We start from the raw sequence: 49,428 nt of genomic DNA on the forward strand, positions 1-49,428 counted from the left end.
CGTGCTCCTTCTTATGGCAAGATTGTGAATCTGGCAGATGGTTCACTTGAGCCGGATTCGCATGAAGCAGTAAATGGCGGACAATTAAGAATAGTGAAAGACGATCTGCTCAGTTTGTCTTCATCTGCTTCAACAGGCTTATCTTCGATAAGCAGTATGGTACAAGATACACCAATAGCTCAAATTAATAATGATATTGGTAATCTGCAAGAAAATACATTGCAATGGAATGGTACAGCCTATGATGCCACCCATAATGGCACTGCTCAGCGCATTACCAATGTAGCAGCCGGTCGTGTTAGAGAGAATTCCACCGATGCCGTCAACAACCACCAATTGTGGGAAGTGAGAAATGATCTGAATAGTCTGTCTACAACGGTAAATAATCTGCCTACAGGAGGCAATATTTCCCAGGACGCTTTGAATAATCTGTCAGCATCAATTAGTACAAGCGTAGCCAACCAGCTTCGTCCCGTAGCAGAAGCGATAGGTACAAATTTACCTTCTTCTGGTATTATTCCTGCGCCTGACTACGAAATTTATGCTCCTAACGGAGAAAGGACAGTAGTACATAATGTACGTGCTGCGCTGGAAAACATACAAAATAATGGTGCATCGATGTATGCGAAGATCAACAGCAGCAAGCAAGCATCACAAGCTAAAGGTGAGGATTCGATAGCAATAGGCGGAAATGCGGTGGCTCAAGGTACCTCGGCAATTGCGATAGGTGATTCAGCGAGTGCGCCGGAAAGTAATAGTGTAGCGCTGGGTAAAGAGGCGAAAGTAACGCAGGACGGAGGTGTGGCTCTGGGTGCCGGATCAGTAGCAAACAGGGCTGGCGGCCGTGGAGTTGGAGAAGTGTATATACCACCGGAAGCGAAAGGCAACGACAGGCTGGTTAGCGCAATTGAAGCAACGAGAAGTAAAGAGTATGGAGCGGTATCGGTAGGAAATACAGAAGATGGACAATATCGTCAGATAACCGGCGTCGCTGCGGGTACGGAGGATACGGATGCGGTGAATGTGGCTCAGCTTAAAGGTGTTAGTAATCAGATTAGCAAAGTAAATGAATATGTTAATCAGTTAAATGACAATCTTCACCATGTTGAGCGCCGTGCCTATTCTGGTACTGCAATGGCAATGGCATTGTCTGGTGCCTATCTGCCGTCCCTGAGCTCTGGCGGACAGGCTGTTGGTATCGGTGTAGGTACATACCGTAGTTATGGTGCCATAGGTGTAAACTATAAGGCAGCAAGTAAAAACGGTAAAATTACGTGGGGTGCAGGTGTTTCCACTACTGGTAAAGAAGCAGCTGTTAACTCTGCAATCGGCTTTAAGTGGTAAAAAATCTTAGCTGAGTAAACTTCTGGTCTTCCTTTATGAAGCCCAGAAGTTTTATTTGTTTATCAGTAGTAGTATTTTTACTAAGAATACGGATTAATATGCGCATCGGTATTTCTGTTATCACCCATGCTAACCAGAATATCTGGGAAAATGGTATGGGGCAGAATATTATATTTTTAGCTCTAAGTCTGAAGGCTATCCCATTTGTTAAATCAGTTGATCTGATTAATGTGGGTGGGCAGCCGAGTATGGCTGAGCAGATTGATTTAAATCTGTTTGATTTGCGTTTAATGTCAGAGCAGGAAGCTAGTGATGCTTTCGATGTTATTATTGAGCTGGCGGGGGCATTGAATCCGCAATGGCTGGCCTTACAGCGGGCTCGTGGCAAAAAGGTGGTGTTTTATTGTGTTGGCCAGCCTTATGTGGGACTGGTGGAATATAATATATTTGAAAAACCTACCAATTTTTCGCCGGTAGACCGTTCTGATGAGGTATGGCTGTTACCCAAAGATAAGGCTTATATTCCGATGCTGCGTACGATGTATCGCCGCCCGGTGCATGTTACGCCCTATCTGTGGGATCCGATGTTTGTATCCAAGCGCACACAGGAAATCAGTGCACTTGGCTTCCGTTTTGGCTGGCGTGGCAATTTGCATGATGGTATTAAAACACCTTTGAATGTAGCTATTTTTGAGCCTAATATTTCAGTTGTCAAAACTTCATCTATTCCGATGCTGGCCTGTGATGAAGCTTATCGCCAGCAGCCGCAGTCAGTAGGGATGATGCATGTGCTCAATACGCTGCATATGAAAGATCATTTGACGATGCTGTATCTGGCCAATTCGCTGAATCTGGTTAAGGAGCATAAAGCCTGCTTTTATGGCCGCCATGATATAGCTGGTTTTATGGCGCAGCATGCGAATGCTGTGGTTTCACATCAATGGTGTAATGACCAGAATTATCTGTATATGGATACGCTATATGGTGATTATCCGCTGATTCACAATTCTCCGTGGCTAAAAGAGTTTGGCGCTGGTTATTATTATCCGGACTTTGATGCACCAGAGGCAGGCAGGCAATTGATTCTTGCCTGGCAGCATCATGAGGAAAATCTGGATAGCCAGCGTCAGGCTGCGCAGGCTTTGTTTAAGGCCATTTCTCCTTTGGCTGAAGCCAATATTGCTGCCCATACGCAACTGTTATCTAATCTGTGTGCTGATCGTCCGGAATTATTAAGAGGTTAATTCATGCCGTCTGTGTCTTCGCTTCGTGTAGGTGTTTCGATTTATGTGCGTAAAGGAGCACAGTCGCTGTGGGAAAATGGCATTTTTCAGAATTGCCTGTTTCTGGCGATGTTATTACAGAAATCACCGATTGTTGGTAATGTGGTGCTGGTGGCTGGTTCCGGTGATGGCGATATGCAGGATGCAATGAATTTCCTGCGGGATTCGCCTGTGCCGGTGATTGATATGGCCAGTGCCATGAATGAGCTCGATGTGATGATTGAGATGAGCGCCCAGTTGGCTAAGGAATGGATGATAAATTTCAAGGCCAGAGGTGGTAAAGTAGTCAGTATGCGGGTGGGCAATGATTATGTGATTGATATTGAACGTATGCTGTTCAATAAGCCATCTGCTTTGCTGATTACGGGGGCGCCATATGATGAAGTATGGACATTACCTGAATACGAAAAAACCTGTATGCCATACTTCTCAAGTGCATTTCGTGCTCCGGTGCGGATTATGCCGCATTTATGGAGTCCGGTTATTCTGGAGCGCGCATGTGAAAAATTGTCTGAAGGTGAGCGGTTTGAGTACCGGCCGGGGCGCAGACGCTGGCGTGTTGGTATGTTTGAGCCCAATATGTGTATGGTGAAAACCAGTTATATGCCTATGCTGGTATGTGAAAGCGCACATCGGCTGAATCCGGATTTTATTGAACATATTTACGCGTGTAATACTATGAATCTGAGAGAGCAGAAAACTTTCAGTCTGTTTGCTCAGAGTCTGGATATTGCTCGGCATGGTTTGATTTCGTTTGAAGGTCGTTATCCTATATGGCAGGTAGTTTCGCGTTATTGTGAGGCGATTGTTTGTCATCATTGGGAAAACGCGCAGAATTATATTTATTATGAAGCTTTGTATGGTGGCTATCCGCTGATTCATAATTCACACCTGATTGGTGATTGTGGCTATCGCTATCATGATTTTGACTGTGAAGAAGGTGGGCAGAAACTGGTGGATGCATATAAGATGCATGATGAGAATCTTGCCAGTTATCGTGAGCAGGCAAATGCCTTTCTGGCAACTCTGTATCCTGAAGCGGAAAGCAACGTCCGCTGTTATACTGAGGCACTTGCATCGCTGTTTAAAGCTTAGATTGCACTGATTTTGCTATCTCTTTGATATTTATGTACATAAACCTGCCAGAAATAAAATATTCTCTATTGAAATTATGAGCTTATCTAGTACTTCGAATTTAATTTCCAGCCATGATCAGGACGCTACGCCAGCACGTTTGTGTATTGGGATTACTATCGGTCTGAGCCATCCTGAAGAAACGCTGTGGAATAATGGCATTAAACAGAATGCTGTTTTTCTTGCTGATGCGCTGAAAAATTGCCCGAATGTAGATTCTGTGGTGTTGGTAAATACAACGGGTGTACCGATTACATCAAGCTTACCTTGGGATTTGCAGGTATGGCCAACTAAAAGTTTTTCTGAGGCAAAAGATCAGGTTGATGTACTGATTGAGCTAGGTGGACAGATTAGTGCTGAGCAGACGGCCTATATCAAGAATAGAGGCGTGCGTCTGATTTCTTATTGCTGTGGTTTTGAATATATCCATATGATGGAAGCGGTTTTGTTTTCGCGTAATATGGGTGGGGCTAATCTGTTCATTAATCAACGTTATGATGATATCTGGATGATTCCGCAGGTTGCTAATTGCAGCCGGGCGTATTTTGAAGTATTTCGCCGTCATGAAGCACGTGTGGTGCCGTTTGTATGGAGTCCGATATTCTTGAATCAGAAAACGGCTGCTATACCATTTCAGGGCTCATGGCAGGCGCCGGATTCTGGTAATAAGGGTTGGCGTTTGTCGGTTATGGAACCGAATATTGATGTAGTAAAATTCTGCCTGTACCCGATTCTGATTGCAGAACTAGTGTATCGGAATAATCCTGAAGCCATTAATATCCTACAGGTTTGCAATACCTTACCGATGGCGCAGAAATCAATGGAATTCATTGCTTTAATGAATAAGCTGGATATTGTGAGAAATCGCAAGTCTGTATTTCTGGGTCGTTATGATACACCAACATTTTTGGCAGCCAATACCGATGCGGTGATTTCACATCAATGGGAAAATCCGCTTAATTATTTCTATCTGGAAGTATGCTGGCAGGGCTATCCTTTAATTCATAATGCAGAGATGGTTTCAGATCTAGGCTATTATTATGCTGGCAATGATGTGCAAGCGGGTGCCAAGCAGTTATCTGCTGTGATGAACGATCATGCATGTCATTCAGCTCAGTATCTGTATAACCAACGTAAACTGATCGCCCGCTTCCTGCCAGATAATACTGATCTGGTGGCCAGTTATTCTGCATTGCTGACAGAAGTAATGGCCAGACCATTGCGCTAATTACTTTTATTTTTTACACATATAAGTGTTAATATTGTCCTCTAGGATGGTACAGATACGCTGTATGGCTTCTTCGCTGCCCCATGCCATATGCGGGGTAATAATCAGGTTAGGCAGGTGAGCACGCAGTAATGGATTACCATGTACGGGCGGTTCTTCGCTTAGTACATCTACACCTGCTCCGCCTAACTGTCCGTATTTCAATGCGGCTACTAATGCCTCTTCCGCTACCAGACCACCGCGTCCTACATTAATCAGTACAGTCTGTGGTTTCATCATTTTTAATTCTGCTTCATCAATCAGATTACGTGTTTGCTCATTCAGGGGACAATGCAGGGATATGACGTCGGCTTGCTGTATGAGCTGGGTAAATGGTGTGTAGCCATTACGGCAGCTAGTGGCATTTTTGTGTTCACCCCAGAGAATATGCATTCCGAAAGCCTGAGCTCGTGCTGCCAGTGCCTGTCCGATGCCGCCTTTCCCGAAAATACCCAGTGTTTTGCCGTTCAGATCACGGATGGGAGCACCGAAGTGGCAGAAAAAAGGGCTGTTTTGCCATAATCCGGCCGCTATATCGCGCTGATAAGCCGGTAAATGACGCATTAATGCCAGAATAAGCATCATTGCATGTTCGGCAACAGTATCGTTGCCATAGCCACGGACATTGCGTATACCTACGTTGTGTTCTTGTGCCGCTTGCTGATCAATATGATCCAGACCGGTAGCCGGTACGGCAATTAGTTGCAGTTGCGGACTGTTGCTGATGGCATCGGCATCAATGCGTACTTTGTTGGATACGACAATATTGGCATGAGCGATTCGAGCGGCAACTTCATCTGGACTGCTATGGCTGTAGCTGGTGATATGATGGGGAAACTGGAAGTTGAACGGGAACTCGGGCAGGGTGGCACGATCCAGAAAAACAATTTCGCTGATATTCATGTTTTCTCCTGATAAATAAAAAGATTGCTGCGACCTAGAACATGCATGGGTTGAGTGTCTGTGTTACAGTGTACGCTATTTTATTAGCCAAGGATGAATAAGTATGGATCTGGTGATTGAAGATTTGCAGCAGGGTACTGGTAAGGACGCTGTAAAGGGAAAGGAAATCACGGTGCATTATACTGGTATGCTGGAAGACGGTACGGTGTTTGATTCCAGTGTTACCCGTCAGCAGCCGCTCACATTTACTCTGGGCGCTGGTATAGTGATTGCTGGCTGGGATAAAGGTTTTGATGGCATGAAAGAGGGCGGTAAACGTAAACTGACTATTCCGCCACATATGGCTTATGGTCGCCGTGGTGTTGAAGGGGTGATTCCGCCTGATGCTACGCTGATTTTTGATGTGGAATTATTGCAGGTTGATGATTGAGTTGCAGTTGTATACAGATTTTGTTCAGGCAGCTGTTTCAGGCTGCCTGAACTGTTTTGATAAGCTGGGGTTTTGATGATGGAGAATAATCCGACTATTGCTGCGATTGCAACTGCGCCCGGGCGTGGTGGAGTGGGGGTAGTGCGTTTGTCCGGTAAAAATCTACTGTCTCTGGCGCAAAAATTAAGTGGTGGCAAAACGCCTGTACCACGCAGGGTGATGTATACCGATTTTGTTGATGAACAGGGTGCTGTTATTGATAATGGTTTGCTGCTGTATTTTGCGGCACCGGCCAGCTTTACTGGTGAGGATGTGGTTGAGTTACAGGGGCATGGCGGGCCGGTAGTGTTGCAGATGTTATTGCAACGCTGCCTGCAACTGGGCGCCCGGCTGGCTGAACCGGGAGAGTTTACCAAACGTGCTTTTCTAAATAACAAACTGGATCTGGCACAGGCTGAAAGTGTGGCTGATTTGATTGATGCTTCCAGCCAGTCTGCAGCACGCATGGCGGTGCGCAGCCTGAAAGGGGCATTTTCGCAGGAAATTCACCGACTGGTAGATGAGCTGATTACTTTGCGCATGCTGGTGGAAGCAACGCTGGATTTTCCAGAGGAGGACATTGATTTTCTTCAGGCAGCGGATGCCAGCGGTAAGCTGGCGCAGTTGCGCAGCCAGTTGGACAAGGTGCTGCTGCATGCACAACAGGGCGCATTGTTACGTGAAGGCATGAATGTGGTGCTGGTAGGGGCGCCCAATGTGGGTAAATCGAGCCTGCTCAATGCGCTGGCAGGTGATGATGTGGCGATTGTCACTGATATTGCTGGTACAACGCGGGATACGGTCAGGGAGCAGATTACGCTGGATGGTGTACCGGTACATATTATTGATACGGCTGGTTTGCGTGAAACTGAGGATGTGGTTGAGCGTATCGGTATTGAACGCAGTCAGCAGGCGGTACAACAGGCGGATGTAGCACTGGTGCTGGTTGACCAGCGTGAAGGTATAAATGCCACCACAGCGGCGATTCTGGCGCAGTTACCGGCAGGTTTACACAAGATTGAAGTGCATAATAAGATTGATTTAACAGGTGAAGATGCTGCGAGTGTTTCACGTGAAACCGGCCAGCTACAGGCATTTACGGATGCGGAACAGGTGATTGCTCTGTCTGCCAGAACGGGTGTCGGTCTGGATTTACTGCGTCGGGCGCTGTTGCAGCAAGTGGGCTGGCAGGGAGAAAGTGAAGGCCTGTTTCTGGCACGAACACGCCATATTCAGGCTCTTGAGCACGCTCAGCAGGAGTTGCTGAATGCCAGTTTATGTCAGGATAATCAGATTGAGCTGTTGGCGGAACATTTGCGTCTGGCTCAAAATGCATTAAATGAAATTACCGGTGAATTCAGTGCCGATGATTTGCTGGGGGTGATTTTTAGCCGGTTTTGTATTGGTAAATAAGTTTTTAGCAGAAGATATTAGTCTGTTGGCAGCACTAACTACTGTTGTGAAGGGTAGTTAGTGCTTTTTTGTTCTGGATGTGGCTGAATTGCTGTTGTGATGATAAATAGGATAGGTATGACAGCTACGGTTAAAGCGCTTGTAAGAGAGCAAATCTTGGCAGGGTCTGACCATTGATGGTTATGGTCTCGATAAACATGCTTTTTGGGCGTACCCAGGTTGAATAATCACCATACAGACACTGGTAGATAACCAGTTCTTCTTCGGTTTCGCTATGGCGTGCTGTTCCGGTAACCTGATACAGTTTGCCTTTGTAATGTTGGTAGATGCCACGTTGCATGTATGTTCCTGTGCTGGTTTAGATGCAGCCGGTGTGTTCTGGCTGCTGGGTGATATAACTAAAATCTCTTTGATTACAACTCGGTATTCTTTTGGCTGCTTGCTGTTTAATTATACAATGTTTTGAATGAATTATAACAAGATGCCATATTAAGGAATACTGAATATGAATAATGACCCACGTGCCAGAATGCCTGATGCGCCATTGTCAGATAATGAGCGGCTGAAAGGTGAAAGTAATTATCTGTATGGTGAGATTGCTGCGGATCTACATGATGGAATTACTGGTGGGTTTAATGGTGATGATTTCCAGTTGATTCGTTTTCATGGTATGTATGAGCAGGATGACCGTGATGTTCGTGCACAGCGGCAGGCAGCCAGACTGGAACCACTGAAAAATGTGATGATGCGCTGTCGTCTGCCCGGCGGGATTATTACGCCGCAACAATGGCTGGGAATTGATGAATTTGCTACGACACATACGCTGTATGGCAGTATTCGTCTGACTACGCGCCAGACATTCCAGTTTCACGGGGTGCTGAAACACGATATTAAGCCAATGCATCAGTGGTTGCATCAGTTAGGACTAGATTCAATTGCTACGGCCGGTGATATTAATCGTAATGTTTTGTGTACCAATAATCCAGTTGAAAGCAGCCTGCATCGGGAAGCCTACGAATGGGCATGCAGGATTTCTGAACATTTATTGCCGCGGACACATGCTTATGCTGATATCTGGCTGGATGGGGAGAAGGTACTCAGTTCGGAACTGGCTGCGCCTTTGTCTGAAGGTGTCAGTGGTGATGCGGTGGAACCGATTAATGGCAAAACTTATTTACCACGCAAATTCAAAACGGCGCTGGTTATTCCGCCACTGAATGATGTGGATTTGCACGCCAATGATTTGAATTTTGTAGCCATTGGTGAAGCAGGTAAGCTGGTTGGCTTTAATGTGCTGGTAGGTGGTGGTTTGTCTATCGATCACGGTAATCAGCATACTTTTCCTAATACAGCCAAGGATTTTGGTTTTATTCCGGTGGAGCAGGTAGTGCGTTGTGCTGAAGCGGTGGTAACAACACAGCGGGACTGGGGCAACCGCAGTGATCGCAAGAATGCGCGCACACGTTATACGTTGCAGCGTGTGGGGGTGGAGGTGTTTAAGGAGGAAGTTGAGCGGCGACAGGGTTTTAAATTCGCGGCCAGCCGCCCCTATGAATTAACTGAGCGCGGCGACCGTATCGGCTGGGTATACGGTGAAGACGGGTGCTGGCATCTGACTTTATTTATTGAAAATGGCCGTTTGCTCGACTATCCGGATCGGCCGCTGAAAACCGGTATGCGTGAGCTGGCCAAAGTTCATAAGGGTGATTTCCGGCTGACTGCTAATCAGAATGTAATTGTTGCCGGTGTGTTGCCTGAAAATAAAGATGAAATTGAACGGATTGCGCGTGAATTCAGGCTGATTGATGATGATATTTCAGAGCAGCGCAAAAACAGTATGGCTTGTGTTGCTTTTCCGACCTGCCCGCTGGCGATGGCTGAATCTGAACGCTTTTTGTCTGGCTTTATCGACCAGGTTGATGCGCTGATGGCGCAATATGGTCTGGCACAGGAGCATATTATCCTGCGCGTTACAGGTTGCCCAAATAATTGTGGCCGTGCCTTACTGGCCGAGATTGGGCTGATTGGTAAGGCAATTGGTCGCTACAATCTGTATGTTGGTGGTAATCGTGCTGGTACGCGTATTCCGCGCTTGTTCCGTGAGAATATTACGGTTGATGAGGTGCTGGTTATCTTGCAGGAGTGGATTGCCCGCTGGGCACAGGAACGTAATGCGGGTGAAGGTTTTGGCGATTTTGCTATCCGCGTTGGTATTGTCAGGCCGGTAGTGGATGCAGCGGTGGATTTCTGGGATGTGGGCAAGGTAGTTATGTGAGAAATCAGTCTGGTAAATACGTTGCTGTATTCGGGGTAAATGGTCTGAATACCTGATGGCAGGATCAGGCTATTTTTAATATTTATGCTTTTGGTTTATGGTTTCGGGCTGGCATAAATCTGGTCAAATATGCCGCCATCGCTAAAGAAACGTTGTTGTGCTGCTGTCCAGCCGCCAAATTCTTTATCAATGGTAACCAGTTGCAGGCTAGGAAACTGGTGGCGGTATTCTGCCATGATTTTGGGATTAACCGGTCGGAAAAAGCTTTGCGCAATTAGTCGCTGTGCGCTGTCGCTATATAGATGTTGCAGATAGGCGATAGCTAGCCTGCGCTTGTCCGGGATGGTTACATTGCTGTCAACTACTGCTACTGGTGGCTCGCACAGAATGGACAGGGACGGGGTGATAATTTCAAATTCGTCCGGTGCCTGTTTGTGCGCTAGTCTGGCTTCATTTTCCCATGCCAGTAATACATCGCCTAGCTGACGGTGGGTGAATGTAATGGTGGCGGCGCGCGCTCCGGTATCCATCATGGGTACGTGCTGAAGCAGGGCGCGTAAAAATGCTTCAGCACTGGCATCGTTGCCGTTTGGCTGGTGTTTGGCCCATGCCCACGCAGCTAAAAAATTCCAGCGTGCCCCGCCGGATGTTTTTGGGTTGGGTGTGATAATCTGGACATTGTTCTGTATCAGGTCGCCCCAGTCGTGAATATGTTTAGGATTACCCTTACGCACCAGAAAGACGATAGTAGATGTATAGGGAGTGCTGTTATGAGGTAAACGTTGTTGCCAGTTTGGTGGCAGTAGTGCTTTTTTGCCACGGTTTAGGGCATTGATGTCTCCAGCCAGTGCCAGTGTCACGACATCTGCTTTCAGGCCATTCTGTACGGCAATGGCCTGCTTGCCGGAACCACCATTAGACTGGCGGATGTGAATTTTCTGACCAGTTTGCTGATACCAGTAGTGCTGAAAATCAGTATTGTAGTGCTGGTATAGCTCGCGAGTGGCATCGTAGGATGCGTTGAGCAGGGTTGTTTCGCTGTTGTTATTGCTATTACATGCTGTTAAGCCTATTAATATTGCCCCTAACAGGCCATAGTGCTGATATATGTTCATGCCAGAATTTTTGTTTGTAGACAGATGTTTTAATGTAGCAATGCTGGTATGGGGACGGAAATACTGTTTTTTTGTTTCTTTATAACTAAAAACAAGGTGGTGGTTTGGCTGGGTGCCTGAATGCTGGTCTGATTGATTACTGTGGATTTGAATTTGAAAAAGTCAGCTGAGGCTGTTATAAACCGCTTTTGATTTTAATCTGTTTGATTGAGAAAGTTACATGAAGAGCCAGAATGCAGAGGTTGCAGCCGATAGAAAGCTGTTAACACGGGAAGATGTGCGTACCTTGATGCTGTCATCCTTTGGTGGTGCGCTGGAGTTTTATGATTTTGTAATTTATGTTTTTTATGCCAAAGTATTGTCTGAACTGTTTTTTCCTGCTGGGTTAAACCCGTTCTGGGCAATGCTCAATACCTATGGTATTTTTGCTGCTGGCTATCTGTTCCGCCCGCTGGGCGGTATTGTGATGGCTCATTTTGGTGACTTGCTCGGGCGGAAACGTTTATTTGCATTGTCTATTATGATGATGGCATTACCAACTCTGTTTCTGGGGCTGATGCCTACTTTTGCTACTATTGGCTATGCTGCGCCAGTGTTGCTGTTGATATTGCGCATGATTCAGGGGGTGGCAATTGGTGGTGAAATTCCAGCAGCTTGGACTTTTGTATCTGAGCATGTGCCTGAAAAGCATGTGGGTATGGCTAATGGCTTTCTCACGGCTGGTTTGTCGCTGGGAATTTTACTAGGCTCGCTGATTGCGCTGGTGATGGCGAAAAATTTCAGTAGTGAAGAGATTCTGGAGGGCGCTTGGCGTATTCCTTTTATTCTGGGCGGTTTGTTTGGCTTGCTGACTTTGTATTTACGCAGTTATCTGCATGAAACACCAGTTTTTAAAGCAATGCAGCAACGCAAGGAGCTGGTAACGGAAATGCCAGTTAAAGTTCTGATTAAAAAACATAAAACTGCTGTTGTCGTCGGTATGCTGCTCACTTGGTTTCTGACTGGCTGTGTTGTGGTAATTCTGCTGGCTATGCCGCAGTTATTGACGGGCAGCTTTGGTTTTTCCAGTACTCAGGCATTTGAAATGCAGAGTACAGCTATTGTGATGCAGATGTTGGGTTGTGTTTTGTATGGTCTGCTTGCTGACCGTCTGGGTACGGGGCGCATGCTGATTGGTGGAATTGCGTTTACTGGTTTGATGGCGGTGTTATTTTATCCGGCACTGGGGCATTATAGTGAGGGTATGATTTTTGCCCTGTATATGCTACTGGGGCTGGCTACGGGTGTGGCCGGTATTATTTCTGCGGCCATGATTCGGATGTTTCCGCCAGCTATCCGCTTTACAGGTATTTCTTTTTCCTACAATGTAGCTTACGCGGTTGTTGGTGCTTTAACGCTGCCGCTGGTGCAATGGTTAAGCAGTTTTAGTCCGATTGGTGCCATGTATTATATTCTGCCTTTATGTATACTAGGCTTGCTGACTGCCTGTGTATTTCAGTACCGTTACCAGCGCTGATGCGCTAGTCATCAATGGTAGCCGTAAAAAAGCTGCTTTATCCTAGTGCGGCAGGCACCTGTGGATAAAGCAGCTTTTTTTATCAGCAATCAGGCATTGCCTGCATTTGCCTGTTGAGCCTGATACATGGCCTCGAAGTTGATCGGAGCCAGCATTACTGGCGGGAAGCCAGAGCGGGTAATGGTACTGGATACAGTCTCACGGGCATATGGGAACAGAATGTTCGGTGCGGCCACAGCCAGTAGCAGTTCCACATCATTTTCAGGAATATTTGCAATGCGGAAAATACCGCTTTGTGCCACTTCGTTCAGGAACAGAACACGGTCGTCGGTCATTTTGGCGGTCACGGTCACGGTAACAGTTACGTTATAAAATTCTTCCTCCAGCTTTTCAGCAGCAGAAGTTACGCGCATTTCGATTTGTGGTTCGCCATTTTCCAAAAAGATTTGTGGTGCATGCGGTACTTCCAGTGACAAATCTTTCAGGTAAATTTTTTCAATGCTGAATACCGGTTGTTGTGTAGTTTGTTCTTGTGCTTCTTCTTTTGTGCTCATGCTTTTCTTTCAACAAAGGGATAAAAGTTAATGTTGCAGATTCATCCAGCTGCGCCAGATGAGGGAGAAAAGAGATATTACGTGCTTAGCCTGCCAGCAGTGCGTCTAGTTTACCTGCTTGGTTCAAAGCATTCAAATCATCAAAGCCGCCAACGTGAACTTCACCAATATAAATCTGCGGTACAGTACGACGACCAGTGCGCTGCATCATCTGTTCACGGACTTGTGGGTCGGTATCAATGCGGATTTCATTAATATCGGCTACGCCTTTTTGTTTGAGTAATGCTTTGGCCATCTGGCAATAAGGGCATACACCAGTGGTATACATGGTAATCGGTTGCATTGCAGTTTCCTTGTTTGCGTACAGATACTGATTAGAATAGGATAGCATACCGCGAACTGGCGATACTGAACAGGTGCAGGCTTTCTTTGGCAGTATGCTGCGGTATAATTGACCAATATCCATATAACAAACGGACATATACAGATGATTCGTTTTGAGCAGGTATCAAAAATATATCCGGGCGGTTTTACTGCACTGAAAAATCTCAGTTTCTCTATCAACAAAGGTGAGATGATTTTTATTGCCGGCCATTCTGGTGCTGGCAAGTCAACCATTCTTAAACTGATTAGCGGTATTGTTAAACCAACTAAGGGCAAGGTGTGGCTGAATAATCAGGATTTAGGGCGCTTAAATGACAATCAGTTGGGCTATTTGCGTCAGCATATCGGTATCGTATTTCAGGATCATAAATTACTGTTTGACCGCAATGTGTTGCAAAATGTGATGCTACCGTTGCGTATTATCGGTTATGAGCGCAGGCAGGCAGAGCGCAGGGCACGGGTGGCTATTGAGAAAGTTGGACTGGGTGGGCGTGAGCTGGCTGACCCGATTACTCTGTCCGGTGGTGAGCAACAGCGATTGTGTATTGCTCGTGCAATTGTACACCAGCCCGGTTTGCTGATTGCTGATGAACCATCTGCTAATCTGGACAGAGCTTATGCACTGGATATCATGGAGTTGTTTAAAACGTTTCATGAGGCCGGCACCACGGTCATGGTAGCCGCACATGATGAAACATTAATGGCTGACTATGGACACCGTATCATCCGCTTGCAGGAAGGTAGGTTATACGCATGAAGCAACTGATTTCACTGCATAAAGAAGCTGGTTGTAAAGCGCTGCGCCAGTTGCTGCGTCAGCCAGTTGCAACTTTGTTGATTTTACTGATGCTGGCGATTGCCATGACGTTACCTTTGGCTTTGTATCTCGGGGTGCAGAGTGGGCAGCAGTTATTGGGACAGATGAATGAGGTGCCAACCATGACTCTGTATATGCAGATTGATGCCAAAGCCAGCGATAATCAGACTGTTGAACAAGCATTGCGCAGTAATAAGCAACTGGAAAAAGTGGTGTTTGTGAGCAAACAGCAGGGACTGGAGGAGTTACAGCGCAGTATGGGCAATCAGGATCTGGTTTCAATGCTTGACAGCAATCCTTTACCGGATGCATTTACTGTTACCCCCCAAGTGGATACGCCTGAGGAACTGGCTGGCTTACAGACAAATCTGGCACAACTACCAATGGTGGAAAGTGTGAAAATGGATGCTGAATGGATGCAAACTCTGTATCAGATTAATCAGTTTATCCATCAGTTGCTGTGGTTTCTGGCTATTACACTGGGGCTGGCGTTTGCTCTGGTGGCCTATAACACTATTCGTTTGCAGATTCTCAGTCACCGTGAAGAAATCGAAATTACTAAGCTGTTAGGTGCACCGGCATCTTTTATCCGGCGGCCATTCCTTTATCTGGCTATCTGGCAAAGCCTGCTGGCTGCGGCCATCAGTATTGGGTTGTGTTACTGGCTCAATTACCAGACCCAGCCATTACTTAGCACCATTTTGCAGCCATACGGAGTGCATATTGTCTGGCGTTTTTTCAATCTCGGGGAAATACTCGCTATTTTGCTGGTAGTCTGTGGACTAGGTATGCTGGGTGCATGGCTGGCCACCCGCCAGCACTTGCTTAGTTTTAAAGCCGAACGGTAAAAAATACCCCCGCTGTATACGGGGGATATTTTTGAGCAGGGTGGTACCAGCAAAAAATCGCTTTTACAAACTATCCGGTACTGATACTGGATTATTTTTGCTGACGTGCTTGTGCTGCCTGTGCCAGTAATTCCAGCATGGCTTCTGTTTCGTCCCAACCAATGCAGGCATCTGTAATACTCTGTCCATAATTGTCCGGGTTGTCCTGCCGTCCTGCTATAAGGTTGCTTTCTACCATTACCCCCATAATGTGCTGTTCACCGGCCTGAATTTGGGCGGCAATATCTTGTGCCACTTCCATTTGTCGGCGGTAATCCTTGCAACTGTTGGCATGGCTGCAATCAATCATCAGATTGGGTGTTACCTGATGTTTATTCAGTTCATTTACTGCTGCCTGCACATGCTCATGACTGTAATTGGGTTCTTTACCGCCGCGCAGGATGATATGGCAGTCTGGGTTACCACTGGTGCGCACAATTGCCGAGTGTCCTGCCTTGGTAACTGAAAGAAAGTGATGCGGATGGCTGGAAGCGCCAATGGCGTCTATGGCAATTTTCAGATTGCCATCGGTACCGTTTTTAAAACCTACCGGACAGCTCAGACCGGAAGCCAGCTCGCGGTGTACCTGACTTTCGGTAGTACGGGCACCAATTGCTCCCCAGGAAATCAGGTCAGCAAAATATTGCGGAGTAATCATATCCAGAAATTCTGTGGCTGCTGGCATGCCCATATTATTCAGCTCCAGCAACAGCTTGCGAGCCAGACGCAAACCGTAGTTAATATCGTAGGAACCATCAATATGAGGATCATTGATAAATCCTTTCCAGCCGACAGTAGTGCGTGGTTTTTCAAAATAAACCCGCATTACAACCAGTAACTCTCTGGCGTATTTCTCACGTAATACCTTAAGTCGTTGTGCATATTCCAATGCGGCTGCTGGATCATGGATGGAACAAGGGCCAATAATCACCAGTAAACGCTTATCGAGACCATGAACCAGAGCAGCAATGGCGTTGCGTGTATTGTGTACTAATTCAGAAGCTTGTTCAGTGATAGGTAATTCATATAAATGGGCAATGGGTGGCAATAGTTCTTTAATTTCTTTAATTCTAACGTCATCTATCGGGCGGGATACTACCTGATTCATAATAATTCCTGTTTAATTCTATTGTTCTAAATTTTAATGATTTACTTATCAGGCTATAATGAATGTGCTTAAAAAGCAAGGATTAAACTTTCGCATAACTATATTATTGCTTTAATATTAATTAAAATAGCAGATAATTAAAATTTATGCCTGATCAGTTCATATTCTCGGAATAATATATTAAAAATAACCATTTTATTGCCTTTGTACTTTGATTAAAGTATTGCAAGTGTGATTTTAATTCCAAGTAAATTCTCGGTATAATTGCCTACTCTGTGGTTCGTAAACCTCCCACATTAAAAAACTAGGAAATCAATTATATGCGTGCACAAAATGATCTGGGCACAGTAAGCTTGCTGGGTAATCAGCATACAGAATACCGTAGTGATTATGCCCCTGAGCTGCTCGAAGCCTTTGACAACCAACATCCTGATAACGATTATTTCGTTAAATTTATCTGTCCTGAATTTACCAGTCTGTGTCCGAAAACCGGCCAGCCAGACTTTGCCACCATTTATATCAATTATTTGCCGCGTTTGCGTATGGTGGAAAGTAAATCTCTAAAACTGTATTTGTTCAGCTTTCGCAATCATGGTGATTTTCATGAAGATTGTGTCAATATTATCATGAAAGACCTGATTGCTTTGATGCAGCCAAAGTATATTGAAGTATATGGTGAATTTACCCCTCGTGGTGGTATTGCAATCCATCCGTATGCCAATTATGGTGAGGCGGATACGCGCTACAGCGATATGGCAGCACAACGTCTACTCCAGTTTCAGGTGAAATAACATTTGCACATTGCACGGTTATACATTTTGCCATCTTCAGTACATTGGCATGGTTTGTGCATGCCTGATGCGATGATGGCTGGTTGATTGATAGGAACAAATATGTATGAATTTTCCGCAGCGCAGCGCTATAAAGCATTGCGCTGGCTGACTTTCTGGCACATGCTGGTGATTGTGGCCAGTAATTATCTGGTACAGTTTCCCTTTACCTTGTTCGGCTTACACAATACCTGGGGAGCTTTTACCTTTCCGTTTATTTTTCTCACGACCGATTTAACCGTACGGATCTTTGGTTCCGGCTTGGCCAGACGGATTATTTTCTGGGTAATGCTGCCTTCATTACTGTTTTCCTATGCCATTTCCGTATTGTTTCAGGATGGGCACTGGATGGGCTGGGCAGCATTAAGCCATTTTGATTTATTCGTAGCACGGATTGCACTGGCCAGTTTTACAGCTTATGTTGTCGGCCAGTTGATGGATATTTTGGTATTCAACCGGCTGCGCCAATGTCAGCGCTGGTGGCTGGCGCCCAGTGCTTCTGCTATTCTGGGCGGTGCTGTCGATACATTACTGTTTTTTGCTGTGGCGTTTTATCATTCGCCGGATGCATTTATGGCTGCCAACTGGTTACAGATATCCCTGACTGACTATGCTTTCAAAATCAGCGTAGCTGCGCTTTTCTTTCTGCCTACTTATGGGATTGTGTTACGTTATTTATTATATCGGCTGACAGCGTTAAGCCGGCGTACCATAAACGGATAAAATTTCTGTGAATTAGCTCAAATTACGATTTGCTGTCAATCAGGCCGTGTAAAAGCGGCCTGATTGCCATGACAGCTTCTGTTATAATACGCGCCTATTTTCAAATACCTGACTAAGAGAACATCATGGAAGCGGAGCAGATTAATCAGTTAAACAATATTCTGGATGATATGGCATCCCGTAGTCATGATTTACGGAGGTATCTTTGACTACGCTGGCAAAAAAGACCGTCTGGAAGAAGTAATTGGCTTGTCAGAAGATCCAGAATTGTGGAACGATCCGAAAAAAGCGCAGGAAGTGGGCAAAGAGCGCAAGGTGCTCGAAGGGATTGTATTAACATTGGATCACTTGCATAGCGGTATCGAAGATAATCGCCTGCTGCTGCAAATGGCCGTAGAGGAAAATGATACCGACGCCTTTGCTGCGGTACGGGCAGATATTACTGCCTTGCAGGAAGAAGTGGCACAGCTGGAATTTAAACGCATGTTTAATCAGCCGGCCGATGTCAACAACTGCTTTATTGATATTGTTGCCGGTGCCGGTGGTACAGAAGCAGAAGACTGGGCTGGCATGTTATTGCGCATGTATGTGCGCTATGGCGAACGCAAAGGCTTTAAGGTAGAAATCCTCGAAGAAGACGAGGGTGAAATTGCCGGGGTTAACCGGGCTACCATCAAGCTGGATGGTGAATACGCCTATGGATTGCTGCGTACCGAAACAGGTATCCATCGTCTGGTACGCTATTCACCTTTTGATTCCAATAACAAACGGCATACTTCGTTTGCTTCAGTATTTGTGTATCCCGAGGTGGACGACAGTTTTGAAATTGAAATCAATCCGGCGGATTTACGCGTAGATACATACCGTGCATCTGGTGCCGGCGGACAGCATATTAACAAAACTGATTCAGCTGTACGCATTACTCATGAACCTACCGGTATTGTGGTGCAGTGCCAGAATGACCGTTCGCAGCATCGCAATCGTGAAGAGGCGATGAATATGTTGAAAGCAAAACTGTTTGAGCTGGAAATGCGTCGCCGCAATGAAGAAAAACAGAATCTCGAAGCCAGCAAGGATGATGTGGGCTGGGGACACCAGATTCGTTCTTATGTATTTGATTCATCTAGAATCAAGGATTTACGTACTGGCTACGAAGTTGGCAATATCAAGGCGGTTATGGATGGTGACCTTGATGGCTTCATAGAAGCTAGCCTGAAACAAGGTGTTTAAGTAAAAGGTCATAAGGCTGCCTGCTGTATCTGGGCAGCCTTAATTTTTTAAGGTACCTTGCATGGATTGCATTGATGTCATCATTCCCTGCTATAACGCAGAAAATACACTGGCACGGGCAATTGAAAGTGTACTGGTGCAGCCTGAGCTGGGTTGCCTGTGGCTAGTTGATGATGCCTCTACCGATAGTACTGCCAGCCAGATTCGGCAATGGCAGCAGCGTTATCCACAGCAGATTAGGGCAGAATTTCTGGCAACTAACCGCGGGCAAGCACTGGCACGTAACTGGGCAGCATTGCTTTCTGCCAGCAGCCATATTGCTTTTCTGGATGCTGATGATGCCTATCAGCCTCATGCGCTTCAGGCAGCCAGTGCGGTATTTCGCTTTCGCCCGCAAGTTGGTTTGCTGCGTTTACCGGTAAGCGGGCACAATATTCCGGAACATTATCGCCAGCATGCGCAATTTGCATTGGTCTGGCGTACTTTTGAAATGATTACAGCCACCAATACCGTTTTTAACCGCGCCTATTTTCTGGCCTGTGGTGGTTTTCCTGCTGATTCACTGTTTCGACGTCTGGGCGGTGAAGATGGAGCCCTGGGTCTGGCCACTGTAGAAAGCTGTATGGTGGCTACACTCTTTGATAAAGCCGGTATGGCTGATATCGGTGTCGATTTTTATGGCCATGACAACATGCATGTACGTAAACTGCTTGATGATATGCTGTTTGGGCATGCTCGCCCCGATTGTAGTGAAGCAGCATTGCAACAGGCAAATGCTGTTACTCAAACCATTGTACAACGCTTGCAGGATTTGCAGCAGATATTGGATTACCCCAATCCGGGTAAGCAAGCGTTACAGCTTTTCACGGATTAACCACTTCACCCTATGTGCAATGGTTAACTGAATTTTGTCTTTTTATAACTCTGGAAGTAGAAGAAACATGATAAATCCGTTATCTGCCCTGTCACCTCTGGATGGGCGCTATGCGCCGGCTGTGGCTGACCTGCGGCCGATTTTCTCCGAATATGGTTTAATGCATGCGCGTGTGCAGGTAGAACTAGGCTGGCTTAAGGCACTGGCAGCCGAAGCCGGAATCAGTGAAGTACCACCATTCAGTGCTGCTACCATTGCCGAGATTGACCGCGTTATTGCCGATTTTTCTCTTGAAGATGCTCAGGCTGTTAAAGCTATTGAGGCCACTACCAATCATGATGTTAAAGCCATTGAATACTGGCTGAAACAGCGCTTTGCCAATGTGCCGGAAGTACTGGCTGTCAGTGAATTCATTCATTTCTCCTGTACCAGTGAAGATATCAACAATCTGTCACATGCCCTGATGTTGAAACAGGCACGGGACGAAGTATTACTGCCCAAGCTTAATGAACTGGTAAGCGTCTTGCGTAATCTGGCGCATACCCATGCAGCTTTACCAATGATGTGCCGTACTCATGGGCAGCCGGCCACCCCCAGTACTCTTGGCAAGGAGATTGCCAATGTAGTGGCACGAATACAGCGCCAGATTCAGGCCATACAGCAACAGCAGTTTCTGGGTAAAATTAATGGTGCTGTAGGTAATTATAACGCTCATTTGGTGGCTTATCCTGAGATAGACTGGGAAGGCCATTGCCGCCGCTTTGTCGAATATAATCTGGGACTGACTTTCAATCCTTATACCATTCAGATTGAACCACATGATTATATGGCTGAGTTTTTCCAGACTATCAGCCGCATAAACACTATTCTGATTGATTTTAATCGTGATATCTGGGGCTATATCTCTATTGGTTACTTTAAGCAGAAAGTGAAGGCCGGTGAAGTAGGTTCGTCTACCATGCCGCACAAAGTCAATCCAATTGATTTTGAAAATTCAGAAGGTAATCTGGGGATGGCTAATGCCATTCTGGGTTTTCTGGCCGAAAAACTGCCCGTTTCACGTTGGCAGCGTGATTTAACCGACAGTACTGTATTACGAAACATGGGCGTGGGCTTTGGCTATACCATACTGGGGCTAAGTGCCCATTTGCGTGGTCTGAACAAGCTGGAAATCAATCCAGCCGCATTTGCCGCAGACTTAAATGCTACATGGGAATTACTGGCTGAACCGATTCAGACAGTTATGCGCCGCTATGGGGTAGCCAATCCATATGAACAGCTCAAAGAGCTTACTCGTGGTAAACATGGCATTACACCAGAAAGTTTACAGGCCTTTATTAATCAGCTGGCTATTCCAGATGCAGCTAAAGCACAGTTACTGGCACTGACACCAGCATTATATGTAGGTAAGGCTCAGGAGCTGGCTGAACGGATTTAAATCTTTTTCAAACAATAATGGTGGGCAGTGGCGCACCATTATTGTTTATGTCAATCAGAATGAGCATACCATTCACCGCTAAAATAATCGCATAGTTTAAAAATACTGCCTCATTTTTAATAGCAGAAATTTTATCTGACTGTGGATAACTTGGCAGAAATTCTTTGGTTCTTATTATTTATGTGGATAATTTGCCATCTTAATCGGGTTATTATCTGGATCCCGAATGGGAGTGGAAGTAATTTGTCACAAGTACCAGTTTTAGTGGCTGGTGTTAGCTCAAGTGGAATCTTGTGTTAATACAATATTGCCATTACCTGATCCAGTATTTATTCCCCTCTATAATGAACTATAAATCGGCAGAATCTGGAGTAGAGGGGCAAATCTTAGTTTAAATTCATGTTTCTGCTAGTGAAAATTAATTTCCATCTGACCAAAATGCAGCACAGTGTGGTTATCAGCGAAGGTATTTATCTGCATGCCAAGTATATTGGCATAAAAGGCACACGATGTCTGAATATCTTTAATGGTTAATAGCAGATGATCCCGTGCATTAATCAGCATAAATTGTTCCTTTACCGTGAAATATGGCGGATTTTAGCTTCTGTATAAATCTGATCTGTCTGATATAATTTTTATGCTACAGATTCTGTGGAAATAAAATCTCAGCCCTATTGGTTGTAGTCAGATAAACAAACCTGCATCAGATAAAATTGGTATAGCTGGCACATAACCATCAATTTATCTATGAGTGAGGTAACATAATTATTCTGCTTAACGATTAATAAGAGACATTAAATATTCATAGAACCATTATTAATTAACGTTTGTGCGCAAAAAGCAGCCAATAAAAAGCGCTATACAATTTTATCTGAAATAAAATCTGTGCAGCTTGGGCAAATGTAATACTTGATCAGGGTCGGTATCGATACGCCGAAATAGAAAGCTGTATGTCAGAGGTACTGGAAATGATACAGTCAATTGGGTAGCAGGGATTATTAAAGTGGTTATCTTTTTATATGGCATAAATACGTTATCGCTAAGATAATATATCAGATAAAATAAAATTATATAGTCATATAGAACGGTAATTCTATCCAATTGCTTTATTTGATATTTATCTGCTGATAATTGAGTATTCAAAATACTTACAACCAAGTAATTTTATTTTTATGGCATAAATATCTTGGCAGCGTACTTATTGTAAGCAGTATCTGCTGCGGTCAGTATCAGGAAAATTTATATTCCAATGATCAATGTATATAGCAACTTATTTGATAACTGCTCAATAGCGCTACTTAGCTTATTCAGAATAAAACAATTACGCAAACGGTAGATATAAAAACGCCAATGCTTTTTAAGAGCATTGGCATTGGAATTAAACTAATTATTCCATACGTAATTCCGCTGCGCGGGCATGCGCTGTCAGTCCTTCACCATGTGCCAGAATACTGGCAATCTGACCTAACTCTCTGGCTCCCTGAGCAGAAACCTGAATCAGGCTACTGCGCTTTTGAAAATCATATACGCCCAGCGGAGAAGCAAAACGGGCGGTGCGGCTGGTTGGCAAGACGTGATTAGGGCCGGCACAGTAATCACCCAGACTTTCACTGGTATACTGTCCCATAAAAATGGCACCTGCATGGCGAATTTTCGATGCCCAGTTTTGTGGGTTAGCTACCGACAATTCCAGATGTTCTGGTGCCAGATAATTGGCAATCTCACAGGCTTCATCTAGGTTCTGTGCCTGAATAATAGCACCACGATTGGCCAGTGACGCTTCAATGATTTTTTTGCGCGGCATTTGTGCCAATAGTGCCTGCATCTGTGCTTCTACTTCGTGCGCATAGTCGGCATCGGTAGTAATTAGAATCGCCTGAGCAATTTCATCGTGTTCTGCCTGACTGAACAAATCCATCGCTACCCATTTAGCTGGGGTAGTGCCGTCGGCAATAACCAGAATTTCACTTGGTCCGGCAACCATATCGATACCCACTACACCAAATACGCGTCGTTTAGCTGCGGCAACATAGGCATTGCCCGGACCAGTAATCTTATCAACCTGAGCAATACTCTGCGTACCGTAAGCCAGTGCTGCTACAGCTTGTGCACCACCAATAGTAAATACCTGTGTCACGCCAGCGACATAGGCTGCGGCCAGAACGATATCATTACGCTCACCGTAAGGCATGGGTACAACCATCACAATTTCAGTCACACCGGCCACATGTGCTGGTATAGCATTCATCATTACCGAGCTCGGATAAGCAGCCTTGCCACCGGGAACATAAATACCTACCCGATCTAAAGCAGTAATCTGCTGTCCCAGCAGCGTACCGTTTTCATCCTCATATTGCCATGACTGCTGTTTCTGGTGCTGGTGATAGCTTTCAATCCGTTTTGCCGCAGTTTGTAGTGCCGTCTGTACGTCTGGCGGCAAGCGGGCAAATGCAGTGGCCAGATCAGCCTGATTTAAAGTCAGCTCAGCCATGGATTGTGCCTGCGTATGATCGAAGCGATTAGTGTATTCGATTACAGCAGCATCACCACGTTGCTGTACATCTGCACAAATAGTGGCTACAGCTGCATCTACCTGTGGATCCTGTGCAGTTTCAAATGCCTGTAATGCTGTTAACTGAGTTTTAAAATCAGCGTCCTGCGTAGAGATATATTTCATGCCTTTGTATTTCGGGCAGCCTGAGCTGCCCGACCTAATATTATTAATTAAAAATTGTTGCCAAAATTATCATCATCTTCATCAATAACCGGTTTTATGGATTTGGCTGCCAGCTCATGTGCCGGTATGGTATTGCCGTCTACTTCAACATCATAAGGTTTAACTACCCGTACCCGCAAGCCACGGCCGGCCTTGCGACTATCTACCCACTCACTGCTGATGGCAGCAATAGCATTATTGGCACTATCAAAGCCATAATCCCTAGCATTGAACCCACCATCGCTGGTTACCAGCTCACGGGCTACTGAGCTAACTGTTGCCCAGCCTTCGATATCACAGGTTCGTTCAATGGCTTTTTGCACCATTGGCACCAGACGGTTCCAGTGATGCCGGTTAGATGTTTCGTTACCACCGGAACGGCCTGACTTGGCTGAACGATTATTGAAAGTAGATTTAGACGGGCGGCCGCGACCACGGCTGCTTTCGGCTGGTGTTACTGCAGTTTCAAATACGATTTTGCGCGGACGTCCACGGCCACGTTTAACCTGGTCTTCACGAGGTTTATCATGGTTGGTAAATTCCGGTTCCTTAGTTTCGATTTGTACCAGTACCGGTTCTTTATCTTTCTTTTTCTCTTCTGGTTCAATGGTTACGCTAACCTTTTCTGCCGGCATTGATGTGCCCACTGCCGGAATGGTGATTACAAGCGGTGCATCATTGTTCTGTTGGAAAGCGGCTTGTTCATTAATTGGCGCATAAGGCTTGCTTTCTGACTTGGGTGCAAGATTATTATTACGTTTTTTCAGGCGCAGCCATAAATGATTACCATGCATTTGGGTTTCAAAAATATCGATGGCATTAATCAGATAAGAAAGTTTGGTATAGCCATAATTGCGCGCATCAAAATCAGAATTTACCTTGTTGATATATTGTCCAACCACGCCCAGTGATGTCCAGCCTTCATCATCAGCATGTTCTTTCACCGCATTACGGAACAGATTTATCAGTGCAGTATCCTGTTTCAGCTCGGCCGGAGTTTTACGTTTATTGCGGAAAATTGGTGCCTGAGTTTTGTCTTCACCAATTTCTACTGTAGTATGGCTGAGTAAATTTTCAGTATAGATAAATTTATCACATGCTTTGCGGAATGATTCCGGCGTTTTCTTTTGTCCAAAACCATAAACGGTCAGACCATTCTCACGGATACGCGAAGCCAGACGAGTAAAATCACTATCGCTGGATACGATACAGAAACCATCAAAAGTATTACTGTATAATAAGTCCATCGCATCAATGACCATAGCCATGTCTGTGGCATTTTTTCCCTTGGTATAGGCAAACTGCTGTACCGGAGTAATCGCATGTGGTAACAATGCATCTTTCCATCTGGACAAACCACTGCTCCAGTCGCCATAAATGCGTTTAACACTGGCAATGCCATATTTCGCAATTTCTTCCAGTAAAGACTCAACTGTAGTGGCAGAAGTATTATCTGCATCAATAAGTACCGCCAGTTTGGCCGAATTTTCTGTAGTCATTTTTAAGAGTTCCTATTTGATAAAAATGTTAAATAAAAATTTAGTTTAAAATCCTTGATTTTTTGCATCAGCAAAAACGTCAATAATGGGTTGTATGGTTGTGTATTTCAGCTTTAGAGCTGCCTTGTTTACCACCAACTGGCTGGAAATATCTACCACATGTTCTACTGCCTGCAGATTATTTGCCTGTAATGTATTACCGGTAGAAACCAGATCAACGATTGCATCGGCCAGTCCTACCAATGGAGCCAGCTCCATCGAGCCATACAATTTAATCAAATCAATGTGCACACCTTTACCGGCAAAATGCTCGGCAGCAATATTCGGGTATTTACTGGCTACCCGCAAACGGCAACCAGGTTGCGAGGCTGCTGCGTAATCAAAATTCTTGCGTACAGCAACCATCATTCGGCATCGGGCAATATTTAAATCCAGAGGCTGATATAGCCCATCGCCATCATGTTCAATTAAAACATCTTTTCCGGCAATTCCAAAATCAGCTGCACCATATTGAACATATGTGGGCACATCTGTTGCGCGCACAATAATTAAACGAATATTATCATGATTAGTGTTAATAATCAGTTTACGTGACTGTTCTGGGTCTTCAATTGCATTAATTCCGGCTGCTGCCAGTAATGGCAGAGTTTCTTCATAAATTCGTCCTTTGGATAACGCTATGGTTAATTGTGCAGTCATTTTTTATCAGTATAAGTATAGAGGATAAATAAAATTTGTTAAGCTATAAATTTATTATTGTATAAAATAAATTTTCATAAATTATAAAAATATTAATCATATAATTTTAATCTAACAACTGTTTTATGTCATGAGTCAATTGAGTTGCTGTCTGGCTGTGTGGTTCATAAACCACGGTATGTCCCTGTTTATCTAGCAAATAAGTACCTGTGCTGTGATCAATTAGATATTCATTTGGGCTACTGCCGGCCACTTTGCGTACAGCAATTTTATATTGATCAACAACACTATTAAGCGCTTCCACGTGTTGTTTGTCTACTGTCAGACCAATAAAATTTGGATTAAAAGCGGACGCATAGGCAGTCATAACCTGTGGTGTATCACGCTGAGGATCTACAGTAATAAATAAAACCTGTACCTGTTTACCCTTTTCACCCAGTTGATTTATGGCATCAGCATATGAAAGCAAATTGGTTGGACATACATCGGGACAATGAGTATAGCCAAATACCAGCACTACAACTTTACCCCGAAAATCTCGCAAATGTATTGTTTTTCCATTTGCACCCAGTAAAGAAAAATCTTTACCACCGAGACCTGCATCACGGACATCACTGCCTTCAAAATTGAATTGCTTTGGCTGAACAATGTCTGTTGTACTTGCGGCTTGTGCCACTGAGGCTGTCGACTGAGGCTGGCATGCCCCAAGCATCAGTGTGGATATCATTATAGCCAGAAAAGATTGGATTTTAAGCATAAATTTATTAATAATACAGAAGTCGCACATTTATAATGTTTAGATAAAAATACTATACAGATTTCTAGTTCTAAATTTAAGTAAAATATAAAAAAAATCAAATATAAAATCAATATTTTAATTAGAAATAATTAAAAAAATTTTTTGCCATAAAAAAAATCTTTACAACATTGGAAAATCCGCTATAATATCGTCTTCTTCGCTAGCCCAGGTGGCGAAATTGGTAGACGCAGGGGACTCAAAATCCCCCGCCGCAAGGTGTGACGGTTCGAGTCCGTCCCTGGGCACCAGATTTTAAAAATACCGCTATTATCAAAGTAGCGGTATTTTTTCATTGAACTCTTAATAAGTAAAAATTTAGATATTTAGGGTTAGATAAATAAGACTATTTGTACTATTTAGCGTGGACTGAAATAATGGTTATCAAAGAAGCCGATATTAGAACAGGGGACATAGAAACACTGAATCAATTATTGCTTCGGCCTGATTTACTTACCAACACTCGCCATAAAATTGAGCAACAACTCAAATTTATTTATTCAGGAATTAAAGGTGAAAAGCAATCTGCTTATCAGTTGCAATTTCATTTTGGTCAGAGTGATGATTGGGTAGTTATTCATGATCTGCGGTTGCCATTTCAGGGAAGGATTGCTCAGATTGATCACCTGCTTATCAATCGAAAGTTACAAGTTTTTGTCTGTGAAAGCAAAAGAGTTGCTGGTGAAATCAGCATAAATGAGCAAGGAGAATTTTCTCAGCTATATAATGGCAAAACACAGGGAATGTCTTCACCATTAGAGCAGAATCAACGTCATATTAGTATCTTGAAAAATATATTCAAATCCAGCTTAGTTGCATTGCCGACCCGCTTAGGAATACGTCTGCAACCTACGCTGTATAGCTTAATACTTGTTTCCAGCGAGGCACATATTCGCCGCCCTAAAGTTAATATTGCTGGCATTGATTGCATTATCAAGAATGATCAACTGAAAACCAAAGTAGCCGAACTTAGTAATAGTAATAATTTATTCCACCTTATCAAAAAGGTTTCTTCTGAAACATTAAAAGATATTGCCTATCAGTTGGTAAAATTACACAGCCCAATACAAAAAGATTGGTATGCTTATTTTGGTTTATCTGATTATGCAGATATACTTAAAGTACAGATACCTGCTAAGCCAGCAAATAAAATAGAAATCAAACACAAAACTAAAACGATTGATAATTATCAGTCTGATGTGACTGAAGAGAAACATTTTTGTATAACTTGCTGTAAAAATATTTCATTAATAGTGGCGCAGTATTGCTGGAATAATAAAAAAATATTTAAAGGAAAGGCTTACTGCTATCAATGTCAGCAAAAAATTAAGCAATAACCGTAAACAGATAGAATCTTGCTTACCTGATGATCTAACAGCATGTAATTCAAGCCGAAATAAAATAGTGAGTTGAAATAAAAACCAAATACTTTTTATATATCTGATTAGGTTGTTCTGCCATCGATATCAGTTTGATTTTCAGAGTATAAATTTAAAATAAAGATATTCAATTAACTTTAAGTGAATTCTGCTTAAAGCAATATTAATCTCAGAGTTATCGTCAAGCCGGACTGACTGGATTCAGTGATTTCCTGATGATTACATATGGTAACAAAATTTAGTATGTTGATTCATAAACTTGTGATTGACCTGAATACGTTATACCCAAATTTAAAAGGAATACATATTGTACTAATGGAGCCTTAAGATTAATATAAATTCAATTAAAGTATTTATGGCTTATCAATTGAATTGATAAGCATCATCATCGCAGCTAGGCATCACAGGAGTACAAATATGAACATCGTTGATATATCAGAGTGGCGTTATACCACTAAGCATTATGATAAAAGTAAAAAAATTTCTGCAGAACAATTTGAACAGCTATTAGAAGTCATAAGGAATAGCCCATCATCAGTTAATTCACAACCTTGGCATTTTTTCATCGCAGATAACGATCAGGCTCGTGAAAAAATTATGCCCGCGATACTGGAGTTCAATCAACCGCGGGTAGCAGATTCTTCGCATACACTTGTATTTTGTATAAAAACACCGTTAGATGAACAATACTTGCAGAATTTGCTGGTACAGGAAGAAAAAGATGGGCGTTTTAATGATGCAGAAGTGAAGGAAATGCAGGATAAAGGGCGGCGTTTCTTTATCAATAAAAATAGCTCAACGCCTGAAAGACAGCAGGCATGGGAAGGCAGACAATTATATATTGCGTTAGGACAATTATTATTTGCTGCTGCGTCTATAGGGATTGATTCAACAGCAATCGAAGGTTTTGATGATGAGAAAATGGATGATATTTTAGGATTAAAACAAAAGGGTTTAAAAAGCATTCTGGTCGTAAGTCTGGGCTATCGTGCAGCTGATGACGACAATGCTAGCCGCCCGAAATCGCGGCTGCCGAAAGAGCAGATATTTACTCAGGTATAATTTATTTTCCGATTTTATAAATTAAGCTAGATTCTTTTCGCTGACTAAAAGAATCTAGCTTAACGTAAGGCGAACTGTGATTAAAAATAACAAAGCCAGTAATATATTATATATTTAAATGACAAATTTTTGAGGTGGATAGATAAGATAACTAAGATTTCATACAAAAATTATTCATACTTAGCATAATAATCTTAATATTCTAATAATAATATATCATTGAATTTTTTAATCAAAAACTAAATAATGTGCCACTATCTAAATTAAGTATATAGCAGTATCTAATTGAAATTGATTCAATATTTAATATCAATATAATTTAAAGCTATATTCTATACATATATGAGTGCCTTTCTATGTGAGTTATGTACCAAGTATGGAAAAGTTACATTACCATACTTCATCCATAGAATATTAGTTACTTGAAATCATTAACAACCCATTCTTGCCTGTTATTTTGATTATTCCGATAAGCAACAATATATGAACCTCTCCTTTTAAGTTACCGCTCTTTTTTGTGCGGTTTTATTGATTACTTGATACAACTTTTGGCTGGTCGTAGACTATTAACTGATAATACTGTTTTCGATTATTTAAGGTTAAAGCCGTATATTGTGATTGATTTATGTACATTGTTAGTTACTCGTATAAATTTACCTGATACATTTAGTTGATTAGTAAATCTAATTTTAATTTTTATCACTTCAATTACATGTTATAGATATTTGATTTATTGAGTTAACTTCAACAGTTGTCGTATTGTATTAGCGCAGTGGTTTGAGGAATTTTTAGTGTTCTTTTTGAATCATACATACCATTTTCCTTAATTTTTTAGTGATTATCACGGTGGCAGCGACTATCTTTTGCATTTGACTATCTCTATATAAAACATTTAGCTTATCTTCTCTGATAACAATACTTAATTTATTTACATGATAAAGTTATTGTATTCTGCTTTTGTGAAAAACACGCACTAGCGACACCATCCCCAGAATATAGCTAAAAATTTCATTTACCTTGGCATTTAATTTCCATAACCTAGCTATTAATTTATTCTTTGTAATGATCTTTCTTTAATTTGCTACCAATTCTTTACCATATAATTGTTAAATTATTATTTTTATTAGTTTCTATAGTTATAGAAAACAAAATATTTAACTTTAGAGTAATTATTATCAATATGGGTAAATGATTTAACATCTGCAATTTCTTTAAATTTAATTTTTTGCATAGAAAAATCCCAGTATAAAGTAAACTTTCATTTAATTTGATTTCTATATTATGGTATTTTATTAATGTTTAAAAAGTGAAATTCATCATGTAATGCTTGTGACATATGTGTTAATAGAACACAGCTTTTTTCTTCTATCGATACTATTCGCTACGCTGTCATTTTGCATATTAAATCCTTCGTAAGTAACAAGGAAATTTCAACCTTTGCTCTGTCCTAATTTAGAGTGTAAGTACAAAATATTGCTATATTTCAATTTATAATAATTTATCTAACAACAGCATTGTAATATAGATAGTAAAAATAACCTATTTCCAGTAAATTCAATAACAAATTATATTTATCATTATAATAAAATTTAATATCTTATAAATCAGAGTTTACTTTCATTTCTCCACAATAAAGCTTGCATAAATTTGGCACACATATAATGAAAACACAGCAACTAAGCCGATTTTAAAATAGCACTCTTCGGATTACTAAAAATATAAAAATTTATATCATATTTCAATACAACCCGTTTTTTGCATAATTTTGAATGCTATCTATTCAGATATTGGTAGCCATTTTCACTGACAAATATGGGTATGTTAATATCATGGCTTTCTGATTTAATAGTATCTACTTGCTGACAGCTAAAACCTACACCCACTAACAATGGCTGAAGATAGCGAAAATTTGCCAGCGTTGCATCATAATAGCCGCCACCCTGTCCAAGTCGATTGCCCTGATGATCTATACCAAGTAGAGGTATCAGCACAGTATGTAAATAGCGGGCTCTGATTTTGCATCCATTAAACTGCGGTATTTTATGCTTGCCGGTATTCTGGTGATGCAGGTTCAGATAACGAATAGTAGCGTGACGGCGAGGGAGACGAGGACAGGGCGTAAACCATAGCTGACGTTTCTTAGATTCTATATAGGGCAAATAAACCTGCGCGCCGCGTTTCTGCGCAGTAACAATAAATGACCACAAGGATAATTCACTACCAACAGCCCAATAAACGGCTATGCGTTTCTGACGACGAATAAATGGATACAAGAGGCGGTTGATTTTCTTGGTGGCTAATCGACGTGATTCTTGGCTTAATGCTTTCCTGCGTTGGCGCAGCAGTCGCCGTAATTGCTGTTTATCTGAGTAAGTAGTCATGGATTTAAACTGACAAATTTATATACAATGGTTTTAGACGATGGAATAAGCGGTATGGATTGCTATACTTGTGAAAATGTATTTTTTCCTGTATTATTCCTTGGTTTTACCTCGGTAAAAATTTTAGTAACGCTCGCATCGTACGCGAAAGGGTGCTCTGTTGCAGAGTTCTATGCGTGGCGGTGTCAGGCTTTAACCCTTTAAGGATCGAATTATGTCACAAATTACCATGCGCCAGATGTTGGAAGCAGGCGTACACTTTGGTCATCAGACTCGTTACTGGAACCCGAAAATGGCTGAGTACATTTTCGGTGCGCGTAACAAAATTCATATCATCAATCTGGAAAAAACCCTGCCGCTGTTTGTAGAAGCGCAGGATGTTGTGCGCCGTCTGGCTGCCAACAAAGGTACAGTTCTGTTTGTAGGTACCAAACGTCAGGCACGTGATATCGTTAAGGAAGAAGCAACCCGTGCTGGCGCTCCTTACGTAGATCATCGCTGGCTGGGCGGTATGCTAACCAACTACAAAACCGTAAAACAGTCTATCAAGCGTCTGGAAGAAAAAACTGCTGCGTTGGAAAATGCCACTGAAGCCGGTTATGGTAAAAAAGAAGTGCTTGAAATGCAACGCGAAGTGGCTAAACTGGAACGTTCTTTGGGCGGTATCAAAGACATGAAAGGCTTGCCAGATGCAATTTTCGTTATCGATACCGGCTATCAGAAAGGTACATTGGTAGAAGCAGCCAAACTGGGTATTCCGGTTATCGCTGTAGTTGATACCAATAACAGCCCTGACGATGTTAAATACGTGATTCCGGGTAATGATGATTCAGCCAAGGCAATCCGTCTGTATTGCCGCGGTATTGCCGATGCCATTCTAGAAGGTAAAGCTCAATCTTTACAGGAAGTGGTTCAGGCTGCTCAGGCTGCTGAAGAGAAACAGGCCGAAGCTACTGCTGAATAATCAGCTATCTCGCATCTTTGTAAAAGAAGGGGACGTTAGTGCCCCTTTTTTTGAAACAAATTTTCAGCCTGATATCTATCCGGCTGAGCGTAATCAAGTTTAAGGAGTAAAACATGGCTGCAATTACTGCAAAAATGGTAGGTGATTTGCGTGCTGCTACCGGTTTAGGCATGATGGAATGCAAAAAAGCACTGGTAGAGGCCGAAGGTAACATGGAAAAAGCAGAAGAAATTCTGCGCATTAAATCTGGTGCCAAAGCTGGCAAACTGGCTGGCCGTACTGCAGCAGAAGGTGTTATTGCCGAGTATGTAGATGGTAAAGTAGGTGCTGTAGCCGAAATTAACTGTGAAACAGACTTCGTAGCCAAAGATGCCAGCTTTATGGCCTTTGCTCAGGCTGTTGCCAAAGCTGTTGTCGTACATAATCCAGCTACTCTGGAAGCTCTGGCTGAAGCCAAAACTGATGACGGCGTAACTATTGAAGAAGCACGTAAAGCCGTTATTGCCAAACTGGGTGAAAACATTACTGTACGTCGCTTTGAACGTATTGAAACCGAAAACAGTCTTGTTACCTACATGCACGGTACCAAAATCGGTGTGCTGGTTGAGCACAAAGGTGGCGACACTCAGGCAATCCGTCAGGTAGCAATGCATATTGCTGCTTCTAAGCCACAATGCGTTTCTGCTGCTGAAGTAAATCCGGAAATTGTGGCTAAAGAACGCCACATCTATGAAGAGCAGGCTGCTGCTTCTGGTAAACCGGCAAACATCATTGAAAAAATGGTTGAAGGCCGCGTGCAGAAGTTTCTGGCTGAGGTAACCTTGCTGGGACAACAGTTTGTTATCAATCCTGATCAGACTGTGGAAAAATTCCTTAAAGAACAGAATGCTGAAGTAAACCGTTTTGTTGCTTTCCACGTTGGTGAAGGTATTGAGAAAAAAGAAGTAGATTACGCCGCTGAAGTCGCTGCTGCTTCTAAAGTATAAGGCTTTTAATGCCATAGGCACTCTGGATTCAGGATTCTGAATCAGGGTGCTTTTTTTTGAGTTATCTGTTTATCCCAGTTGAGATAACTGAAATAAAAGTTCCCATCCTTATCCATTGAAAATTATAGTGATAGCTGTTAATTATCTAATGGCAAACTGACAGAAAGAATGATCATGACTAAACCAGCTAAATACAAGCGTGTATTATTGAAACTATCCGGTGAGTCCCTGATGGGGCCAGATGCTTTCGGTATCAATCGCGATACTATTATGCAAATCACCGCACAGGTCAAAGAAGTGGTCGATATGGGCGTAGAAGTAGCCATTGTTATTGGTGGTGGCAACATCTTTCGTGGCATGGCACAGTCAGCCAAAGGCATGGAACGTGCAACAGCCGATTATATGGGCATGATGGCAACGGTAATGAATGCGCTGGCACTGAAAGAAGCGTTTGAAAGCCAGCAAGTTAAAGCCAGAGTTCAGTCTGCTTTGAGTATGCAACAGGTTGCAGAAACTTATGCCCGTCCCAAAGCCATTCAATATCTGGAAGAGGGCAAAGTAGTCATTTTTGCAGCAGGAACCGGTAATCCGTTTTTTACCACAGATACAGCAGCCAGTCTGCGCGGTGTAGAAATGAATTGTGATATTATGTTAAAAGCAACCAACGTAGATGGTGTCTATACTGCTGATCCCAAAACCAATCCTGAAGCCAGACGATATCAACAAATTACTTTTGATGACGCAATCAGTCAGAATCTGAAGGTAATGGATGCCACAGCATTTGCCTTATGCAGAGAGCAGAAACTGAATATCGTGGTATTTGGCATATTCAAATCAGGTGCACTGAAGAATGTCATAATGGGTGAGGATGAAGGTACATTAGTACACGTATAAAATCCACCAGCTACTTAACTAAACTTGTGGTAACGCGTATAACTGCGTTAGTATGCGCGTTTGCCATTTTCTGGTAGCAAAAGTTTCGAGAAAATGAAATAAATGCAACCAGTTCAGACAGGAATGTTCATGATTAACGAAATTCAACACACCGCTGAAACCAAAATGCAGAAATCCATCGAGGTATTGCGCGATAATCTGTCTAAAGTCCGCACAGGGCGCGCGCATACCGGATTACTTGATCAGGTAGAAGTAGAATACTACGGAAGCATGGTTTCAGTTAGTCAGGTTGCCAGCGTAACCTTGCTGGATGCACGTACCATTGGGGTTAAACCCTATGAAAGCAAAATGGCAGCCGTTATCGAAAAAGCAATCCGTAACTCCAATCTGGGTTTGAATCCAGCAGCCATGGGTGATTTAATTCGGGTGCCAATGCCCATGCTCACAGAAGAGCGGCGCAAAGATTTGATAAAAGTAGTCCGTGGCGAAGTGGAAGATGGCCGGGTAGTAGTGCGTAATGTTCGCCGTGATGCCAATAATGACCTCAAGCGTCTGCTCAAGGACAAGGAAATCAGTGAGGATGAAGCACACCGTGGTGAAGAAGGCATTCAGAAACTTACCGATAAATACATTGCTGAAATTGATAAAATGTTGGCCACCAAAGAAGCCGACCTGATGGCAATCTAAACCTTTTAATCGACGTAAAGGATGTGTTTTGACTACCAGCAGTACCCAAAGCGTACCTGATCACACTGAAATTCCGCGTCACATAGCCGTTATCATGGATGGTAACGGACGCTGGGCTAAAAAGCGTTTTATGCCACGTATTATGGGGCATAAAAAAGGTCTGGAAATTCTGGAAGAAATGACGGCCAACTGCGCACGTATGGGCGTAGAGTATCTGACCGTCTTTGCTTTTTCTACCGAAAACTGGCGTCGGCCGACTGATGAAGTTAACTTTCTTATGAATCTGTTCTTGCAATCATTGCAAAAACGGGTACAAAGACTGCATAAAAATAACCTGCGTCTGCGTGTAATTGGGGATCGTAGCCGTTTTGCAGCAGAAATTGTGCGTGGTATTGAAGATGCCGAGGCATTAACTGCCGCTAATACTGGCCTTACACTGACAATCGCAGCTGATTATGGTGGTCGCTGGGATATTTTGCAGGCAGCCAATCAGGCTATTCAGGCGGGGGCTACCGAGCTGACCGAGACCAGTATTCTTCCATATCTGTCACTTGGTAATGCTCCGGAACCAGATTTGTTTATCCGCACTGGTGGTGAAACCCGCATCAGTAATTTTCTTTTATGGCAACTGGCTTATACTGAGTTATATTTCACGCCAGTTCTGTGGCCTGATTTTGACGAATCCCAACTGAATATTGCTATCCGTTCCTATCAGGTTCGGGAGCGACGGTTTGGCAGAACTTCGGAGCAGTTGCCACTTACCCAACAGCGTCCTTGATTTTATGCTCAAACAACGTATTCTCACTGCTCTGGTTTTATTGCCCCTAATGATAAGTATGTTGTTTGGGGCGAACAACAGTTTATGGGCTGCTTTCTGCGGTATGATAGCACTACTGGCGTTATGGGAATATGCCCGTATTGTTCATTTTTCTAGTATACAGAACGCCCTCTATCTGCTATCTACTGCCGTCGGGGGGGGTTATCTTTACTTTCGTTATCAACAGAATGCATTACCACTCGGAATACAAATAGCGGTACTGCTGTTTTGGCTGATTATCGTGCCGGTTTGGTTAAAATTTAAATGGAAAATCAGGCCTAACCTGTTTGGTATCCTGATTGGCTGGCTGTTAATGATACCTTTTTGGCAGGCTTTAATATCCCTGCGGCCAGATACCGTTGCAGCCACTGGCTTGCTGTCCATCATGGCACTGGTGTGGATTGCCGATATTGCTGCCTATTTTGTCGGAAGAGCGGTGGGTAAACGAAAACTGGCACCGACAATCAGCCCGAATAAAAGCTGGGAAGGAGCTGTCGGTGCTGTTATCTGTGTTGCCATCTATACAATTGTTTTACAACAGCAAGGCTGGCTACCTATTACCTTGCCCATGTGGCAAACCCTGTGTCTGGCTGTGATTTTAACTGCTGTGAGTATCTGTGGCGATTTACTAGAAAGCTGGCTGAAACGTGCCGGCGGCGTAAAAGACAGCAGCCAGCTCTTGCCTGGTCACGGAGGGGTATTTGATCGGGTAGATTCTCTGATTGCTGTACTAAGCGTTTATGCAGCCTTATTGGCTTGTTTTATTGTAAAGTGATTTCCTGATGAGTGGTTATAATCCAACGTCCATAACCATCCTGGGGGCTACCGGAAGTATTGGCCTGAATACTCTGGATGTTATAGCTCGCCATCCTGATCGATTTGCTGTTTTCGCACTGACCGCACACCAGCAAATTGATCGTCTGGCAGAACTATGTATTCGTTTTCAGCCAGTTTATGCTGTAGTAGCCTCAGCAGCACAGGCAAGTGTTCTGCGGATACAATTACAGGCTGCTACTGTGAAAACCGAAGTATTATTCGGTGAACAGGCCTTGTGTGATGTTGCTCAGGCCAGTGAAACTGATGCAGTGATGGCTGCCATTGTCGGTGCTGCCGGACTAAAACCAGCCTTGGCTGCGGCCAAAGCAGGTAAAACCATTTATCTGGCAAACAAAGAAACGCTGGTAGTTGCCGGTGCATTATTTATGCAAACCGTACAGCAAAATGGTGCGCGGCTGTTGCCGGTTGATAGCGAACACAATGCAATTTTTCAGGCTTTGCCGGCAGACTATCAAGGCGATCTGGAGCAGGCCGGAGTGACCTCTCTGATTTTAACTGCATCTGGTGGCCCTTTTCTGCATACCGCACTGGCAGATTTTGCTGCCATTACACCTGAAGCTGCGATACGCCATCCCAACTGGCAAATGGGACGCAAAATTTCCGTGGATTCAGCCAGCATGATGAACAAGGGTCTTGAATTAATTGAGGCTCGTTGGCTATTTAATGCCGCTGCCGACCAGTTGGAGGTAGTCATTCATCCGCAAAGTGTGATACACAGTATGGTACGCTATATAGATGGTTCAGTTCTGGCACAAATGGGTGAACCAGATATGCGTATTCCGATTGCTCATTGTCTGGGTTTGCCAGATAGGATTGATTCCGGGGTTAAACAACTGGATTTCACCCGTTTAAGTGGCTTAAACTTTCTGGCACCAGATTTTGAACGTTTTCCATGCTTGAAACTGGCCTATGAGGTATTGCACAGTGGCCACGTTGCCAGCTCCTGTGTATTGAATGCTGCCAACGAAATTGCAGTGGCCGCTTTTCTGGATGGGTTCATTCGCTTTACAGATTTGGCATCAATAGTAGATAGCTGCCTACAGCACTTCAGTGGACAATCTGCATCATCCATTGAGGAGCTTTTGCTACTGGATACACAAGTACGTAGCGTAGCAAAAACATGGGTAGCTAGCCGAGCTGCCAGATGAGAACAGGATAAGCCATGTTATTAACCTTAGTTGCTTTTATTGTCGCGATCTTACTGCTGGTAAGTTTGCATGAATTAGGCCATCTGGTTGTAGCACGCTGGTGCGGTGTTAAAGTACTGCGCTTTAGCATTGGTTTTGGTAAACCATTTTTTTGCGTGAAACGCGCCAATATCGAATGGTGTCTGGCACCAATCCCCCTTGGGGGTTATGTCAAAATGGTAGACACCCGTGAAGGTGAGGTCAGTAAGGCTGACTTGCCATATGCTTTTGACCAGCAACATCCACTTAAACGTATTGCAATCGTTGTGGCCGGCCCACTAACCAATCTGGTGCTGGCCGTATTGTTGTATGCTGCCAGTTTCAGTATAGGTGGTATTACCCAGATTCGTCCGTGGATCGGCATGGTTGAACCGGCAAGCGTGGCTGCAAATGCCGGCTTTCAGACTGGTGATCGCATCATTAGCGTGAATGGACAGCCAGTGACCGACTGGACAGATGCTCAGGCAAAGATCATGTTGAATCTGGATAGCGGTAAAGTTCAGGTTGATGTCGTTACTACAGCAGGACATCCCGACCAGCGACAGTTCAATATCGCCGGTACAAGTGCCGCAGATAATGTTGCCAAAACTGGTTATCTGGGTATCGTACCGTTTAAGGTTATTAACCAGATAGGTATGGTTGTACCCGATAGCGTAGCAGCAAAAGCTGGTTTGCATGCTGGTGATATCCTATTAACCATCAACGGCCGCAAACTTACAGACTGGCAGGACTGGGTGGACAGTATTCGTGCCAGTGCCGGTGCTAAACTGAATATTACCTATCAGCGCAACGGACAGATTCTGCAAACCAGCCTGCGACCGGATTCAGTGCTGGAAAAAGGTACCATTGTCGGACAGGTTGGAGTAGCTGCCATGCGCGATAAAGCATGGGATACACAGATTCGCGAGCATTATCAGCCCGGCTTTTTTCAATCAGTACAACTGGCTATGCAGCGTACTTGGGATTACATTACACTAACCCTTTCCATGTTTGCCAAATTACTCACCGGTCAGGCATCGTTGCATTATCTTTCTGGGCCTTTGACTATCGCTGATGTCGCTGGCAAAACCGCAGCCATGGGATGGCAGAGCTATACAGAATTTCTGGCACTTGTTAGCGTGAGTCTTGGTGTGCTGAATTTATTACCCGTTCCCGTATTAGACGGGGGGCATTTACTGTATTATGCGATCGAATGGATTCGCGGTAAGCCCCTAAGTTTACGTATACAGGAATTGGGGCTACGTTTTGGTATCGCTGCCATGTTAATGTTAATGCTGGTGGCTTTCTTCAATGATATTACCCGCTTGTTTGGATGAATGATGAAATTAAAGCAGATTACTGTCAGTTTAATGGCTCTGGGCCTGTCTTCACTGGCTTTAGCAGTTGAACCGTTTACCATAAAAGACATTCGGGTAGAGGGTTTGCAACGTACGGCACCTACAACCGTCTTCAGTTATTTGCCGGTTAAAATTGGGGATACATTCACCGATGCTGAAGGTGAAGGCATCATTAAGAGATTATATGCCACAGGTTTTTTTGATGATGTTCGAGTTGAAACTATGGGCAGTCAGGTACTGTTAACCGTAGTTGAACGGCCAATTATCAGCAGTTTTGATGTTATCGGCGGCAAGTCAATCAACAATAACGATATCAAGAAAAACCTGAGTGGCTTTGGTTTAGGGCAATCCCGCGTATTTAATCCTGCTACACTGGAGCAGGCCATAAGTGGTTTGCAGGATGCATATCGTCAGCGTGGCAAGAATGCCGTGAAAATCACGCCTAAAGTTACCCGACTGGAACGTAATCGTGTTGCCCTTGAACTAAAAATTGATGAAGGTTCAACCACAACCATCAAATCAATTAATTTTAGTGGTAACAATCAGTTTTCAGCACATAACTTACGCAATCAGATGTCACTAAGCCAGAAAAGCTGGACAAGCTGGCTAACTAGGGATGACCGCTATTCTGATACCCAATTACAGCAGGATCTGGATAAAATCAATAATTATTATCAGGATCATGGCTATCTGAATTTTCGTATTGCCGATGTCAAAGTGAACAATAGTGAAAACAAAACGGCTCAGGTAATTAATATCACAGTAGATGAAGGAGCCCGTTACCGCTGGGGTAAAGTAACCGTTAGCGGCGATACTCGGGAAGTACCAGTAGAATCATTACAGAAACTGGTAAAAATCAAACAGGGTAAATGGTATAACCGCTCACAGATGATTAATATCATCAGAGCAATTCAAGAAAAAATGGGCAGTTCAGGCTATGCTTTCTGTCAAGTTAATGTTCGTCCTGTGACTGATGAAAATACCCATGTTGTAGACTTCGTCCTGAACGTAGTACCCGACCGTAAAGTATATGTTAATCAAATCAACATCACCGGTAACAACAAAACTCGCGATGAAGTGTTGCGGCGTGAATTGCGGCAAATGGAACGCGCACCATACGATGTATCTAAAATTAACCGCTCCAAAGAGCGTATTCAACAACTGGGCTACTTTGATAATGCTGAAGTCGATGTTAAACCCGTGGCAGGTACACCGGATCAAGTAGATCTGGATTTGAGCGTTAAAGAACGTTCAACAGGATCAATCAATGTCGGTGCAGGGTGGGCACAAGATGATGGCTTGCTGCTGTCAGCAGGTATTTCACAGGACAACCTATTTGGTACCGGCAAATCAGCTAGCCTGCAATTATCCCGTTCCAAAGTTAGTCAGGTTGCAGCACTGTCCTTTACCGATCCGTATTTCACCCCCGATGGCGTAAGTTTAGGGTATAACATGTATTACCGTGGTTACGATCCAAGTAAATCAGACAGTAACTCCATGGACTATAAGACTACCACAATTGGTGCAGGCATGAATCTGGGCGTTCCCATTACTGAGCATGATCGTATCAATTTTGGTCTGGGTGTAGAACACCTCGGAATTAAACTATATAACAATCCACCATGGCGTTATGAGGAGTTTGTTGATAAATACGGTAAAAATAACTGGATTTTCAAAGGAACCGTAGGCTGGGGGCGCAATACTACAGACAGTGCCGTATGGCCGACTCGTGGATATATTACGAATGCCAATATTGATGGTGGTTTACCGGGCGGTGATTTACAGTACTACAGCATTAGTCATGACCAACGCTGGTATTTCCCATTAAGTAAAAACTTAACTATTATGCTGTATGGTCAGCTCGGTTATGCAGACGGCTATGGTAAAACCAAAGACTTACCATTTATGTATGCCTTTAATGGTGGTGGTTTAGGTTCAGTGCGTGGTTATGAATCTGGTACACTTGGTCCCAAATACTTCAACAGATACAGTGATGGCTCATACAGCAACGATTCCAGCAGTTATGGTGGTAATTATATTGCCACTGCCACTGCAGAGCTATTATTCCCGTTCCCGGGAATTAAAGACCAGCATACTGTCCGTCTGAGTATGTTCGCAGATGCAGGTAGCGTATGGGATAACAAAACCTACAACTACCAAAATGAAAAGGACCCCTATGGTGGTTCCAAAACACATAAATCCAGTTTTGGTAACGAGGTACGCTATTCAGCAGGTTTGGCTATCACTTGGTTATCGCCGATGGGACCTCTGAAATTCAGTTATGCCTATCCGATTCATAAAAAACCGGAAGATCAATTGCAACGCTTCCAATTCCAGTTAGGAACCACGTTCTAATCGTGTCAGACAAGGACAAATTTATGCTTAAAAAAATTGTCTTAACATTTGCTGCCACTTTGTTTTCCTGTACTTTAGCATGGGCAGAAAGCATACAAAAACTTGGATTTATTGATACCAGCCGAGTTTATCAGCAATCTATTCAGGCACAGTCCATCCAGAAAGATTTGGATAAAGAATTTGCGCCACGGCAAAAAAAACTGCAAGCCATGCAAGCTGAAGGCCTGAAACTCAAAGAAGCAATTGAATCGGGTAAAGTACCTGAGGCAGAGCGAGAAGCAAAAATCAAACAGATGTTGCAAATGGATCAGCAGTATAAAGAAGCGGCATCTGGACTGGCAGAAGATTACAACCTACGTCGCAATGAAGAGTTTGCTTCACTCCAGCAAAATGCCAATAAGGTCATCATCGATATGGCACGAAAATACGGCTATGACCTTATCATTCAAGATGCCATATTTGTTAACAGCAAATTTGACATCACAGATGCCGTTATCAAAGCATTAAATGAACAAAAACAGTAAGGCAGAATTATGGCTGTGAACCAGATAACCGCCACCGCTCTGGTTGAACAACTGGGCGGACAATTGCGTGGTGATGATGTAACTATCACCAATATTACTTCGTTGCAACAGGCAGAAGCTCATGATATCAGCTTCCTGAGTAATCCTCGTCTGCGTACTGAAGCAATTGCCAGCCGTGCTGGTGTATTAATTGTTACCGAAAAATCTGCTGAAATTTTATCTGGCCGTTCTCTGATTGTCACCGACGATCCCTATCTTTACTTTGCTCGTGTTGCGCGTTTATTTCATCCACGCCCACAGGCCAAGGCAGGTATTCATCCCAGTGCAATTATTGCCCCGACAGCACAAATTGCAGCCAGTTGTGAAATTGGTGCCCATGTTATTATCGGCGAGCATTGCGTGATTGGTGAAAATACACGTATTCTGGCGGGCACAGTCATCGAAGAGGACTGTACAATAGGCAATGATTGTATTATCCACGCCAACGTGACCCTTTATCATGGTTGTCAGCTAGGTAACCGAGTAGAACTGCATTCTGGTTGCGTCATTGGTGCTGATGGCTTTGGTTTCGCCTGGGACAAACAGAAAAACGAATGGTTCAAAATTGTTCAGACTGGCTGTGTAGTTCTGGGCGACGATGTTGAAATCGGTGCCAATACCACAATTGATCGCGGTGCTATCGAAAACACTATTATTGGCAACGATGCCAAAATTGATAATCAGGTTATGATTGGTCATAATGGCAAAATCGGTGCTCATGTAGCCATTGTGGCCTGTACCGGCATTGCCGGCAGTACAGAAGTGGGCGCCTATTCCGTTATTGGTGGCGCAGCGATGATTGGCGGTCATTTAAACATACCACCAAAAACAACCATTGGCGCAGCTACTGCTGTTAGCCACAGCATTAAAGAAAGTGGCTACTATGCTTCTATATTCCCATTACAAAAACACGGTGACTGGGTAAGAAATGCTGCACATATTCGTCATTTACACGAAATGAGCCAGAAAATAAAAGCATTGGAACACCAATTAGCCGAGTTGAACGGCAAATCATCAAACCAACAGGATTAAAGCAATGGATTGGTCTTTACCTTTAGACGTTCGTACCCTACAAAAATTATTGCCTCACCGTTATCCATTTTTACTGATTGATCGTGTCACCGCTTACGACAGCGAAGCCATGACCTTGAGTGCAATCAAAAATGTAACAGCTAATGAACCTTTTTTTCTGGGGCATTTTCCCGATTTTCCGGTTATGCCCGGCGTTCTGATTATCGAAGCCATGGCACAGGCCTGCGGCACACTGGCAATCTTGAGTCATGGTGGCCGTGATGATGATGAAATTTATTTCTTTGTTGGTATCGATAATGCCCGTTTTAAACGCCAAGTTATACCTGGTGACCAACTTAGATTTGAAGTTAAACTATTGGCAAACAAACGTGATATCGGAAAATTCAAAGCTACTGCATGGGTAGAGGATCAGATTGCAGCAGAGGCCGAAATTATGTGTGCCAAGCGCAAGGTAGACAAATAAAGACTACCAATAACATAAGCACATAATACAAATAGAGTAAGTGCATATATAGTGCACAACTGGAATATTAATCACATATGATTAAACTGGTCGTTAAACTACGACTGTAGGAAATATACATGACGCAGATTCACCCCACAGCCATTATTGATCCCAAAGCCGAACTCGATAGTAGCGTATCTGTGGGTGCTTACACCGTAATTGGTGCCAATGTGCAGATTGGTGCCGATACCGATATCGGACCTCATGTTGTTATAGATGGACATACCACTATTGGAACAGGCAATCGGATTTTTCAGTTTGCCTCACTGGGAGCGATTCCACAGGACAAAAAATACCGTGGCGAACCAACCAGACTAATTATTGGTAACCATAACACCATTCGAGAATTTACCACCTTCAATACCGGTACAGTTACCGGTATTGGAGAAACCCGCGTAGGTGACAATAACTGGATCATGGCTTATGTCCATCTGGCTCACGACTGTGTTGTTGGTAACCATACAGTCTTTGCCAATAATGCCTCATTAGCAGGACATGTTGTCATCGGTGATTATGTAATACTGGGTGGTTTCTCACTTGTACATCAATTTTGCAATATTGGCGACTATGCCATGACTGCATTCGCAGCGGGAGTGCATAAAGATGTTCCGCCTTATGTGATGGCAGCCGGTTATCGAGCCGAACCTTCCGGGCTTAATACCGAAGGCCTACGTCGCCACAACTTTACAGCAGAACAAATTGCCAACATCAAACGCCTGTATAAAATCCTTTATCGGCAAGGATTAAGTTATGCTGATGCCAAAGCCAGAATTATTGCAGAAGCAGATTCAGCACCTGAATTACAAGTGTTTAAAGAATTTTTCTCACAGTCCACTCGGGGCGTAATTCGCTAAAAAATTAAATAAAACAGCTAGATTAGCAGAAACTAATCTAGCTGTTTTATCCATAAATACAGACTTTAACCAGACAAATATATTCCTTAGTATCCATCAAATCCAGAACTGAGTATCGACTAGAATCAGCATATCAATGCAATTTAGCGGTCATATGAATAATAAATGGTACATACAGAATATCATCATTTATTAAGCTGATATGAAAAAATGGGCTTTTCCTTTTAAAAAAGCCCATTAATGTGGTTACCCTGATAGAGTATAGAGACCAAGTAAACTTCGACAATTTGAACTATTAGTTAATTCTTCTCACTTGTCTTCCGTAACAAAGCCAACTTTCACCAAGCCAGCATCCCGAGCCGCTGCTAACACCTGAGCAACATGATCATAAGCCACATGCTTATCAGCAGCAATGGCCAGTACCACATCTGGATTAGCCTGTACTTTCAGATGTAAATCATTCTGCAATTGCACCAGCGAAAGAGTCTGATCACCTAATTTATACTGCCCCTCAGATCCAATAGATAAACGTAGCGGAGATGTCGGCTCAGCCTGTTGTGCAGGATTGGCAGCAGTAGGCAAAGTTAATGGAATAGAGTGAGTTAATACCGGCATCGTAATCATAAACACAATCAACAGTACCAGCATTACATCAACCAGCGGAGTCACATTAATATCTGCCGATTCATGAACCTCATCGTCACTGAAATGACCAAATGCCATCACTTAATCCCCATTGTTTAATAACTGTGCATGTAAGTCATGAGCAAAGCCATCAAGATCGCGACTTAAATTTTTCTTACTGCGTACCAGACCGTTATAAAACAACAATGCCGGAATAGCAGCAAACAGGCCAATAGCTGTGGAAACCAATGCTTCACCAATTGGGCCAGCAACTACAGCAATACTCATCTGCCCACTATGGCCAATATTAATTAAAGCATGATAAATGCCCCACACAGTACCAAATAGCCCAATAAATGGCGCGCTAGAGCTGATTGAGGCCAAGACAGTCAATCCACTTTCATAGCGGCGCATAACCTGTTCCATACTATTGCGAATCTGGCTTGTGAGATACTGATTGAAAGGCATCGCTGCGGCCAATGAATGATTAGCTTTATCATGATAAAGCTTACAGGCCTGCATGGCATCACGTGTCAGTAAAGCTACTGGCGACTGGTTATCTGCCAGCTCATGTTGCAACTGAGCCAGATTCTCAGCAGTTGCAAAACAACTTAATGCAGCGCGGTTATCACGTTTAGCACACCATAAACTCCAGCAACGTACTAACGCAATAATCCAGGTCATAATGCTCATCAAGACAAGAATGGCCAAAACCGTCAGCAAAATCCAGCCACTCTGGGCATAAATTGAAGCAATATTACCGTCCATAAGAATAATTACCTTCAAAGTTAACAATGATTTAATTAAATCATTTCAAAATACAAAAATCACATTACCGTTATTGCTATCAATTAGGCATCCGAAAAGCTATATTAAAATGATATTTGTATGGAATCGGCAACCCACCACGAGTAGCTGGTTTGAAACGATACCTCAATACCGCCTGCTTGGCTGAACGATCAAGGCGACTATAACCACTACTATTACTTATCACAACATCCTGTGCTTTACCATCTGCCGATACCGAAACAGTCAATCCCACAACACCTTCTTCTCCATTACTCACCGAATCAGGAGGATAAATTGGCTTTAACGCAGTCAAAAAACCACCCTGGTATTCTTTTGGTACTACCAAATTGCCCCCAGCCTGATCACCTGTACTTCTACCATTAACAGATGCAGCTTCAGCTTTTTCATTATTGTTTGCAGATATTGAATCCGCAACATTATTTATAGGTGCAGGAGCTATTGGCGCAGCCTTTTCTGCCGCCGCCGTTAATCTTGGCGTATCCTCTTTCGGCGGAGTAACCTTAAATTGATTTTGTGCCCTGGTTGCAACCACAGGCTTAATTAATGATTTTTCGGGCACCACTTTACTAACAGGTATCTTTACCGTTTGCTTGCGCACGTCAGATTGTTGGGATTGTGGCTTTAGAGCGGTATCATTAGCTGCTTGAACTACCTGATTTGAACTCATGCCCAAGTCAACAAAATTAAGTACTTGTTGCTTAGTATCAATTTTTTGTTGCGTATTAATAGCTAGTGTTGCCCAAAATAGAAAAGCATGCATTCCCAGTACGAGAACAACAATTAAAAAATTGACTTTACGTTGATTTTCCATATTTTTGTCATGATAATAGAAACCATTATTATTTGCAATATAACTTAACACTAAAATATTAAGATTGTTCTAGCAAAGCTAAGCCAAGCAATTTACAAACTGATTACAACTAAAATTAAGCCAGATTTTGAACTAGATTTATACATGCATGACAAATCCATTTGAGAATATTTTTATAGCTGAGCATATTTGAATAACCTCAGCAATAAAAAATAAATTTTTGAACAACATGAATTATATTGGTAAAGTCTTAAAATATAATTATTGTGGATCTAATATCACTAACAATTTTTAAAAAATTAATTCTGAACAACAGGAGAAAAATATGAAAAAACGAATAATAGCAATCATGCTGCCTTTTGCTGCTGCTCGGGCATTAGCAGCAACACCTACACTAAATTGGAGTATTCCAACTTCCAATACAATAGAAAATATCACCTTTGCTATTACAATCAATCAGGCCGCACCTATTGATGAATTTTATTTTGCCAATCAATTCAGCTTTATCGGAGGCGGAGGAATAGGTTATACCGGTATCCAGCCCACTACCAATGCCAAGGACGGTTCACGTCAATTCAAAGTACTTTTCAGCAGCTTTCGTAAAGATACCATTGTCAGACATCCTAATTGCAAAGGTGGTGCAGATGGAGCCAGAAGTGGGGCTACCTGCCGTATAAATATTCCAGGAGAACTAGGAGACACCTTTACTTTTAGAGTACAAAAAAATGGCAATCTGCTGATGGGAACTGTTACTAATCAGACTACCGGACGCCGGGATATTATTGGGCAATGGGAGGTTAGCCCATCTGCAGGTAATCTAAATAATAAACAAATTTCATGGATTGAAAATTACAAGATGAACAATCCGTCATTTCATCTGACGTGTGATAAAAAAGGTTGGCCTTACTATGAAGTTAAATTTTTACCACCCACCGCCAACAACAGCACCATTAAAGGCAATATTTCCACCTTATCTGGTGGCTCACAGGCCTGCCCTGGTGCCATTACATGGCAACATGACGAAAGCGGAACATTAGTAAAAGGTGGTTATAAATAACATTCACGATTTAGAGACCCAAAAAGCACGTTTTAAAACGTGCTTTTTGCTTATCGATATTGATCTTAGTGCGATAATCTTAACTAAAAAGTAATTACAGCCATAGAAAAACAATGAACATAGAAAAATCAAAATCAAATTTATACTTAAAAATATTGATTACAATATATAGACAACAACACACATAAGCATAGTATTTAAAGAGCAGAGCAGCTACAGAATAAAGTCAATAAAGAGAGCAAAAAGAAGTCAAAAGCGGCCGAACAGAGAAAGGGGAAAGAAGAAGTAAAAGCAAAAAAGGTAGGGATGATTAAAAAAGTGTCAATAATAAAGCATTAAAAAACAGTCATATGCTATATTTTCCAAAAATAATCGGAAGAAGTTGTTGACAGTGGTACTTCGGGGGCGTATAGTTCGCCTTCTTCGCTGATGACGCGACACGAAACGAACTAAACAGTTTAAAGTAGAACGCAGTCGAAAGCAACGCTCTTTAACAGAACAGATTACCGATAAGTGTGAGTGCGGATAAGCCTCACACTGATTCAGAGAGACGAGATAAAAACATATCTTGTCAATAACTTTGAAGCAGACCAGTGATACTAAAGGGAACTTTGGTATTGCAACAAGCTAAGATTAAACATAAGAGTTTGATCCTGGCTCAGATTGAACGCTGGCGGCATGCTTTACACATGCAAGTCGAACGGCAGCACGGAGAGCTTGCTCTCTGGTGGCGAGTGGCGAACGGGTGAGTAATGCATCGGAACGTACCGAGTAATGGGGGATAACTGTCCGAAAGGATGGCTAATACCGCATACGCCCTGAGGGGGAAAGCGGGGGATCTTAGGACCTCGCGTTATTTGAGCGGCCGATGTTGGATTAGCTAGTTGGTGGGGTAAAGGCCTACCAAGGCGACGATCCATAGCGGGTCTGAGAGGATGATCCGCCACATTGGGACTGAGACACGGCCCAAACTCCTACGGGAGGCAGCAGTGGGGAATTTTGGACAATGGGG

The 49,428-nt window shown here is 43.2% G+C and carries 46 protein-coding genes, 1 tRNA gene, 1 rRNA gene and 1 riboswitch; of the genes, 33 read left to right on the forward strand and 15 right to left on the reverse strand.

Annotation, left to right across the window (positions count from 1 at the left end; translation table 11 throughout):
* From BHC51_RS00445 to BHC51_RS00460, 4 genes are all read left to right on the forward strand, one after another.
* The coding region (locus tag BHC51_RS00445; RefSeq protein WP_100153079.1) for a YadA family autotransporter adhesin at window positions 1–1,344 on the forward strand (1,344 nt) is incomplete at its 5' end.
* A 98-nt stretch (window positions 1,345–1,442) separates the two neighbouring features.
* Window positions 1,443–2,588 (forward strand): DUF2827 domain-containing protein, encoded by a 1,146-nt coding sequence (locus BHC51_RS00450; RefSeq protein WP_100153080.1) that lies wholly within the window; start codon window positions 1,443–1,445, stop codon window positions 2,586–2,588.
* A gap of 3 nt (window positions 2,589–2,591) precedes the next feature.
* The gene (locus tag BHC51_RS00455; protein ID WP_100099278.1) at window positions 2,592–3,722 is read left to right on the forward strand and encodes a DUF2827 domain-containing protein; all 1,131 of its coding nucleotides are present in this window, start codon (window positions 2,592–2,594) and stop codon (window positions 3,720–3,722) included.
* Window positions 3,723–3,798: 76 nt separating this feature from the next.
* Entirely contained in the window at window positions 3,799–4,989 is a 1,191-nt protein-coding gene (locus BHC51_RS00460) for a DUF2827 domain-containing protein (RefSeq protein ID WP_100153081.1), read from the forward strand.
* Between the two features lie 6 nt (window positions 4,990–4,995).
* Here the strand turns inward: BHC51_RS00460 and BHC51_RS00465 are convergent, their stop codons facing one another.
* Window positions 4,996–5,931, reverse strand: coding sequence for a D-2-hydroxyacid dehydrogenase (locus tag BHC51_RS00465; RefSeq protein WP_100099280.1), 936 nt, complete (start codon window positions 5,929–5,931; stop codon window positions 4,996–4,998).
* Between the two features lie 103 nt (window positions 5,932–6,034).
* Here BHC51_RS00465 and BHC51_RS00470 point away from each other — a divergent pair, with 103 nt between their 5' ends.
* Together BHC51_RS00470 and mnmE are read left to right on the forward strand one after the other, a co-directional pair.
* On the forward strand, window positions 6,035–6,361 hold the full coding sequence (locus tag BHC51_RS00470) for an FKBP-type peptidyl-prolyl cis-trans isomerase (RefSeq protein ID WP_100099281.1): 327 nt from the start codon (window positions 6,035–6,037) through the stop codon (window positions 6,359–6,361).
* A gap of 75 nt (window positions 6,362–6,436) precedes the next feature.
* Entirely contained in the window at window positions 6,437–7,813 is a 1,377-nt protein-coding gene (mnmE, locus tag BHC51_RS00475; protein WP_100099282.1) for a tRNA uridine-5-carboxymethylaminomethyl(34) synthesis GTPase MnmE, read from the forward strand.
* A 130-nt stretch (window positions 7,814–7,943) separates the two neighbouring features.
* Here mnmE and BHC51_RS00480 read toward each other — a convergent pair whose 3' ends face one another.
* On the reverse strand, window positions 7,944–8,153 hold the full coding sequence (locus BHC51_RS00480) for a DUF1653 domain-containing protein (protein WP_100099283.1): 210 nt from the start codon (window positions 8,151–8,153) through the stop codon (window positions 7,944–7,946).
* Between the two features lie 165 nt (window positions 8,154–8,318).
* On the opposite strand from BHC51_RS00480, the gene cysI reads away from it, so the two are divergent.
* On the forward strand, window positions 8,319–10,088 hold the full coding sequence (cysI, locus tag BHC51_RS00485) for an assimilatory sulfite reductase (NADPH) hemoprotein subunit (RefSeq protein WP_100153082.1): 1,770 nt from the start codon (window positions 8,319–8,321) through the stop codon (window positions 10,086–10,088).
* A 95-nt stretch (window positions 10,089–10,183) separates the two neighbouring features.
* On the opposite strand, the gene BHC51_RS00490 is transcribed toward cysI, so the two are convergent.
* Window positions 10,184–11,203: a sulfate ABC transporter substrate-binding protein gene (locus BHC51_RS00490; protein ID WP_100153083.1), complete on the reverse strand. Its 1,020-nt coding sequence runs from the start codon at window positions 11,201–11,203 to the stop codon at window positions 10,184–10,186.
* Window positions 11,204–11,423: 220 nt separating this feature from the next.
* Between BHC51_RS00490 and BHC51_RS00495 the strand changes: the two genes are divergently transcribed.
* Window positions 11,424–12,719 carry an MFS transporter gene (locus BHC51_RS00495; RefSeq protein WP_100123566.1) on the forward strand — a complete coding sequence of 432 codons (1,296 nt, stop codon included), beginning with the start codon at window positions 11,424–11,426 and terminating at the stop codon, window positions 12,717–12,719.
* Between the two features lie 89 nt (window positions 12,720–12,808).
* Here BHC51_RS00495 and secB read toward each other — a convergent pair whose 3' ends face one another.
* Both secB and grxC read right to left on the reverse strand, forming a co-directional pair.
* Entirely contained in the window at window positions 12,809–13,273 is a 465-nt protein-coding gene (secB, locus tag BHC51_RS00500) for a protein-export chaperone SecB (protein WP_100099287.1), read from the reverse strand.
* Window positions 13,274–13,358: 85 nt separating this feature from the next.
* Window positions 13,359–13,616 carry a glutaredoxin 3 gene (grxC, locus tag BHC51_RS00505; RefSeq protein ID WP_100099288.1) on the reverse strand — a complete coding sequence of 86 codons (258 nt, stop codon included), beginning with the start codon at window positions 13,614–13,616 and terminating at the stop codon, window positions 13,359–13,361.
* Window positions 13,617–13,760: 144 nt separating this feature from the next.
* Between grxC and ftsE the strand changes: the two genes are divergently transcribed.
* Together ftsE and ftsX are read left to right on the forward strand one after the other, a co-directional pair.
* Window positions 13,761–14,414: a cell division ATP-binding protein FtsE gene (ftsE, locus tag BHC51_RS00510; protein WP_100099289.1), complete on the forward strand. Its 654-nt coding sequence runs from the start codon at window positions 13,761–13,763 to the stop codon at window positions 14,412–14,414.
* Window positions 14,405–15,322 carry a permease-like cell division protein FtsX gene (gene ftsX, locus BHC51_RS00515; RefSeq protein ID WP_373885674.1) on the forward strand — a complete coding sequence of 306 codons (918 nt, stop codon included), beginning with the start codon at window positions 14,405–14,407 and terminating at the stop codon, window positions 15,320–15,322. The genes ftsE and ftsX overlap by 10 nt, the downstream gene beginning before the upstream one ends.
* A gap of 91 nt (window positions 15,323–15,413) precedes the next feature.
* On the opposite strand, the gene aroG is transcribed toward ftsX, so the two are convergent.
* A complete protein-coding gene (gene aroG / locus BHC51_RS00520) occupies window positions 15,414–16,469 on the reverse strand; it encodes a 3-deoxy-7-phosphoheptulonate synthase AroG (protein ID WP_100136088.1) in 1,056 nt (351 codons plus the stop codon).
* A 269-nt stretch (window positions 16,470–16,738) separates the two neighbouring features.
* Window positions 16,739–16,783, forward strand: a riboswitch (PreQ1 riboswitch).
* 6 nt (window positions 16,784–16,789) lie between these two features.
* On the opposite strand from aroG, the gene queF reads away from it, so the two are divergent.
* From queF to purB, 5 genes are all read left to right on the forward strand, one after another.
* Entirely contained in the window at window positions 16,790–17,260 is a 471-nt protein-coding gene (gene queF / locus BHC51_RS00525) for a preQ(1) synthase (protein WP_100099292.1), read from the forward strand.
* A gap of 102 nt (window positions 17,261–17,362) precedes the next feature.
* On the forward strand, window positions 17,363–18,022 hold the full coding sequence (locus tag BHC51_RS00530) for a 7-cyano-7-deazaguanine/7-aminomethyl-7-deazaguanine transporter (protein ID WP_100099293.1): 660 nt from the start codon (window positions 17,363–17,365) through the stop codon (window positions 18,020–18,022).
* A 125-nt stretch (window positions 18,023–18,147) separates the two neighbouring features.
* Window positions 18,148–19,252 (forward strand): peptide chain release factor 2 gene (gene prfB / locus BHC51_RS00535; protein ID WP_100123561.1). Its coding sequence is split into 2 segments (ribosomal slippage): window positions 18,148–18,228 and window positions 18,230–19,252, totalling 1,104 coding nucleotides; the frame shifts between segments, so codons are not numbered across the junction.
* A gap of 61 nt (window positions 19,253–19,313) precedes the next feature.
* Window positions 19,314–20,126 (forward strand): glycosyltransferase family 2 protein, encoded by an 813-nt coding sequence (locus BHC51_RS00540; RefSeq protein ID WP_100099295.1) that lies wholly within the window; start codon window positions 19,314–19,316, stop codon window positions 20,124–20,126.
* Between the two features lie 67 nt (window positions 20,127–20,193).
* On the forward strand, window positions 20,194–21,564 hold the full coding sequence (purB, locus tag BHC51_RS00545) for an adenylosuccinate lyase (RefSeq protein ID WP_100123560.1): 1,371 nt from the start codon (window positions 20,194–20,196) through the stop codon (window positions 21,562–21,564).
* A gap of 408 nt (window positions 21,565–21,972) precedes the next feature.
* Here purB and BHC51_RS12345 read toward each other — a convergent pair whose 3' ends face one another.
* From BHC51_RS12345 to BHC51_RS00565, 5 genes are all read right to left on the reverse strand, one after another.
* Window positions 21,973–22,128: a VOC family protein gene (locus tag BHC51_RS12345; protein WP_143558127.1), complete on the reverse strand. Its 156-nt coding sequence runs from the start codon at window positions 22,126–22,128 to the stop codon at window positions 21,973–21,975.
* An 823-nt stretch (window positions 22,129–22,951) separates the two neighbouring features.
* Window positions 22,952–24,241, reverse strand: coding sequence for a histidinol dehydrogenase (gene hisD / locus BHC51_RS00550; RefSeq protein WP_100123559.1), 1,290 nt, complete (start codon window positions 24,239–24,241; stop codon window positions 22,952–22,954).
* 47 nt (window positions 24,242–24,288) lie between these two features.
* Window positions 24,289–25,779, reverse strand: a complete 1,491-nt coding sequence (locus BHC51_RS13225; RefSeq protein ID WP_100136091.1) for an NYN domain-containing protein — start codon at window positions 25,777–25,779, stop codon at window positions 24,289–24,291.
* A gap of 45 nt (window positions 25,780–25,824) precedes the next feature.
* Window positions 25,825–26,478, reverse strand: coding sequence for an ATP phosphoribosyltransferase (gene hisG / locus BHC51_RS00560; RefSeq protein WP_100099300.1), 654 nt, complete (start codon window positions 26,476–26,478; stop codon window positions 25,825–25,827).
* A gap of 106 nt (window positions 26,479–26,584) precedes the next feature.
* A complete protein-coding gene (locus tag BHC51_RS00565; RefSeq protein ID WP_180296385.1) occupies window positions 26,585–27,235 on the reverse strand; it encodes an SCO family protein in 651 nt (216 codons plus the stop codon).
* 205 nt (window positions 27,236–27,440) lie between these two features.
* Here BHC51_RS00565 and BHC51_RS00570 point away from each other — a divergent pair.
* From BHC51_RS00570 to nfsB, 3 genes are all read left to right on the forward strand, one after another.
* Window positions 27,441–27,525, forward strand: a tRNA-Leu gene (locus tag BHC51_RS00570).
* Window positions 27,526–27,651: 126 nt separating this feature from the next.
* Window positions 27,652–28,611 carry a nuclease-related domain-containing protein gene (locus tag BHC51_RS00575; RefSeq protein WP_100123558.1) on the forward strand — a complete coding sequence of 320 codons (960 nt, stop codon included), beginning with the start codon at window positions 27,652–27,654 and terminating at the stop codon, window positions 28,609–28,611.
* Window positions 28,612–29,070: 459 nt separating this feature from the next.
* Window positions 29,071–29,715, forward strand: coding sequence for an oxygen-insensitive NAD(P)H nitroreductase (gene nfsB, locus BHC51_RS00580; protein WP_100099303.1), 645 nt, complete (start codon window positions 29,071–29,073; stop codon window positions 29,713–29,715).
* 1,772 nt (window positions 29,716–31,487) lie between these two features.
* Here nfsB and BHC51_RS00585 read toward each other — a convergent pair.
* Window positions 31,488–32,096 carry a 5-formyltetrahydrofolate cyclo-ligase gene (locus BHC51_RS00585; RefSeq protein WP_100153085.1) on the reverse strand — a complete coding sequence of 203 codons (609 nt, stop codon included), beginning with the start codon at window positions 32,094–32,096 and terminating at the stop codon, window positions 31,488–31,490.
* 214 nt (window positions 32,097–32,310) lie between these two features.
* On the opposite strand from BHC51_RS00585, the gene rpsB reads away from it, so the two are divergent.
* From rpsB to lpxA, 13 genes are all read left to right on the forward strand, one after another.
* Window positions 32,311–33,060: a 30S ribosomal protein S2 gene (rpsB, locus tag BHC51_RS00590; protein WP_100153086.1), complete on the forward strand. Its 750-nt coding sequence runs from the start codon at window positions 32,311–32,313 to the stop codon at window positions 33,058–33,060.
* 113 nt (window positions 33,061–33,173) lie between these two features.
* Window positions 33,174–34,046 carry a translation elongation factor Ts gene (tsf, locus tag BHC51_RS00595; protein WP_100099306.1) on the forward strand — a complete coding sequence of 291 codons (873 nt, stop codon included), beginning with the start codon at window positions 33,174–33,176 and terminating at the stop codon, window positions 34,044–34,046.
* Window positions 34,047–34,220: 174 nt separating this feature from the next.
* The gene (gene pyrH, locus BHC51_RS00600; RefSeq protein ID WP_100099307.1) at window positions 34,221–34,940 is read left to right on the forward strand and encodes a UMP kinase; all 720 of its coding nucleotides are present in this window, start codon (window positions 34,221–34,223) and stop codon (window positions 34,938–34,940) included.
* Window positions 34,941–35,069: 129 nt separating this feature from the next.
* Window positions 35,070–35,627 carry a ribosome recycling factor gene (frr, locus tag BHC51_RS00605; protein ID WP_100099308.1) on the forward strand — a complete coding sequence of 186 codons (558 nt, stop codon included), beginning with the start codon at window positions 35,070–35,072 and terminating at the stop codon, window positions 35,625–35,627.
* Between the two features lie 28 nt (window positions 35,628–35,655).
* On the forward strand, window positions 35,656–36,405 hold the full coding sequence (locus BHC51_RS00610) for an isoprenyl transferase (protein WP_100099309.1): 750 nt from the start codon (window positions 35,656–35,658) through the stop codon (window positions 36,403–36,405).
* Between the two features lie 4 nt (window positions 36,406–36,409).
* Complete coding sequence (locus tag BHC51_RS00615) at window positions 36,410–37,219, forward strand: phosphatidate cytidylyltransferase (protein ID WP_100153087.1); 810 nt, start codon at window positions 36,410–36,412, stop codon at window positions 37,217–37,219.
* A 7-nt stretch (window positions 37,220–37,226) separates the two neighbouring features.
* Window positions 37,227–38,429 carry a 1-deoxy-D-xylulose-5-phosphate reductoisomerase gene (ispC, locus tag BHC51_RS00620; protein WP_100153088.1) on the forward strand — a complete coding sequence of 401 codons (1,203 nt, stop codon included), beginning with the start codon at window positions 37,227–37,229 and terminating at the stop codon, window positions 38,427–38,429.
* Between the two features lie 14 nt (window positions 38,430–38,443).
* Window positions 38,444–39,784, forward strand: coding sequence for an RIP metalloprotease RseP (rseP, locus tag BHC51_RS00625; protein WP_100153089.1), 1,341 nt, complete (start codon window positions 38,444–38,446; stop codon window positions 39,782–39,784).
* Between the two features lie 3 nt (window positions 39,785–39,787).
* Entirely contained in the window at window positions 39,788–42,160 is a 2,373-nt protein-coding gene (gene bamA, locus BHC51_RS00630) for an outer membrane protein assembly factor BamA (protein WP_100136097.1), read from the forward strand.
* A 23-nt stretch (window positions 42,161–42,183) separates the two neighbouring features.
* Complete coding sequence (locus BHC51_RS00635; RefSeq protein WP_100136098.1) at window positions 42,184–42,684, forward strand: OmpH family outer membrane protein; 501 nt, start codon at window positions 42,184–42,186, stop codon at window positions 42,682–42,684.
* A 9-nt stretch (window positions 42,685–42,693) separates the two neighbouring features.
* Entirely contained in the window at window positions 42,694–43,755 is a 1,062-nt protein-coding gene (gene lpxD / locus BHC51_RS00640; protein WP_100136099.1) for a UDP-3-O-(3-hydroxymyristoyl)glucosamine N-acyltransferase, read from the forward strand.
* A 4-nt stretch (window positions 43,756–43,759) separates the two neighbouring features.
* The gene (gene fabZ, locus BHC51_RS00645; protein ID WP_100099316.1) at window positions 43,760–44,218 is read left to right on the forward strand and encodes a 3-hydroxyacyl-ACP dehydratase FabZ; all 459 of its coding nucleotides are present in this window, start codon (window positions 43,760–43,762) and stop codon (window positions 44,216–44,218) included.
* A 119-nt stretch (window positions 44,219–44,337) separates the two neighbouring features.
* Entirely contained in the window at window positions 44,338–45,114 is a 777-nt protein-coding gene (gene lpxA / locus BHC51_RS00650) for an acyl-ACP--UDP-N-acetylglucosamine O-acyltransferase (RefSeq protein WP_100099317.1), read from the forward strand.
* A 309-nt stretch (window positions 45,115–45,423) separates the two neighbouring features.
* On the opposite strand, the gene BHC51_RS00655 is transcribed toward lpxA, so the two are convergent.
* The 3 genes from BHC51_RS00655 to BHC51_RS00665 form a co-directional block, all read right to left on the reverse strand.
* Window positions 45,424–45,837: an ExbD/TolR family protein gene (locus tag BHC51_RS00655; protein ID WP_100136100.1), complete on the reverse strand. Its 414-nt coding sequence runs from the start codon at window positions 45,835–45,837 to the stop codon at window positions 45,424–45,426.
* A gap of 3 nt (window positions 45,838–45,840) precedes the next feature.
* Window positions 45,841–46,506 (reverse strand): MotA/TolQ/ExbB proton channel family protein, encoded by a 666-nt coding sequence (locus tag BHC51_RS00660; protein WP_100101894.1) that lies wholly within the window; start codon window positions 46,504–46,506, stop codon window positions 45,841–45,843.
* Window positions 46,507–46,585: 79 nt separating this feature from the next.
* Window positions 46,586–47,359 (reverse strand): energy transducer TonB, encoded by a 774-nt coding sequence (locus tag BHC51_RS00665; protein WP_100136101.1) that lies wholly within the window; start codon window positions 47,357–47,359, stop codon window positions 46,586–46,588.
* 325 nt (window positions 47,360–47,684) lie between these two features.
* Here BHC51_RS00665 and BHC51_RS00670 point away from each other — a divergent pair, with 325 nt between their 5' ends.
* On the forward strand, window positions 47,685–48,416 hold the full coding sequence (locus tag BHC51_RS00670; protein WP_100136102.1) for a DUF3472 domain-containing protein: 732 nt from the start codon (window positions 47,685–47,687) through the stop codon (window positions 48,414–48,416).
* Window positions 48,417–49,051: 635 nt separating this feature from the next.
* Window positions 49,052–49,428: ribosomal RNA gene (locus BHC51_RS00675) — 16S ribosomal RNA — on the forward strand; the annotation flags it as partial.

Origin of the sequence: Snodgrassella alvi (assembly GCF_002777745.1) — a bacterium.
In the GTDB taxonomy this organism is placed as follows: Bacteria; Pseudomonadota; Gammaproteobacteria; order Burkholderiales; family Neisseriaceae; genus Snodgrassella; species Snodgrassella alvi_D.

Bases quoted from the DNA above. Each gene is read 5' to 3' on its own strand.
- BHC51_RS00450 (WP_100153080.1), top strand. From the start codon at position 1,443: ATGCGCATCGGTATTTCTGTTATCACCCATGCTAACCAGAATATCTGG.
- BHC51_RS00455 (WP_100099278.1), top strand. From the start codon at position 2,592: ATGCCGTCTGTGTCTTCGCTTCGTGTAGGTGTTTCGATTTATGTGCGT.
- BHC51_RS00460 (WP_100153081.1), top strand. From the start codon at position 3,799: ATGAGCTTATCTAGTACTTCGAATTTAATTTCCAGCCATGATCAGGAC.
- BHC51_RS00465 (WP_100099280.1), bottom strand. From the start codon at position 5,931: ATGAATATCAGCGAAATTGTTTTTCTGGATCGTGCCACCCTGCCCGAG.
- BHC51_RS00470 (WP_100099281.1), top strand. From the start codon at position 6,035: ATGGATCTGGTGATTGAAGATTTGCAGCAGGGTACTGGTAAGGACGCT.
- mnmE (WP_100099282.1), top strand. From the start codon at position 6,437: ATGATGGAGAATAATCCGACTATTGCTGCGATTGCAACTGCGCCCGGG.
- BHC51_RS00480 (WP_100099283.1), bottom strand. From the start codon at position 8,153: ATGCAACGTGGCATCTACCAACATTACAAAGGCAAACTGTATCAGGTT.
- cysI (WP_100153082.1), top strand. From the start codon at position 8,319: ATGAATAATGACCCACGTGCCAGAATGCCTGATGCGCCATTGTCAGAT.
- BHC51_RS00490 (WP_100153083.1), bottom strand. From the start codon at position 11,203: ATGAACATATATCAGCACTATGGCCTGTTAGGGGCAATATTAATAGGC.
- BHC51_RS00495 (WP_100123566.1), top strand. From the start codon at position 11,424: ATGAAGAGCCAGAATGCAGAGGTTGCAGCCGATAGAAAGCTGTTAACA.
- secB (WP_100099287.1), bottom strand. From the start codon at position 13,273: ATGAGCACAAAAGAAGAAGCACAAGAACAAACTACACAACAACCGGTA.
- grxC (WP_100099288.1), bottom strand. From the start codon at position 13,616: ATGCAACCGATTACCATGTATACCACTGGTGTATGCCCTTATTGCCAG.
- ftsE (WP_100099289.1), top strand. From the start codon at position 13,761: ATGATTCGTTTTGAGCAGGTATCAAAAATATATCCGGGCGGTTTTACT.
- aroG (WP_100136088.1), bottom strand. From the start codon at position 16,469: ATGAATCAGGTAGTATCCCGCCCGATAGATGACGTTAGAATTAAAGAA.
- queF (WP_100099292.1), top strand. From the start codon at position 16,790: ATGCGTGCACAAAATGATCTGGGCACAGTAAGCTTGCTGGGTAATCAG.
- BHC51_RS00530 (WP_100099293.1), top strand. From the start codon at position 17,363: ATGTATGAATTTTCCGCAGCGCAGCGCTATAAAGCATTGCGCTGGCTG.
- BHC51_RS00540 (WP_100099295.1), top strand. From the start codon at position 19,314: ATGGATTGCATTGATGTCATCATTCCCTGCTATAACGCAGAAAATACA.
- purB (WP_100123560.1), top strand. From the start codon at position 20,194: ATGATAAATCCGTTATCTGCCCTGTCACCTCTGGATGGGCGCTATGCG.
- BHC51_RS12345 (WP_143558127.1), bottom strand. From the start codon at position 22,128: ATGCTGATTAATGCACGGGATCATCTGCTATTAACCATTAAAGATATT.
- hisD (WP_100123559.1), bottom strand. From the start codon at position 24,241: ATGAAATATATCTCTACGCAGGACGCTGATTTTAAAACTCAGTTAACA.
- BHC51_RS13225 (WP_100136091.1), bottom strand. From the start codon at position 25,779: ATGACTACAGAAAATTCGGCCAAACTGGCGGTACTTATTGATGCAGAT.
- hisG (WP_100099300.1), bottom strand. From the start codon at position 26,478: ATGACTGCACAATTAACCATAGCGTTATCCAAAGGACGAATTTATGAA.
- BHC51_RS00565 (WP_180296385.1), bottom strand. From the start codon at position 27,235: ATGCTTAAAATCCAATCTTTTCTGGCTATAATGATATCCACACTGATG.
- BHC51_RS00575 (WP_100123558.1), top strand. From the start codon at position 27,652: ATGGTTATCAAAGAAGCCGATATTAGAACAGGGGACATAGAAACACTG.
- nfsB (WP_100099303.1), top strand. From the start codon at position 29,071: ATGAACATCGTTGATATATCAGAGTGGCGTTATACCACTAAGCATTAT.
- BHC51_RS00585 (WP_100153085.1), bottom strand. From the start codon at position 32,096: ATGACTACTTACTCAGATAAACAGCAATTACGGCGACTGCTGCGCCAA.
- rpsB (WP_100153086.1), top strand. From the start codon at position 32,311: ATGTCACAAATTACCATGCGCCAGATGTTGGAAGCAGGCGTACACTTT.
- tsf (WP_100099306.1), top strand. From the start codon at position 33,174: ATGGCTGCAATTACTGCAAAAATGGTAGGTGATTTGCGTGCTGCTACC.
- pyrH (WP_100099307.1), top strand. From the start codon at position 34,221: ATGACTAAACCAGCTAAATACAAGCGTGTATTATTGAAACTATCCGGT.
- frr (WP_100099308.1), top strand. From the start codon at position 35,070: ATGATTAACGAAATTCAACACACCGCTGAAACCAAAATGCAGAAATCC.
- BHC51_RS00615 (WP_100153087.1), top strand. From the start codon at position 36,410: ATGCTCAAACAACGTATTCTCACTGCTCTGGTTTTATTGCCCCTAATG.
- ispC (WP_100153088.1), top strand. From the start codon at position 37,227: ATGAGTGGTTATAATCCAACGTCCATAACCATCCTGGGGGCTACCGGA.
- rseP (WP_100153089.1), top strand. From the start codon at position 38,444: ATGTTATTAACCTTAGTTGCTTTTATTGTCGCGATCTTACTGCTGGTA.
- bamA (WP_100136097.1), top strand. From the start codon at position 39,788: ATGAAATTAAAGCAGATTACTGTCAGTTTAATGGCTCTGGGCCTGTCT.
- BHC51_RS00635 (WP_100136098.1), top strand. From the start codon at position 42,184: ATGCTTAAAAAAATTGTCTTAACATTTGCTGCCACTTTGTTTTCCTGT.
- lpxD (WP_100136099.1), top strand. From the start codon at position 42,694: ATGGCTGTGAACCAGATAACCGCCACCGCTCTGGTTGAACAACTGGGC.
- fabZ (WP_100099316.1), top strand. From the start codon at position 43,760: ATGGATTGGTCTTTACCTTTAGACGTTCGTACCCTACAAAAATTATTG.
- lpxA (WP_100099317.1), top strand. From the start codon at position 44,338: ATGACGCAGATTCACCCCACAGCCATTATTGATCCCAAAGCCGAACTC.
- BHC51_RS00655 (WP_100136100.1), bottom strand. From the start codon at position 45,837: ATGGCATTTGGTCATTTCAGTGACGATGAGGTTCATGAATCGGCAGAT.
- BHC51_RS00660 (WP_100101894.1), bottom strand. From the start codon at position 46,506: ATGGACGGTAATATTGCTTCAATTTATGCCCAGAGTGGCTGGATTTTG.
- BHC51_RS00665 (WP_100136101.1), bottom strand. From the start codon at position 47,359: ATGGAAAATCAACGTAAAGTCAATTTTTTAATTGTTGTTCTCGTACTG.
- BHC51_RS00670 (WP_100136102.1), top strand. From the start codon at position 47,685: ATGAAAAAACGAATAATAGCAATCATGCTGCCTTTTGCTGCTGCTCGG.